The organism is Pseudomonas sp. AP3_22 TE3818 (assembly GCF_053628995.1).
Genome location: NZ_JBRJHL010000001.1, coordinates 5,530,065 through 5,587,735, shown reverse-complemented (window position 1 = coordinate 5,587,735; position 57,671 = coordinate 5,530,065). Strand labels below are relative to the sequence as shown.

The following is a 57,671-nucleotide window of genomic DNA, read 5'->3' as shown; positions in this document are numbered from 1 at the left end:
GGGACAACTGGCGGATGATTCACGCCCGCAGTCGTTACACTGATCCGGCGCGCAACCTGACCCGCTATTGGCTGGCCTGATTTTTCCGGCGCCCTTCATTCTTTTGGCGTACCCCTTGGCGGGTACGCGTCTTACAGGTATCGCGTCATGCAAACAGCAATCGAGATCGCCCAGGTCGATCATCAACTGATCGTGCGGCTCAACCAGGCCTGGACCAGGCGCGCCTCCGTTTGTGCGCCGGACAGGGCTCAGATCATTGAAGCGTTCGATCCGCTGCGCCCGGATTACCCGGAGTGCATGGTGCCGTTTTTCCATCACCCGACATTCCAGGCCTTGAGTGACGAGCTCAAAAGCAGCGTGGTGACCTGGGGCTGGATCGGCTACAACCTGCGCACCGTCACCGCCGAAGAACACATTGTCAATCCGGCCCTCAGCGTCATTGCCAATCAGTACCTGGGCAAGGACGACTGGCATTTTCGCGAGGCCATGCAACAGACCTTGATCGACGAGCACTACCACACGCTGATGCACCTGCGCGCCATCGAACGGACCAGGCTGGAGCGGGCGCTGGATCAGGATCTGGATCTGCCGCCGTCCGTCACTTACCTGCGCTTGAAGGCCTTGCAGGCCGAGCTGACCGAGCAATGGCAGCGGGATCTGGCGGCGATCACCTTTGCGGTGGTGGCCGAGATCAGCGTCAACGCCTATCTGGATTTGCTGGCGGATGACCAGACCATCCAGCCGCAGAACCGCCGGGTGGCCGAGCTGCACAACCGCGACGAATACGCTCACAGCAAGGTGCTGGCTGAAGTGGCGAAGGTCATGTACGCCAATATGCAGCCGACCCAGCGGGAATTTTTCGCACGCAACCTGTCGGTGGCGCTGAGTGCCTTTATCGCTCAGGACTATTCCATGTGGGAGGCGATTCTGACGCAGCTCGGGGTCGAGGAGGCGGCGTTGATCATTGCCGACACCCGCGAAAGCAACAAGAACGCGACCATCATGCGCGACTACAGCGGCCTGCATAAGCTGGCACAGGACCTGGGCATCAGCGAGCAGATCGACTTCGACTTCCGTCCGACCCTCAAAACCACGGCGGCCGCCTGAGCCCGGAGGTGTCTATGTCCACGCCTGTGTACGAAGTGTTCGCCATCCGTGTCGGCGCAAACGCCCAGCGCACCGCCAGGGAGAATTTTCTCTACGACGCCTGTTGCGGTGATCCGAATGCGCCGATGCCGCTGGATTACTACTTCTGGGTCATCCGCAACGAGCAGCAGGTGATCGTGGTCGACACCTGTTTCCAACCGGGCACGGCGGACCGGCGCAATCGCCAGATGTACCGCCTGCCGGAAGAATCCCTGCGGCAACTGGACATCGATCCGGCCCGGGTCGAACACCTGATCCTGACCCATTTGCACTGGGATCATGCCGGCAACCTCGGGCTGTTCCCGAAGGCGACCGTGCATTTGCAGGAAGCGGAATTGCGTTTTTGCACCGGGCCGAAAATGTCCCATCGCACGCTGAACAAAACCTACGAGGTCGAGGACGTGATGTCGGCGCTGCCACCGCTGTTCGAAGGGCGGATGCGATTACACACGGGCGTCGTCGAGGTGGTTCCCGGTGTGACCTTGCACCCGGTGGGCGGGCATACGCCCGGCAGCCAGGTGGTGCGGGTGAATACTGAGCGCGGCTGGATTGTACTGGCCTCGGATGCCGCGCACCTGTGGGTCAACATTCGTGAGCGCAGTCCGTTTCCGATCCTCGATGACCTGGCGCAAACCCTCGAAGCCTTCACCGAGATCGACCGCCTGGCCGACAGCCAGGACCACGTCATCCCCGGCCACGACCCGCTGATCGCCGAGCGTTTCCCGCGCTGGAATGACGACCCGCATATCATTTGCCTGCACCAACCCCCGAGCTGAAGATCACCTCAAACCCTGTGGGAGCGGGCTTGCTCGCGAAAGCGGTGTGTCAGACACAGCAATTTTCAATGCACTGACGCCTTCGCGAGCAAGCCCGCTCCCACAGTGCCGGTGTTAACCCTGAGCTTTCAGGATACGTCCCAACGTCTGCAGTGCCTCATCAATCCGTGGCGAATACGGCGCGCCGCAACCAATGCGCACAAAGTGATCGAAACGCTCGGTGTTGGAAAAGATATCCCCAGGGGAAATCTGGATGCCGACCTTCAGCGCCTCGTGAAAAAACGCCATGGATGAATGCCGGCGAGGCAATTCCACCCATAACAACGTGCCGCCTTGCGGGTGGGTCACGCTGGTGCCAATGGGAAAATAGCGGGCGATCGCCGTGCTCATCTGCGCGCGTTGTACGGTCAGGGTTTTCCTCAGCCGTCGCAGGTAACGTTCATAAGACGGTGTGCGCATGAATTCGCTGACCGCCAGTTGCGATAACAGCTCGCACCCCCGCGACTGCGTGTGCTTGAGCATCTCCACACGGTCGTGCCATTTGCCCGCGCTGATCCAGCCCAGGCGCATGCCCGGTGCCAGGGTTTTGTTCAGCGAGGCGCAATAGATCACGTTGTCGGTGCGGTCCCAATGTTTGAGCGTGGACAGCGGCTGCTCGGTGTCCACCAGGTCGCCGTAGGTGTCGTCCTCGATCAGCACGGTGTTGTGCTCGGCGCACAGTTTCACCAGCCGTGCCTTGTTGGCGTCGGGCATGATGCTGCCCAGCGGGTTTTGCAGGTTGGGAATGACGATCAACGCCTTGACCCGCTCAGGGCCTTGCAGCAGCCCTTCCAGGGCCGCCAGATTGAGCCCGGTGTGGGCCGAGGCCGGGACTTCCAGTACCCGCAGGCTCAGGCTTTCGAGAATTTGCAGCAGACCGTAGAAGGTTGGCGACTCCACGGCCACGGTGTCGCCGGGGCGGGTGACCGCACGCAAGGCCAGGTTGATCGCTTCGGTGGCGCCGTTGGTGATCACGATCCGTTCGGGGGGCAGGTGGGTCTTGCTGGCCAGCGCCCGCCGAGCCAGGAGATTGCGCAATGCGCTGTTGCCGCAGGTCGAGCCCGCGACGCCGAGCAGGCCGGCGTCGTAGCGCAGCGACTTGATCATGTTGTCTTGCAAGGTCTTCAGCGGATAAAGCTCCGGCGCGCAGTAGGCGCTGGCGAAATTGACCTTGACCGTTGCGCGCTGACTGGCCTTGAGCACCGTTGAGACCTGTTGATGAATGCCGACATAGGCGCTGGTATCCAGCGCTGGCTCCGAGGCAACCGGGGCGGGCTTGGGCAAGGTGTCGGGCTGGCGAATGTAGTTGCCGGAACGCGGTCGGGCTTCCAGCACGCCGCAGTCTTCCAGTTCCCGGCACACCTGCACCGCGGTCGACAGGCTGACGGCGTGTTTTTCCATCATCAGGCGGATCGAGGGCAAGCGTTCACCGGTTTTCAAGGTGCCGCTGCGGATAGCGTCCAGATAGTGATTGGCCAGTTGGCGATACAAAGGGGTCGTGTTCATGATGACCTCAGCAGTTGCACCACCGAGGTCTGGGCTGGAAAGTGAGTTGACGCTCCCCGCAGGCGGACCCGTGGTGCTCATGGGTGAAGGGAAGTGTTGTTCTGCGTCGATACTGGAAGAGTAATCGCGGTTTTGCCCGAATCACGGGCAATAAAAAGCCCCGCACGGATGGCGGGGCTGTTCAGTCAGTCGCTGAGGACTCTGTGTGGAAAGGGGGGGCTTGCCTGTGGCGAGGGGGCTTTCCCCCGTTCGGCGGCGAAGCCGTCGTAAACTCGGTGAATGCGGTTTTACTGAAAAACTCAATTAGCTTGATTGGGGTGGCTGCGCCACCCAACGGGGGCAAGCCCCCTCGCCACAGGCAAGCCCCCTCGCCACAGGCAGCCCCCTCACCACAACTGCCGCGATTACTGCGCAGTGATGCTGTAGCCATCGAACGCCGTCTGCTGTTGCAGGGCAGTGATGATGTTCTTGCGGTTGACCGCTTGCTCGGCGCCGCTGTTGTCCAGGAACGTTTCGCTTTCCAGTTCAGCCTCATCGCCTTCACCCACGAAGGTGAAACCGAGGAACTCCAGGGCTTCACGGTCGACGTTCAGGCGCGAGCGTGGGGTGCGCAGCGGCAGGGTGACGCTGATGCCGTCCTTGCTGATGGTGAACACTTCGACTTCTTTCTTGGCCTTGGCGGCCTTGCTCTTGCCGCCGCTCGGGTTGCTGATGGCCTGGTGCGTCTGGTTCAGCACCTTCAGGGCCAGGCCGTAGACGATTTCCTGGAACGCCGGGTCGTCCTTGAAGCTGGAGAGGATGCGGCTGATCGGGAACTTGCTGCTCAGGTCTTCCAGCGCGGCGATGTCGGCGGCTTCGGCGTCCTTGAGTTGCTTGAGCTGGCCCATCAGTTCATAGGCCTTGTCGTCGTCGAAGCTGTCGTGGGCCTGCCGAATGGCAGCGCGCAGTTCGCGGATCTGGTCACTTTCGCGGGTGGACTGGAAAGCGTCCAGCACCATCTCGCTGATGGTTTTCGCCTGGGGTACGTGTTGTGAAAGATTGATGGAGTTTTCGTATTCCGCTTTGGACGACAAGGTGACTACGGATTCAGCGGTGTTGGAATCGGACATTGAAATTTCACTACTTTTTTCAGCTTGAATAGGGGCGAGAAAGCCCGGGGGCTTTTTCAGGCCGCCTAATCTATTGGACCGGGACCGTGTTGTCACGGATCAACAGGCGGCTGGTCATGTTTTTGCTTTGTAGAGGGCTGACCACAGATTCTTCGGCCAACCCGGATCCCTGTGGGAGCGAGCTTGCTCGCGATGGCAATCTGTCAGGCCCCTTGATGTTGGCTGACACTCCCTCATCGCGAGCAAGCTCGCTCCCACAAAAAGCCCCGCGACCATGACGAAGCGGGGCTTTCTGATTACCGAGAGAAATGACGCGATTATGGGTGCAATAGCTTCTGCGCCCGTTTATCCGCCAGATGCTGAACCACCAGCCGTCCGATCAGCACCAGCAACGTCAGCGAGATCAGCAATACCGAAATCGCCGCGACGCTCGGGTCGACGTTATCGCGCAAGCCGCTCCAGATGCGCTTGGGCAGGGTGTCGACGTTGACGCTGGTGATGAACAGCGTCACCGCCACTTCTTCCCAGGACAGGGCAAACCCCAACAGTGCGGTGGAGGCCAGGCCCAGTTTCAGGTTCGGCAGGATCACCATGAACGTGGTCTGCATCAGGCTGGCGCCAAGGTTGCGCGAGGCCAGTTCGATGCGCCGGTCGATCTGGCTGAGGGCCACCAGCATGGTCACCACGCCGTACGGCACCACCATGATCACGTGGGCAATCACCACGCCGGTCAGGGTGTCGTAGCCCATACCCGGGGCGAAGCGACCGAGCTTGGTCTCCATGAAGTACAGCACCAGCGCGGAAATCACCGGCGGGATCGCCATCGGCAACAGCACCAGGCCGATCAGGGCCGTGGCCCATTTGGAGCGCATGTACCAGATGCCGAGGCTGAAACTCGCGGCCAGCAAGGTGGCGATGACGCTGGTGGCCAAGGCAATGGTCAGGCTCTGGCTGATGGCGTGGAACCAGTCCGGATTGCTCACCAGCGCTTCGTAGTGACGCAGCGACCAGTTGCCTTCGGGCATCGACAGGAAGCGCTTGCTGGTGAACGACACCGGAATGACCGTCAGCAGCGGGAACAGCATGAAGGCCATGGCGACCACGGCCAACAGCCGCGTACTCAGGCTTGTGCGATGGGTATTCATAGTGATCTCAGCCTACCAGTCGGTTGACGCGGGTCATTTTCAACAGCACCCAGATCAGCGCGCTGACCAGGGCCAGCAACACCACGCTCAGTGCCGCGCCCAGGCCCCAGTTGCTGGTCTGGAACATTTGCAGGAACACGTACTCGGCGATCATCACCGTTTGCCCGCCACCCAACAGCACCGGGGTGATGAAGAAGCCCAGGCAGAACACGAAGACCATGATGAACGCCCCCAGAATGCCCGGCAGGGTCTGCGGCAGCAGCACTTGCCAGAAGGTGCGCAAGGCACCGGCCCCCAGGCCGCGCGAGGCCATGAGCACACGCTGGTCGAGTTGACGCATGGTCGACAGCAGCGGGAACACCGCGTAAGGGATCATCACGTGGAGCATGCCGATGACCACGCCTATCTCATTGCGGCTCAGTTGCAGCGGCTGGTCGATCAGCCCCATGCCCATCAGGCCGTTGTTGAGCACGCCGTTGCTGCGCAGGGCGATCAACCAGCCGAAGGCCCGCACCAGCACGGAAATCCAGAACGGAATGAAGATGCAGATCTCCACCACGCGCTGCCAGAACGGCGGGCTGAACACCCAGCAGTAGGCCAGCAGGTAACCGATCATCAAGGCCAGGCCGCTGACGGTCAGGCACAGGCGCAAGGTGCGCCAGAGCATTTCGTGGATCGCAGGGTCAGTGGCGATGCGCTGGTACTGCTCGATACCCGGCGTCGGCAGCGAGAAGCTCCAGCCGACCACGCCGAGGAACGGCAGCACGTAGAAGACCAGCAGCAACACCGGCAGCGGAAACAGCAGCAGGCCGCGCTCCAGGCCCGGCGAGCTGAAGCGGGGCTTGGGGGCGGTCAGGGTCGAGGTCAGGGTGGTGGTCATGGTCGCAGGCTCACTTGGACAACCGCGTCAGGTACTCTTCCAGGGCTTTGGAGTAGTTGTCGGCGTACCACTGGGCGTTGAGAGCGATCTGCTTCTTCAGGTTTTCTTCGGAGGCGCAGTTGGCTTCAAGTTGCTTGGCCGACATCAGCTTCTCCGTGGCGCTGTTGGAAGGCCCATTGCCCAGCAGTTCGAACAGCTTGAGCTGGCCTTCAGGCTGCAAGGCTTGCTGGATGAACTGCATGGTCGGTTGAGTGCCGCCGGGGTTGCCGTTCAATACCGCCCAGCTGCTGGAGTTGATGAAACCGTTGTCGAAGCTCCAGCGCACACGGTTGTCGGTGTCTTCGCTGAGCAGCTTGGCGCGGGTGTGCCAGATCGCACCCACCGACACCTCGCCGTCGACCATCAGTTGCTGGCTCTCGGCACCCGAACTCCAGAACGACAGGACGTGCGGCTTGATCTCGTCGATCTTCTTCATCGCCCGCGGCACGTCCAGCGGGTACAGCTGGTCAGGTGGGACGCCGTCGGCCAGCAACGCCGCTTCGAGCATGCCGTTCATCCACTTGTACAGCGTGCGCTTGCCGGGGAATTTCTTCACGTCCCAGAAATCGGCCCAGGTCTTGGGCCCGTTTTCACCGAATTTTTCGCTGTCCCAGGCCATCACGTAGCTGAACTGGTAGCTGGCGATGCCGTAATCGGAGGAGAGCGCCGGGGCCACCTGATCGCGCTTGATGGTGTTGTAGTCCAGTGGCTGCAGGATCTTTTCCCGGCCCAGCACGATGGCGCTGTAGCTCTCGACGTCGACCACGTCCCAGCTCGGTTGGCCGCTGGCCAGCTGCGAGCGGATTGCCCCTTCGGTCGGGCCGGCACCGTCGATGCGTACCTGGATGCCGGTGTTTTTGGTGAAGGTGTCGGTCCACGCCGAACGGAATGCGTTCAGGGCGTCGCCGCCCCAGTTGACCACCACCAGCGGCTTGTCCGCCGACCAGCTGATGCCGCTGCGCAGCGCCAGGGGCACCGCTGCCAGCAGGCCCATGGCCTGGATGAAGGTGCGGCGGTTGATCTGACCGTCGCGGGCCTTGTCGATAAGCACTTCGATGCAGTCTTGTTGGTGATCCTGGCGCATGGGCAAGTCCTCATTCGGCAGGTGCCTGCGTGGGCACCGACCTTTTTGTTGTCATTGGAAGAGAGCTTTGTGACGCAGTTTTTTGGGGGTTCAGGCCTGAAGCAGGAAGCTTTGCTGCACCGGCCAGCTCAACCACACCGGCGCGCCGCTGGGCATCGACGCGCCCGGGTGATTGCCGGGTACGGACAGGTTGATCGGCAACGTGTCGCCGCCGACCTTGAGTGCCAGATGGGTGCTGGAGCCTTGATAAACCTTGTCGGTGAGTTGCGCGGGCATCACGTTGTAGCCGTCCCGGGTCGGGCACTCACTGTGCAATTCCATGTGCTCCGGGCGCACGGCCAGCACGATCGGTGCCGCACTCAGTGCGTTCGGCGCCTGGGCATGCAATACGCTGGTGCCGCAGCGGCCGCTGGCGTTCTGGCCGTTGCGGGTCAGGTTGTCCAGCGGGAACAGGTTCATCTTGCCCAGGAACTCGGCGACGAAACGGCTCTCGGGGCGGTTGTAGATGTTTTCCGGAGTGTCGACCTGGGTCAGCTTGCCGTGGTTGAAGATCGCGATGCGCGAGGACAGCGCCAACGCTTCGTTCTGGTCGTGGGTGACAAACACGAAACTGGTACCGACCTGACGGTGGATGCGTTGCAGCTCGGTTTGCAGTTGTTCGCGCAGGTTCTTGTCCAGTGCCGACAGCGGCTCGTCGAGCAGCAGCAGTTCCGGCTCGAACACCAGCGCCCGGGCAATCGCCACGCGCTGCTGCTGGCCGCCGGACATCTCGGCGGGTTTCTTGTGCATGTGTGCACCGAGGCCGACCACTTCAAGGATGTGTTTGACCCGGCGATTGCGTTCTTCAGCGGGGACTTTGCGGATGCGCAGCGGGTAGGCCACGTTGTCGGCCACGCTCATGTGCGGGAACAGCGCATAACCCTGGAACACCATGCCGTAGTTCCGCTTCTCGGCGGAGCGCCGGATGATGTCGACGCCTTGCTCCATCAGCTTGCCCGAGGTCGGGCTGAGGAAACCGGCCAGAATCATCAGCAAGGTGGTCTTGCCCGAGCCGGACGGACCCAGCAGGGTAAGAAATTCACCTTGGCGAACGTCGAGATCGACGTTATCCAGCGCCGCGAAACGGCCGTAATACTGGCTGATACCTTGAGCGCTGAGCTGGATCGCTGAACGGCTGGACACAATGAGGTTCCTCTTTTTATTGCCCATAAGACGTACGAGGACGGATGCGAATCCGAAATGGGCTTTGGGCTTATTATTGTTAAAAATATCGCTACATCAATGGAATTATTTTGCTCGTATTGGTTAGTTTTTTTACCCAATTTGAGAGCCTGTAGGAGCGAGCTTGCTCGCGATGGTCGCCAACGATTACGCGCCCAAACTGACACCCAACGGTGTTCTCTGGTTTTTCGCGAGCAAGCTCGCTCCTACAGGGGAACGGGGTGTCAGAGGGTGTCCTGCCAGGTCTGGCGGGACGATTGCAGCTGGGTCTTGACCCAGTTGCCGAAGGCCTGGACCACGGCGCGGTCGGCCTTTTGCGGGTCTGCCGCCAGGTAATAGCCACGGTGCAAATCGATGCCGATGTCGAACGGGCGCACCAGCAAACCCTTGGATAACGCATCACCGCTGATCAGGTTGTCACCGATGGCGATCCCCTGGCCGGCAATGCACGCCGACTGCGCGCAGTGCGCATCGGAGAACAGGATGCCGCTCGTCGCATTGACCCCGGAAGCCCCCGCGGCGGTCAGCCACACGCGCCAGTCCGAGTAGTCGGTCATGTGCAGCAAGGGGTAGCTGCTCAGTTCCTGTGGGCTTTTCAAACCGCCCAAGGCGTTGATCAGCCGCGGGCTGCACACCGGGAAGAAACGCAATGCCACAATCTCTTCAACATTCATTTCCGGCCAGTCGCCAATCCCGTAGGCGATGAACAGGTCGACGTTGTGGTTGTTGGTGTCGTCCGGCGTGCGCGGGGAAACCAGTTGCAGCTGCACTTGCGGGTACTGCCGCAAAAAAGCACCGATGTGGTGACACAACCAATAGGTGGCGAACCCCGGCGCGCAACTGACGCATAGCCGCCCGGAGATTTCCTGGTCGTCAACCAACTGCCCAGCGTCGAGCAGGTTCAACAGAATCCCGTGCACTTCCCGCGCATAGCGTTCGCCCTGATACGTCAGGCCGATGCCCCGGCCAATGCGCTCGGTCAGGGCGAAACCGACACATTCCTCAAGCTTGCTGATCTGGTGGCTGATGGCGCTGCGGGTCAGGTTCAGTTCACGGGCTGCGATCGACACGCTGCCTGTGCGGGCAACCGCATCCAGCGCACGAAGGGCTGTCATCGAAGGAAAACGCATAAATCATCCCGTTATGGTTTAGAGCGGTAGATATGGTGACGTAAATCGAACAGTCAGGCCAAAAAAAATCGATTGTTGTATCGGTTGATTCAACAATACTAGCCCCATTCGTCGTTGGGCCGAGCTGGCCCCTTATCCAAGAGGTGCTGCATGACCCGTTGTGCCGAGGCGCTCGTTCAGTTGCTGGAAGGCTATGGTGTTGAAACCGTCTTCGGTATTCCCGGCGTGCACACCGTCGAGTTGTATCGTGGCCTGCACGGCAGTCGCCTGAAGCACATCAGCCCGCGCCACGAGCAGGGCGCCGGTTTCATGGCCGACGGTTATGCCCGTGCCAGCGGCAAGCCCGGGGTGTGCTTCATCATCACCGGACCGGGCATGACCAACATCATCACCGCCATGGGCCAGGCCTATGCCGACTCGGTGCCGATGCTGGTGATTTCCACCTGCAACCGTCGCGAACACCTGCGCCTGGGCCATGGCCACCTGCATGAATTGCCGGATCAGCGCGCGCTGGTCGCCGGGGTCTGTGCTTTCAGCCATACGCTGCAACACCCGGCGCAATTGCCGGAAGTGCTGGCACGGGCCTTTGCCTTGTTCGGCTGTACTCGGCCGCGACCGGTGCACATCGAGATTCCGCTGGATGTGCTGGAGATGTCTGCCGACGGGCTGGACCTGCGCCCGCGTTCATTGCCGGCCGCGCCGGCCCCGGCGGCGGAAGCCATCGATGACGCCGTGGCCCTGATCAACAACGCCAAGCGCCCCTTGATTCTCGCCGGTGGCGGCGCACGCCGGGCCAGTGAGGCCCTGGCCGCACTCGCCGAACGCTTGCAGGCCCCCGTGGCGCTGACCACCAACGCCCGCGGTTTGCTGGCCCCCGAACATCCGTTGTTGCTCGACGGTGTGCAGTCCTCGGCCCATGGTCGCGAGCTGTTTGCCGAAGCTGACGTGGTGCTGGCCGTCGGCACCGAGCTGGGGGAAACCGACTACGACTTTTTCGGTCTTGGCCCTGTGCAGTTCAAGGCACCGCTGATTCGCCTGGACATCGATCCCATGCAAATACTCGGCGTACAAGCGGCCACGGTCGGCTTGCTGGGTGATGCCGGGCAAGGCTTGCTTTTGTTGCTCGATCGCCTGCCGCAACGCCAGGCCGATCCAGCCTGGGCGGCTGAGCGAGTGACCCAGGTCAACGCCCGGGAGCACGCCGGCTGGAGCGCCAGACAATCACGTATGCAAGCGCTGCTCGATACCCTGCGCGATCACTTGCCGCAGCCACTGATCGTCGGCGATTCGACCCAACCGGTGTACCAGGGCGCCCTAGGCTACCGGGCGCCAACCCCCAACAGCTGGTTCAACGCCGGCAGCGGCTACGGCACCCTCGGCTACGGTTTGCCCGCCGCCATCGGCGCCAAGCTGGCCCAGCCCTTGCGCCCGGTGGTGGCGTTGGTCGGCGACGGTGGCTTGCAGTTTTCCAGCGCCGAATTGATCGCCGCCAAAGAGGCCGGCGTCGGCGTGATCCTGCTGCTGTGGAACAACAGCAGCTACGCCGAAATCCGCGACTACATGAACGCCAAGGCGGTGCCGTTGCTGGGGGTGGACATCCTCACGCCGGACTTCGCCGCCCTCGCGCAGAGCTGCCACGTCAGTCATCACCGGGCAGGTGATCTGGGTGGTTTACGCAAACTGCTGGGGCAACTCGGCAGCAGCGATGAGCCGGTGATGATCGAGGTCGACGCCACCACCTTTCTGGCTGACTAAAACAACAACAATTTTTTCAGGTCGCCGACACGCACAACGTCCGGCAGACCTTTCAATCTCCTGAACTCAAAGGTGGCTTACATGGCTGAGTCCGATAACTTTTCCTCTACCCATTCCGTGCAGGGGACCTACGCCGACCTGATCCTCGCCAACGGTCGTATCTACACCCAGGACCCGGCCAACCCGTGGGCCGAGGCCGTGGCCATCCGCGACGGCAAGTTGATCGCAGTCGCCAGCCTCGGCCAGATCGAGATGTTCAAGGGCCCGAACACCCGTGTGCACGACCTGCAAGGCGCATTCTGCATGCCGGGCCTGCACGACATGCACACGCACCCCGACCTCGCGCTGGCGCCGCGCTACGCCGATGACCTCGACGTCGGCATCGAAGACCCGACCCCGGAACAGCTGCGTGAAAGCATCCTCGCCTATGCCGACAGCCATCCCGGCGACGGCTGGATCTACGGCCAGTACTGGGTGCGCTACACCTTCCGCGAGGCCGGCCTGACCCCGGGCCGCGAGTGGCTCGACAGCGTCATGCCGGACCGCCCGGTGGCACTGCTCGACCGCATGTGGGGCACCATGATGGTCAACTCCAAGGCCCTGGAACTGGCCGGCATCGACCGCCACACGTCCGACCCGCGCAATGGTTATTTCGAGCGTGACGAGCTGAGCGGCGAACCCACCGGGCTGATGATCGACGGTGCCTACGCGATGATTCACGCGGCCATGCCACCGACGCCGGTCAGCGTGCTGCGTCGCGCCTACCGCGATGGCGTGCACTTCCAGAGCTCGCGGGGCGTCACGGCGAGCAAATACGTACACGTCTGCGAACAGCGTTTGCAAGCCCTCAAGGAACTCGACGACAGCGGCGAACTGACGGTGCGCATCGAAGCGGCGATCAGTTGGCAGGACGACATCTTCCCGGTGCGTCGTCGCTGGGAGCTGCTGGCCGGCGAACGTCACTACTACCGCAGCGCGCGCCTGAGCGCCAACGCGGTGAAGTTCCACTTCGACGGCACCGTGGAGCCGAAGTCTTCGTACCTGCTGACCCCGTGGCCGCAGGAATCGAGCTGGCGCGGCAAGCTCAACCTGACCCCGGAACACATCACCGACATGGTGGTGGACATGGACCGCAAGGGCATCCGCGTGATCGCCCACTGCACCGGCGACGGCGCCTCCGACGTATTCCTCGATGCCGTGGCCGAGGCCCGTCGTCGCAACGGTTTCAGCGGTGTGCGCCACCAGTGCGCCCACAGCACCTTGCTGCACCCCGGCAACCTGCCGCGCTTCAAGGAGCTGAATGTCATCGCCGAGTTTTCCCCGGCCGCCTGGTACCCGACGCCTTTCGCCAGCGGCGCGCGTTCCGGTTACGGCCAGGAACGCCTCAAGCGCATCTACGATTTCAAAGGCGTGCTCGCCGCCGGCGGCACTGCGGTGATGGGCACCGACTGGCCGGTGGCGTCCATCGACCCGTGGCTGGCGCTGGAAACCATGATCACCCGGCAGAACCCGTGGAACGACGACCCGGCGTGCTTCGGCGACCCGATCAGCCTCGAGCAGGCGCTGACCGTGATCACCAGCAATGGCGCCGTGGCCATGGGCCTGGAACACAGCACCGGCAGCCTGCAAGTGGGCAAATCGGCGGACCTGATCGTCATCGATCGCGACCTGTTCGCTGCGCCGGCACGCAACTACATCCACAAGACCCAGGTGCTGCTGACCTTCGTTGAAGGGCAACTGGTCTACGACCGCCACTCAACCCTGGAAACCGTCGGCCTCAAAGCCGTCTGGCAGGGCGAACCACCGGTGCTGGAGGGCAAGGCAGAATGACTTCCCCACGTATCGCCGTGACTGTGGTGTCGGGCTTTCTCGGCGCCGGTAAAACCACCTTGCTCAACCGCATGGTGCGCCGTGCCGAAGGCAGTCGGCTGGCGGTGATCGTCAACGATTTCGGCGAGCTGAACATCGATGCGGCCATCGTTTCCGAAGTCACCGACGCGGTGTACAGCCTGCAAAACGGCTGCATCTGCTGCACGGTGCAGGAAGACCTGTTGGCGCAACTCGGTAGCCTGGCGCAGCTTGAACCAAGGTTGGAGCGCATCGTCATCGAGTGCAGCGGTGTGTCCGATCCACAGCGCATCGTGCAAACCCTGGCCTACCCGCAACTGCGCAGCCAGATGCAACTGGACATGGTGATTACGGTGGTCGACGCCACCCGCCATCTGCAACTCGACGGTGAATACGCGCGCCTGGCTCGGGCGCAGGTGGCGGCTGCCGACTTGCTGCTGCTGAACAAGACCGACCTGGTCGACGAGGCGCAGTTGCAGGCCTTGCGCGATGCACTGGGCGCCAGGACGCGAGTGCATGAAAGTGTGCAAGCCGAGTTGCCCGATGCGTTGTGGCTGGATACCGATTTGGACCTTGAGCCTCGGGCACAGAAACCGCTGACCCGGGTGTCCGATGGCGATCACGGCGAGATGTTCAGCAGCTGGTTGTGGCAGAGCAACGCGGCCCTCGACGTCGAGTGCTTGCGTGGCTGGTTGAGGGCGTTGCCCAGTGATGTATTCCGGGTCAAAGGCCTGGTGCTGCTGACGCCGGGCAGCACGGCGCACTGGCTGCAACATGTCGGCACCCGCAGTCAGTTTCTGCCGGCGCTGGATGACGCCCGGACCAACGCCACACGCCTGGTGTTCATCGCTCGCCGTGGCTTCGATGGTTGGGAGGCATTGGGGCAAGGGCTGGAAGATTGCACTGTGAAGGAGGTTGCGGGGGCATGACATCGACAGAGCAACGTCTGCGTGAAGAGTTGGCGGCCTGCTACCGCCTGATTGCGCACTTTCGCATGACCGATTTGATCTTCACCCACATCTCGGTGCGCATTCCGGGGCCGGAGCATCACTTTCTGATCAACCCGTATGGGCTGATGTTCGACGAAATCACCGCGTCCAACCTGGTGAAGATCGACCTCAATGGCCACGCCGTAGAGCCATCGCCGTACCCGGTCAACCCGGCCGGTTTCGTGATCCACAGCGCCATCCATGGTGCCCGTGAATATGCGCAATGCGTGCTGCACACCCACACCAAATCCGGGTGCGCGGTGGCGGCGTTGAAGTGCGGGTTGTTGCCGGTCAATCAGATTTCCATGGAGTTCTATGGCCGCGTCGCTTACCACGATTACGAAGGCGTCGCGCTGGACCTGAGCGAGCAACAACGGCTGGTGGCGGACATGGGTGACAAGCCGGTGATGATGCTGCGCAACCATGGCTTGCTGACGGTCGGCGAGACGGTGGGGCAGGCGTTCATGCGCATGTATTACCTGGAAAAGGCTTGCGACATTCAGTTGGCTGCGCAAGCTGCCGGTGAACTGGTGCTGCCGTCGGCCGAGGTCTGCGCGCATACCGAGCGGCAGTTCAATGATCCGGGGCGGCCGTTGGATGAGGGCGAGTTGAACGATCCGGATGCCATGCAACTGGCTTGGGCGGCGTTGTTGCGGATGCTGGATCGGGTGGCACCGGGTTATCGCGACTGATCGAGGTTTTCGGTTGTTCAGGTGGGCCTCTTCGCGAGCAAGCCCGCTCCCACAGGGGAATGCATTCCAAATGTGGGAGCGGGCTTGCTCGCGAAGCAGGCGCCGCGGTCTGTCAGGCCTGCCTCGGTGTATTGAGGTTCATCGACCGCACCGCCAGCGTCGACGCTGTCTCTTCATCGATCGGCAACGAAAACCGAAAGGTCGCCCCCCGCCCCGGCACATCGATCAACTGAATCTCGCGCCCGTGCAATTGCAGGATGCGATGCACGATCCGCAGCCCCAGCCCGCCATCACGCCGTGCGCCGCCGATGTTGAACGGGCGCAGGAACAAACCTTCGCGCAGTTCCGGGGCAATGCCCGGGCCGGTGTCGCTGACCGTGACTTCGATGAATGACCCTTGCGGACGCAGGCCCAGTTCGACGTCTCCACCTGGCGGTGTATGGCGCAGGGCATTGTCGAACAGGTTGGTCAGCACGCGCTCGATCAACCCGAGATCCGCACAGACCGCCGAGGCGTTTGGCGCGAACGTGGCCTTGAGTTCGACCTGGCGCGCTTCGGCGGTGAGTTCGAATTTCTGGAAGATGTCCTGGGCCAGGTCGGTCAGGGAAAAACGCTCCAGCACCGGTTGCACGAAGCCGTGCTCCAGTCGCACCAGTTCCAGCAGCGACTGCGCCAGACCACCGACCTTGCGGCTTTGGTCCAGTGCGATGCCGAGGTAGCGACGGCGGTCGGCAGGGGACAGCGTGGCGTCCTTGAGCGACAGGGTTTCCAGATAGCCGTGCAGCGAGGCCAGCGGCGTGCGCAGGTCGTGGGAGATGTTCGCCACCAGTTCGCGGCGCTCCTGGTCCTGGCGGGTCAACGAACGCCATTGCTCGCCCAGGCGGGCCTGCATCTGCCGGAACGCGGCATCGAGCACGGCGATTTCATCGTGGCTGGCGGCTTTTTCCACCGCGACGGGCAGGGCCGGCGTGACCGGTACGCCATCGATGTCGAACTGGCTCACGGTTTCGGTCAGGCGGCGCAACGGCCGGGTGATCAGGGCAAACGCGGTGAGGCCGGCAATCAGGCACAGCAATGCCACCAGCCCGATGGACAGCAGCGCTGTGTTGAGCGCCGCGCTGGTTGCACCGCGTTCGGCCAAGCGGTCGTGATCCTCACCGAGCAGCACCACGTAGAGATAGCCCACCGGCTTGCCGTCCACCTTCAGCGGTGCTGCGCTGAACACCTTGCGCGCATCGACACTGCGCGGGTCGTCGCCGGGAATCGGCAGCGGATCGCCCCGCAGCAGGCGCTGGATCGGCGCGAGGTCGACCCGCTCCCGACGGATCCGGCCCTCGGGCGCGGCACTGCCGACAATCTTGCCCTCGGGGTCGAGCAGGTACACCTCGACACTGGGGTTGACCTGCATCAGCTTGCTGAACAAATCGCGCACGGCATTGGGCATCAGGCCCTGGGTGTCCATCAGCACCGTGTCGCTGGCGATGTGCTGCGCCAGGTCGCGGGACAAGCCTTGCACCACTTCCTGTTCATGCATCTGGTTGGAGCGCACCTGCATCCACGCCGAGGTGCCGCAGCACACCAGCAGCAGCACGGCGAACACCACGGACAGGCGTTGCGTCAGGGTCAGCCTCATGGCTGCGGCTCCTCCCCGGTGGCGAATTTGTAGCCGCGGCCCCAGACAGTGAGGATGCGTACAGGCTGCGCCGGATCGGTCTCGATCTTGGCGCGCAGGCGGTTGATGTGGGTGTTGACCGTGTGCTCGTAGCCTTCGTGGCTGTAGCCCCACACGGCGTTGAGCAGGTCCATGCGTGAAAACACCTTGCCCGGCTGGCGGGCGAAGAAGTACAGCAAGTCGAATTCCCGGGGCGTGAGGTCCAGGCGTCGTCCGTCGAGGGCCACCTCGCGGGTGATCGGGTCGATCGCCAGTCCGTCGGTGAGCAGGCTGCCGGCGTCCATCTTCAGGTTGCGCGCCATGGCATCGACCCGGCGCAGCAGCGCCTTGACCCGGGCCACCAGCTCGAGCATGGAAAAGGGCTTGGCCAGATAGTCGTCGGCGCCCAGCTCCAGGCCGAGAATCCGGTGCACTTCGCTGGAGCGCGCGCTGGTGATGATGATCGGCGTGTAGCGCGCCATCGCCCGGGCGCGGCGGCAGATTTCCAAGCCGTCGACACCGGGCAGCATCAGGTCGAGGACCAGCGCATCCCAGTTGCCTTGCTGCAGCAGGCGCATGCCTTCATCGCCATCGGCGCTGTGCACCACCTCGAACTGCTCATCGCGAAGATGCAGGCAGATCAGGTCGGCGATGTGCTGGTCGTCCTCGACCACGAGGACGCGTTTGGTCTGTTCCATCCTGCTCATCCTTCGGCGCAATGGGCGCATGCCATTCGGCTTATGTTCAAAAAAACCTGTGGGAGCGGGCTTGCTCGCGAAAGCGTCAGGTCAGCCAGTATCACCATCGACTGACACTCCGCCTTCGCGAGCAAGCCCGCTCCCACAGGAATAGCAGTGTTCAAGGTTGGCGTTATGCATTGTGCGGGTTTTTCGGGGCCCGAGTTATCACGAATTGTTTAACTTCCCGTGAGGATTTGGCGATCACCCAAAGCCTAGGCTGTGTTGCATGAAACACCCCTGGATTTTTGGAGGCGAGCATGTTTTCACGACGGCAATTTCTTCTAGCGAGTGGCGGGGTGGGCGGTGCAGCCCTGGTGATCGGCCTGTTGCCGAAGTTTTCCACAGGCTCGGCCTTGATCAGTGAGGCCAGCGCGGCCGAGGCGTTCGAAGTGACCCACAGCGACAGCGAATGGCACGCGATCCTCAGCGACGAGCAGTACGACATCCTGCGCGAGGAGGGCACCGAACGGGCCTACAGCAGCCCGCTGAACAACGAGCACCGCGACGGCACCTTCGCCTGCGCCGGTTGCGACCTGCCGCTGTTTTCCTCGGCCACCAAGTTCGACAGCCGTACCGGTTGGCCGAGTTTCTGGGCACCGCTGGACAAGGCCGTGGCCACCCGTCAGGACCGTGCGTTCGGCATGGTCCGCGAAGAGGTGCACTGCCGGCGCTGTGGCGGGCATCTGGGCCATGTCTTCGATGACGGCCCGAAACCCACCGGCTTGCGCTACTGCATGAACGGTTTGGCGATGAAATTCGTGCCGAAGACGGTGTGATTACCTTCCACTCACTTTTTTGCAGGTAAACGCCATGTGGCTGCTGGTCCTCGCTTATCTCGGTGGTGTGCTGACGATTGTCAGCCCGTGCATTCTGCCGGTGTTGCCGTTTGTCTTCGCCCGCACCGGCCAACCCTTCGTCAAAAGCGGATTGCCGCTACTGGTCGGGATGGCGCTGACCTTCGCGCTGGTTGCCACATTGGCCGCGGTGGGCGGTGGCTGGGTGGTGCAGCTCAATCAGTACGGGCGCTGGCTGGCGCTGGTGTTCGTCGCGTTGTTCGGCCTGACGCTGTTGCTGCCGCGGTTGGCTGAACGCCTGACCCGGCCGCTGGTGGCAGCAGGCAGTCGTTTGTCGGAAGCGGCGGGCACCGATGCGCGGCCACGTCCCGGTGCCTCGTTTCTGATAGGTGTCGCCACCGGCCTGCTGTGGGCACCCTGCGCCGGGCCGATCCTGGGCCTGCTGCTGACCGGTGCGGCGCTGCAAGGCGCGAGCGTCCAGACCACTTTTTTGCTGTTGGCTTATGCCGCGGGGGCTGCCACTTCCCTTGCGCTGGCGTTGCTGTTGGGCGGCAAGGTTTTCACGGCGATGAAACGCTCGATTGGCGCGGGCGAATGGCTCCGTCGCGGTCTCGGCGCAGCGATGCTGGCCGGCGTGGCGGCGATTGCCTTGGGGCTGGACACAGGGGTTCTGGCGCGTTTTTCCACGGCGTCGACCGGCGGGATCGAGCAAGCGCTGGTGGAGAAACTGTCCGGCAATTTGCCGCGTAACAGCGGGGCGATGATGGCGCAGAACTCGACTACCGGGGGCGCGGTGCAAGTGGCCGAGAAATCCCCGGGCACCTTGCCGGTCGAAGGCAGCCTGCCGCCACTGGAGGGCGCCGTGCAATGGCTCAACTCGCCACCCCTCGATGCCCAGGCCTTGAAAGGCAAGGTGGTGCTGGTGGATTTCTGGACCTACTCCTGCATCAACTGCCTGCGCTCGTTGCCCTATGTGAAAGCCTGGGCCGAGAAGTATCGCGACCAGGGCCTGGTGGTGATCGGCGTGCATGCGCCGGAGTTTGCCTTCGAGCGTGACGTCAACAACGTCACCAAAGCCATGAAGGACCTGGGCATCCACTACCCGGTGGCCATCGACAACGAGTTCAAGATCTGGCGCGCCTTCAACAACGAATACTGGCCGGCGCATTACTTTGCCGACGCCCAGGGCCGCATTCGTTATCACCACTTCGGCGAAGGCGCGTACGCCGAGTCGGAGCGGGTCATCCAGCAACTGCTGCGTGAGGCGGGCGGCAAGGTGGCGGACGGGCTGATCGAGGCCAAGGCCGATGGCGTGCAAATGGCGCCGGACAGCAACGAAGTGCGGTCGCCGGAAACCTATGTCGGCTACCAGCGTGCCGAGCATTTTGTGCCGCAAACCGCGCTGGTGCCGGACAAGGTCGCCACCTACAACCCGCCTGCGCAACTGGCGCTCAACGACTGGAGCCTGGGCGGTCAGTGGCATGTCGGCTCCGAGCGAGCCACCGCCAGCGCAACGGACAGCCGCATCGTCTACCGCTTCCACGCCCGTGACTTGCATCTGGTGCTGGGCCCCGGCGCCGATGGCAAGCCGGTGCGCTTCAAGGTGCTGATCGACGGCAAGGCACCGGGTGACGACCACGGTATGGACGTGGCCCCCGATGGCAGCGGCACCGTGACCGAGCAGCGTTTGTATCAACTGGTGCGCCAGAGCGGTGGTGTGCAAGACCGGACCTTCAGCATCGAGTTTCTTGATCCGGGCGCATCGGCCTACGCCTTTACCTTCGGCTGATTGCCCTTGTTTTTTTCAGGAGTCCATTTCATGAAAACCCTGTTCACCTGGCGCCGTACATTGTTGGGGCTGGCCGCTGCCGGCATCATCAGCCAATGCTCGGCCTTCTCCTTCGGTGGTGCAGAAGAGGCGGTGGTCATTCCACCGCCGGCCCTCGACGAAACCACCCAGGCCCGCAGCGAAACCGCCGTGTTCGCCGGCGGTTGCTTCTGGGGTGTCCAAGGGGTGTTCCAGCATGTCAAAGGTGTGCAAAACGCCGTCTCCGGTTACGCGGGCGGGGCGGCCGATACCGCACGATACGAGCGTGTCAGCAATGGCAATACCGGGCATGCGGAGTCGGTCGAAGTCACCTTCGATCCCGCTCAGGTCAGCTACGGCACCTTGCTGCAAATCTACTTCTCAGTGGCGCACAACCCGACCGAGCTCAATCGCCAGGGACCGGACACCGGCACCCAGTATCGTTCGGCGATCTTTACCAAAAGTGCCGAGCAACAGCGGGTCGCACAGGCCTACATCGCCCAGCTCGACGGCGCCCATGCCTTCGCCAAGCCGATCGTGACCAAACTTGAAACCTTCAACGGTTTCTATCCGGCGGAGGAGGAGCATCAGGATTTCCTGACCGAGCATCCGACCTATCCGTACATCGTGATCAATGACTTGCCGAAGGTTGCGCAGTTGAAGCAGCTGTACCCCAATCGTTATCAGGAACAGCCGGTGCTGGTGAAGTCGGGGATGTAAATGGCGATCAGCGACTGCATGGCCTGTTCGGCCGACTAGTGCTTGCCCCACATCTGTACGGCGAATTCGACGAAGCGTCGCAGTTTCGGCAAACGGTGGCGATCCTGGGCATAGACCAGGTGCATCGGCCGGCTGGGCGGGCAGTAATCGGGCATCAAGGCCAACAGCTTTCCGTCCTTGAGGTCCTGCTCGACCAGGGCGTCGGGCATCATCACGATGCCCATGCCGGTCCGCGCCGCCTGATGCAAACCGGCCGAACTGTTGATCAGCATCGGCCCGCTGACCCCTACGCTGACTTCGCCCTCGGGACCGGCCAGGCGCCATTCCTTTTGCACCGATTGCCAGTCATCCCCGGCCGGATAGGCAAAGGACAGGCAGTCGTGGTGTCGCAGGTCTTCAGGCGTTTGCGGGGTGCCGCGACGGGCCAGATAGTCCGGTGACGCGCACATGGTCAGGGTGTAGTCGATCAGCGGGCGGGCGATCAGGTTGGAGGGCTCCAGCGCGCCGAGGCGAAACGCTACGTCCAGTCCGTTTTCCAGCAGATCCGGGCGCCGGTTGGTCAGTACCACGTCGAGTTTCACCCGCGGGTTTTGCCGGCTGAACTCACTCAGTGCCGGTGCCAGGCGTTCGGTGCCGAAGGTCAGGGGAGCGGTGATGCGCAGCGTCCCGCTCGGTTCGTCGAGGGCCTGCTCGGCCAGACGCTCGGAATCGGCCACCAGCCCCAGCACTTCCAGGCAACGCTGGTAATACGCGACGCCGAACTCGGTCAGCCGCTGACGCCGCGTCGTGCGGTTGAGCAGGCGCACACCCAGGCGCTGCTCCAGGGCCTTGAGGTGGTTGCCGACCATGGTCGTGGACATATCGCACTGAAAAGCGGCGGCGGTCATGCTGCCGGTCTCCACCACTTTCACGTAGACGCTCATTGCCTGGAATAAATCCATTATCAAGCTCAGCTTTTAAATGATTGAAGTTTTACAGCGTTTATCCAGCTCAGGTGGCTAACCATACTGCAAAAACACCGACCCTTGCTGGAGCTTGACGTCATGACCGCCGCCTGCCTGATGAGCACTTACCAACCCTTGGCCCTGAGTTTCAACAAGGGCCTGGGCACTCGCCTGTGGGATCAGGCCGGGCGCGAGTACCTGGATGCGGTCGCCGGTGTGGCGGTGACCAACGTCGGCCACTCCCACCCGAAAATCGTTGCCGCCATCACTGAGCAGGCCGGGTTGCTGCTGCATACGTCGAACCTCTACAGCATCGACTGGCAACAACGGCTGGCGCAGAAACTGACACGGCTGGCGGGCATGGACCGGGCTTTTTTCAACAACTCCGGGGCCGAAGCCAACGAAACCGCACTGAAAATCGCCCGGCTGCATGGCTGGCACAAAGGTATCGAACAGCCGCTGGTGGTGGTCATGGAGAACGCGTTCCATGGGCGCACCCTCGGCACCTTGTCGGCCAGCGACGGCCCGGCGGTGCGCCTGGGGTTCAACCAGTTGCCGGGGGATTTCGTCAAAGTGCCGTTCGGCGACCTTGATGCGCTGGACAAGGTGCAACAGGCTTACGGTTCGCGGATCGTGGCGGTGCTGATGGAACCGATCCAGGGCGAAGGCGGTGTGCAATTGGCGCCACCGGGCTATTTGAAGGCCGTGCGCGAACTGTGCAACCGGCGCTCGTGGCTGTTGATGCTCGATGAAATCCAGACCGGCATCGGCCGCACCGGGCAGTGGTTCGCCTTCCTGCACGAAGGCATCGTTCCGGACGTCATGACCCTGGCCAAAGGTCTGGGCAACGGCGTGCCCATCGGCGCTTGCCTGGCCCGTGGCAAGGCGGCCGAACTGTTCACACCGGGCAGTCACGGCAGCACCTTCGGCGGTAATCCGTTGGCCTGCCGGGTCGGTTGCACCGTGCTGGATATCGTTGAAGAACAAGGGCTGCTGGAAAACGCACGGCTTCAGGGTTCGCGGCTGCTCGACAGATTGCGCACTGAGTTGGCGGGCAACCCGAACGTCGTGGCGATCCGTGGTCTGGGGCTGATGATCGGCATCGAACTCAAGCAACCGATCCGCGACCTGAGCCTGATCGCTGCACGGGACCATGGCTTGCTGATCAACGTCACGCGGGGGAAAACCATTCGCCTGCTACCGCCGTTGACCCTTGATGAGCGGGAGGTGGAGATGATTGTCAGGGGGGTGAGTCGGGTGATTTCGCAAGTTCTCGATCGACCGGAGTAATCGTTCAGTGTTGGCTTTGGATCGTTGTAGGTAAGCGGTTTCATCAGACACGTCGAGGCCATCCGGCGTGTCTTTTTTCATCATGCGACGACTCAGCAGGCATCGGATAAATCGCATTGTCTTCTCCGCATCTGGATAGATGTTGAGTATCCATTGGCGTTTCAAAAGACGTTTCCGCAAGTGTTGTAGTCCAGATCCGATTTGAAAGGGTTAGTTTCAGTGGTTAACCGGTGCTTGGCATCACACTCGCAAACGCAGTGATTTCAGTTCGATTCATCAACTGAATGGTTGATCCGTTAAAGCCTTCGAACAACCGCTGATGCGCAGCAAATCCACTTGAGTCATCACGCTTGCGGTAGCTGCCAGCCCACTCCAGCATTGCCACCAACCGTTCGTCATCCTGTGTTTCCCGTTGGTGAATGTTGGCGACGCATTCCTTGTGATCGACACATAGCCAGATCAAGGCCGTGGCGCGGTGGAGGATTTCGCTGATGATCCAGCCGTAAACGCCTTCGATTACCCAGCGTTGCTCGTCGGCCGCGATCCGTGCCATGGCCAATGCTTCGGCTCGGGGGCGGGGGATGCTGTGTTCGTCCGACAGCCAGTGAATCCGGTCGAGATCGGTCCAGGGCTCACGCAATTGCTGGGCTAGCCGCTGCGCCAGCCAACTCTTGCCGGAGCCGGAGTTGCCGATGATCAGGGTGCGGGTGAGGTTCATGCCGAGTTGCCTCTACCTATGTGCCTGACGAGGATCACTGTGGGAGCGAGCTTGCTCGCGATGACGGACTCAAAGCCAACATCGATGTCGACTGATACGCCGCCATCGCGAGCAAGCTCGCTCCCACAGGGGTTATACCTTTAGTACTCACCCTCCGGCGCAACCATTCGTGTCTTTGGTGAGCCATTGGCGTTGTGTTGAAAAATGTCCTGCGGCTGACCCTTTTCATTAAAGAACACCTGCCCGATGCCCGCCGAGTTCCACAGCCGCTCTCCGGCTTCGGCGTGTTCCGGGACATGCGGCACGATGCGCATGCGTCGACGTTTGGTCAGCCAGTTCAGCGGCGAGCGGGGTGAGTACAGCCAGCGGTTGAGGCGGTCGAACCATTCGAGCAGGGTGGCCGGGAATTCGTTCTTGATGCCGCTGCTGGTGATCTGCCAGATGCGTGGACCGGCCTTGCGGTGGCGGATCAGCACTTCGTAGACGAAGGAGTAGTGCACATCGCCCGACAGCACCACGTAGTTACCCGGCGTGCGCGAGTGGCGGAAAATATTCAGGATCACCTGGGCCGCGCCGCGATGGGCCATCCAGTTTTCCGCGTCCACCAGCAGTGGATAACCGCACCAGCTGAAGACTCGCTGCACGGTTTCAATCAGTTTGACGCCGAAGATCGGCGCCGGTGAAACGATGATCGCACTCGGGTGGTCCAGCAGTTCCTGTTGCAGTTCGCTCAGGGCTTCCCAGTCGAGCAGGCCGGAAGGCTGCTTGAGGTTCATTTCGCTGCGCCAGCGCCGGGTGCGGGTGTCGATCACGACCATGGCCGGGGTGGTCGGCAGCACGTAATGCCAGTGCTGGAATTTCAGCAGGTCATCGATCAGGTCGTCCTGGACCCTGCTGTCGAGGTGGCGCTCCGGTGTGCTGGCGCTCAACGCACCGGCCTTGTGCAGCAGGGCAGCGAAGGCATCCGGGTTGTTGCCCCAGCCCTGGCACAGCATGTACGCCAGCAGCGCGTTGCCGATGATGCGCCGGGAGAACGGATGGCCGTAGGCCGTTTCCTCCCATTGGGCGGACAGGTTCCAGTCATCGGTGATGTCGTGGTCGTCGAACATCATCAGCGTCGGCAGATGCGCCAGTGCCCGCGCGACGTTGCCAAGGCCTGCCGTGAAGGTATCGATGCGCGTCTGTTCCAGGGCGTAGCGTTTGAGCCGTTCCGGTGTCAGCGTCGGTGCCTGGGGCGTGATCAGGGTCCAGGGCACTGGCGACCAGACCAGCAAGTACATGGCCATGACTTCGGCGAAGGTCACCAGGTGATTGTCGGCACTGCTGCTGGTGAAGATCGGCTTGCGTGCGCCACCGAAGAAACGCTCGCGCAGGGTTTCATTGCTTTGCAGCGCCGGCAGCAGATCCGCACGGTGGTAGTAACTGGCCGGATGCTCGTAGAGCCTGGCGCTGTCGCTGACCACGGCGCCTTCGAGGTGTTCGCCGAACAGGCCCAGGCGCTCGATCAAGGCGTGAATCGCCCGCAGCATCGGCCCCGCGACATCGTCGGCGTAGACCTGATCGCCGGTCATCATCAGCAGTGCCGGACGGTCCTTGGCTGCATGGTCCTGCGCCAGCAACCGGTCGACGCAGAGCAAGCCGTCTGCCGCCGGATGATGGGGTTTGCGGCAAGAGCCGTGCAGCAATTGATCGACCCGTGCGCGCAGGACGAAGTTCGGGCAAGGGGCATCGCCGTACAGCAGGTGCGGCGCCCAGTCGGCGATGCCTTGTTCTGCACCATCGATCAGCAGGTCGTAGTCGATCGACTCGTCGCAGGGCAGGGCGCAATCGAGTGGCACGTCGATCAAGTGCACAAAGGCATGAGCCCCGACGGCAATCACCGTGCATTGCCCGCTGTCGAGGCGGATGTCACCGACGCCCTGCAGGCGCAAGGTCAGCGCCAGCGCCCGCGAACCCACCAGCCACAGCACCAGCCGCGTGGGCTCAAGGCGCCGCAGCAGCGGGCCCGCCAGGACCGGCGGCAGGGCTGGGTGATCATCGGGCAGTGGCAGTGTTTCGGACATCCGGGGTCAAGGCTCTTGGGGCATCGAGGCGGGCGATGATAGCGCAGGTGGCAGAACCAGCTGGAAAGATCCCGTTTCTGCCTGTCATGAAATGAAAAGCCATTGTCGCCTGATGAGAAGCGTCTCAACAGGCCTCGTCCTACAGTCCAATCAGCGCAATTCGATGCAACACGCCCATATTGCAGATTGGAGAATAAGAAAAATGGCCAAAGCCGTACGCTTTTATGAAACCGGTGGTCCCGAAGTTCTACGTTACGAGGACGTCGAAGTCGGCGAACCCGGTCCAGGCCAGGTTCGTCTGCGTCATGTGGCGGTTGGTTTGAACTACGCCGACACCTATTTCCGTAACGGTACCTATCCGATTCCTCTGCCTAATGGCATGGGCGTCGAGGCTTCCGGCGTGGTTCAGGCCGTGGGTGAAGGGGTCACCAACGTCGAAGTCGGTGACCGCGTCACCTACACCGGATTTCTCAATACCCTCGGCGCCTACAGCACCGAACGCCTGATCCCGGCCGCGCCGCTGATCAAGCTGCCGGAAACCATCAGCTTCGAAACTGCCGCCGCCATGACCATGCGCGGTTTGACGTCTTCGTACCTGATGCGCCGCATCTACGACTTCAAGGCCGGCGACAGCATCCTGCTGCACGCCGCTGCCGGTGGTGTCGGCCTGATCGTTTCGCAGTGGGCCAAGTTGCTGGGCCTGAACGTGATCGGCACGGTTTCGACCGAGCAAAAGGCGGAAATCGCCCGGGCTCACGGTTGCGACCATACGATTAATTACAGCCATGAAGACGTCGCCGCTCGCGTTCGCGAACTGACCGACGGCGTGGGCGTCAACGTGGTGTTCGACAGTGTTGGCAAGAACACCTTCATGGGTTCGCTGGATTCGTTGAGACCCCGTGGCCTGATGGTCTGCGTGGGCACCGCCTCTGGACCGATTCCGGCGTTCGACCCGGTGATGCTGGCGATGAAAGGTTCGCTGTACCTGACCCGTCCTGCCCTGGCCAACTACATCAGCGACCCGGCCGAAAAAGCCGCCCTGGCTGGCGAGTTGTTCGACCACGTCGGCAGCGGCCGGATCAAGATCGAGATCAACCAGCACTACGCCCTGCAGGACGCGGTGCAGGCCCATCGCGACCTTGAATCGCGCAAGACGACCGGCTCTTCGATTTTCGTCGTTTAAGGAGCGGCCAGCCATGAAAGTCGAACAATTGACCTGCAGCATTGGCGCCGAACTGATCGGCGTCAACCTGGCCGACGCGGTGCATGACGACGGTCTGTTTGCCGAGATTCGTGCCCAGTTGCTCAAGCACCGCGTGGTGTTCCTGCGCGATCAGGACATCACCCGCGCCGAGCACGTGGCCTTCGCCCGACGCTTCGGCGAGCTGGAAGATCATCCGGTGGCCGGCAGTGATCCGGATCATCCGGGACTGGTGCGGATCTACAAGAATCCGGACCAGCCGATGGACCGCTATGAAAACGCCTGGCACACCGACGCCACCTGGCGCGAAGCACCGCCGATGGGCTGCGTGTTGCGTTGCGTGGAATGCCCGCCAGTGGGCGGCGACACCATGTGGACCAACATGGTCCAGGCCTATGCGAACTTGCCGGAAGACGTAAAGGTCAAGATCGCCGACCTGCGTGCCCGCCACAGCATCGAAGCGAGCTTCGGTGCGGCGATGCCGATTGAAAAACGCCTGGCGCTCAAGGCGATGTACCCGGACGCCGAACACCCGGTGGTGCGCACCCATCCGGAAACCGGCGAGAAGGTGCTGTTCGTCAACGCGTTCACCACTCACTTCAGCAACTACCACACCCCTGAGCGGGTGCGCTTCGGCCAGGACGCCAACCCCGGCGCCGGCGAATTGCTGCGCTACCTGATCAGTCAGGCGTACATCCCCGAGTATCAGGTGCGCTGGCGCTGGAAGCCGAACAGCATCGCCATCTGGGACAACCGCAGTACCCAGCATTACGCCGTCATGGATTACCCGCCCTGCCATCGCAAGATGGAACGTGCCGGGATCATCGGCGACAAGACGTTCTGATCGAACGCCACCTGCATTCGCACTCGCGCATCCGCACTCGTAAACACGCCGGCCCGGCTCGACCCCGGGTGGGCGGGACAATCATAAGAACTGGAGTAGACCATGCAATTCTTCGACGACTCGCTGCACCCGGAAAACATGGAAAAGGTAGTCATCACCGTGGCCCCGTACGGCCCGGAGTGGATGCCGGAAGATTTCCCGGAAGACATCCCGCTGACCATGGACGAGCAAGTCCAGAAAGCGGTCGAATGCTATGAAGCCGGCGCCACGGTTCTGCACTTGCACGTGCGTGAACTGGATGGCAAGGGCTCCAAGCGCCTGTCGAAATTCAACGAGCTGATCGCCGGTGTGCGTGAAGCCGTGCCGGACATGATCATCCAGGTCGGCGGTTCGATTTCCTTCGCCCCGGAAAGCGATGGCGAAGCGGCCAAGTGGCTGTCAGACGACACTCGCCACATGCTGGCCGAGCTGACCCCCAAGCCGGATCAGGTCACCGTGGCGATCAATACCACCCAGATGAACATCATGGAGTTGCTGTATCCGGAATACCTGGAAGGCACTTCCCTGGCCAATCCGCTAACCCAGGCCGCCTACAGCGAAATGACCGTACCGGCAGGTCCTGCCTGGGTTGCCGAGCACCTCAAGCGCCTGATGGACAACGGCATCCAGCCGCACTTCCAGTTGACCGGCATGCACGCCATGGAAACCCTCGAGCGCCTGGTGCGCAGGGGCATCTACAAGGGCCCGCTGAACCTGACCTGGATCGGCATCGGCGGCGGCTTCGACGGCCCGAACCCGTTCAACTTCTTCAACTTCATCCACCGCGCACCGGACGGTTGCACCCTGACCTCCGAATCGCTGCTCAAGAACGTCATGCCGTTCAACACCATGTCGATGGCCATGGGCATGCACCCGCGCGTGGGCAATGAAGACACTATCATTGATCACAAGGGCGATCGTTTCGGTTCGGTGGCGCAGATCCAGCAAACCGTGCGCATCGCTCATGAACTGGGCCGCGAAATCGCCACCGGCAAAGAAGCCCGCGAGATCTACCGCATCGGCGTGCAGTACGAAACCATCGAAGAAACCCTGTTGGCCAACGGCATGGCCCCCAACCGCAAGGCTGGGCAAAAAGGTGTACCGCAACGCGGTTGACCGAGGGTCGGGGCGAGAGGCCGTGACCTCTCGTCCGCCTGACCGTTACACGCTTGATAACAAAAATAAAACAAAGCTCTTGAGGAGGCTGCATGGCCTTTCACCCAATAGCCGCTGACGATGACGACTCCAGCGGAGTCGGCGTTGCGCGCCAATATGCCTGGATCGTCTTTGCCTTGACGTTCGGCCTGTTGATTTCCGATTACATGTCGCGTCAGGTACTGAACGCGGTATTCCCGCTGCTCAAGACTGAGTGGGCGTTGAGCGACGGACAGCTGGGTCTGCTCAGCGGCATCGTTGCCCTGATGGTCGGCCTGCTGACGTTTCCCCTGTCGTTGATGGCCGACCGCTTCGGCCGGGTCAAGAGCCTGGCGCTGATGGCGTTCCTGTGGAGCGTGGCGACCCTGGGTTGTGCGTTGGCGCAGGACTACCAGCAGATGTTTATCGCGCGGTTCATGGTCGGTGTCGGCGAAGCCGCCTACGGCAGCGTGGGCATCGCGGTGGTGATTTCGGTGTTCCCCAAACACATGCGGGCCACCCTGGCCAGTGCCTTCATGGCAGGCGGGATGTTCGGTTCGGTGTTGGGCATGGCGTTGGGTGGTGCGATTGCCGCCAAGCTCGGCTGGCGCTGGTCGTTCGCCGGCATGTCGCTGTTTGGCCTGTTTCTGGCGGTGCTCTATCCGCTCATCGTCAAGGAAGCGCGCATTGCACCACAACGTGCCGCGCAGATAGCGAACAAGACGGCTGCCGTGGTCAAGCGTCCGCTGCGCACGCTCTGGTCCAGCCGCTCGGTGGTGTCGACCTACATCGCCAGCGGCTTGCAGTTGTTCGTCGGCGGCACGGTGATGGTGTGGATTCCCAGCTACCTCAACCGCTACTACGACATGCCCACCGACAAGGCCGGCGGCATGGCCGCGATCATCGTGTTGTGCAGCGGTGCGGGCATGATCCTGTGCGGCATGCTCAGCGATCGTCTGTGTCGCAACTCGCCGGAGCGCAAGGTCAGCTTGGCCATCGGCTTCTGCCTGGGCAGTTGCCTGCTGTTGTCGGCGGCGTTTGCCTTACAGGCAGGGCCAGTGCAACTGCTGCTGATCTGCCTGGGCATGGCGATTGCCACCGGCACCACCGGCCCCGCCGGTGCAATGGTTGCCAACCTGACCCATTACTCGGTGCACGGTACGGCGTTCGCCACGCTGACGCTGGCCAACAACATGCTGGGGCTGGCACCGGGGCCGTTCATCACCGGCCGGGTGTCCGACCTCATCGGTCTGCATGCCGCGTTTCAACTGGTGCCACTGGTCAGCCTCGCGGCGGCGGCGGTGTTCTTTTATGCCAAGTGTCATTACCACAGAGATATTGCCCGGCTTCAGGGTCAGAGCGTGCCTGACCCTGTCGGTGAAGCGGGTTTAGAGGTGAAGTTGTGAGTCGTCGTTTACGTATTGATGTGTTTTTCGATTTTATCTGCCCCTGGTGCCTGATCGGCAAACGCCAACTGGAGCATGCGCAGGTGCAGTTTCGCAGTCGCCACCCGGACGTGCAGATCACCACGGTGTGGCATGGCGTGCAGTTGTTGCCTCAGATACCGGTAGAGGGCGAACCCTTCGCCGATTTCTACCGCAAGCGCCTGGGCAATGCCGATGCCATGACCATGCGCCAGACCCAGGTACAGCAGGCGGCCAGTGCGGTTGGCCTGGCCATCGACCTCAGCCGTATCGAGACGATGCCCAACACCGCAGACGCCCATCGCTTGTTCGAGCGTGTCAGCGAACTGGGCAATGCCAGTCAGCGTGAAATGCTGCTCGAACGACTGTTCGCCGCTTATTTCCTGAGACGTGAAAACCTCGGTTGCCGCGAGACCTTGCTGGCCATTGCCCGCTCCTGCGGCGTCGCTCCGGACGGGCTGCTCGATTGCCTGAAGGGCGATGCCACGCCGTTCGAAGGATCTCCCGGCGCGACCAGTGGCGTGCCGAGCTTCAAGTTCGACAACCGCATGACGGTGATCGGTGCACAACCTGCTCAGGCGCTGCTCGGGGCCATGAACGAGGCCCTCAAGGAAAGTGATCGCGAGCGGCAGCCAGCATGACCCGGCGCATTCCCGTGCCGGCCGGCAAACACCCGCAGGCCGGTGGCCGGGCACTGTTCGAATTCGAGGACAAAAGCCTGGCGTTGTTCAACGTCGACGGGCAGCTGTTTGCCATCGACGACAGCTGCCCGCATCAGGGCGCTTCGCTCTGTGGCGGGCGCCTTGAGGGCCGGGTGATTCAATGCTGCGCCCATGGTCTGCGCTTCGATTTGCACAGCGGCTATTTGCTCAACTCAAGGCAAGTCAAAGTCACCAACTACCCGGTCGAGATCATCGACGACCAGGCGTTTATCGTCATCGTTTCCGAGGAGGCCGCGCCATGAGCGCCATTGCTCTCACCCGCATCCACAGTCGCACGCGCGAACTGGCACCGGGGTTTATCGTCAGCCTGATTGTCGCGGCCGCCGCGTCGTTCCTGTCCGAGCACTACGGTGCGCCGGTCATGCTGTTCGCCTTGCTGCTGGGCATGGCCCTGAATTTTCTCGCCGATGACGGTCCGTGCAAGGCCGGTATCGAGTTCACCGCCCGCACGGTGCTGCGCATTGGCGTGGCGCTGCTGGGCATGCGCATCACCCTGGAGCAAATGGCCGCGCTGGGCTGGAAGCCGATTGCGCTGGTGGTGATCCTGGTGGTGGTGACCATCAGTGTGTCGGTGGTCGCCGCCAAGGCCCTGGGTTTCCAGCGCCTGTTCGGCATGCTCACCGGCGGCGCGACCGCCATCTGCGGCGCCTCGGCGGCCCTGGCACTGGCAGCGGCGCTGCCGAACCATCCGCAGAAAGAGCGCGCCACACTGTTCACTGTGATCGGCGTTTCGGCACTGTCGACCCTGGCGATGATCGTCTACCCGATGATCGCCAACTGGCTGCAGTTGTCGCCGCAGGTGGCGGGCGTTTTCCTCGGCGCCACGATCCACGACGTGGCCCAGGTGGTCGGCGCCGGCTACAGCATGTCGACCGAGACCGGCGACACGGCCACGGTGGTCAAGCTGATGCGCGTTGCCATGCTGCTGCCGGTGATCGTCACCGCCGCCATGATCACCCGCATGCAAGGCGCCGACCCGACTGGCAAACGCCCGCCGTTGTTGCCGTGGTTCGCCGTCGGCTTTCTGATCCTGGCCTGCATCAACAGCACGGGATGGGTAGTGCCTGCGGTGCAAGGCACGGTCAACGAACTGTCGCGCTGGTGCCTGGTGATTTCCATCAGTGCCCTGGGCATGAAGACCCGCTTGCGCGAGCTGGCGGCGGTCGGGATCAAGCCGATCCTGCTGATGGTGGGGGAGACGGTCTTCCTCGTCGTGCTGGTGCTGTTGCTGCTGCGCTGGGGGCTCTGAGCGTCTCGTCACGCACAGGTTTTATGGCAGGGCCACACGGCGTTGACTCCTCATGCCGTGGGGCTCTCGACCGGTGTCACAAACACCGGTCTTTCGCGGCGACTGTACCAGCAGTCGCCGTTTTTTTTGCGGCTTTCACAGGTTAGAACTCGGACGCGGTCGCTTGTAGGAGCTGGCTTGCCAGCGATGGTCGTTAACGAAAACGCGGGTGAACTGGATGAACGCGGCGCACTGGAGTCCATCGCCAGCAAGCTGGCTCCTACAGTTTCAGCGTGGGCACGGTCCCCTGTAGGAGCTGGCTTGCCAGCGATGGTCGTTAACGAAAACGCGTGTGAACTGGATGACCGCGGCGCACTGGAGTCCATCGCCAGCAGGCTGGCTCCTACAGTTTCAGCGTGGGCACGCTTCCGTGTAGGAGCTGGCTTGCCAGCGATGGTCGTTAACGATTACGCGGGTGAGTTGGATAAACGCGGCGCACTTGGGTCCATCGCCAGCAAGCTGGCTCCTACAGTTTCAGCGTGGGCACGGTCCCCTGTAGGAGCTGGCTTGCCAGCGATGGTCGTTAACGATTACGCGGGTGAGTTGGATAAACGCGGCACCGGAGTCCATCGCCGGCAAGCCGGCTCCTACATGTGTGTGCTCGACTCAGGATTCTTTCGGGCCTGCGACAGGTTTCGCCGTGGATTGTTTTTGCGCACGCCACGTCGCCGGCGGCATCCCGAACTGGCTGATAAACCACCGCGTAAACGAACTCGCCATCGAATAGCCGAGCATGTCGGCAATGCGGCTCAGCGAGTAGTTCGGGTTGTCCAGGTAACGCAGCACCAGATCTCGGCGCACGTCGTTGATCACATCGTTGAAGGCGCAGCCGTCGTCCTTGAGGCGGCGTTGCAGGGTGCGCACGTTCATGCCCTGGCTCTGGGCGACCTGTTCGATGGTGGCGCGTCCCATGGGCAGCAGCAGGTAGATGGCCTTGCGCACTTCGAACAGCATCGAGGTGCCTTCGTGGCCCTGCAGCGAGTCGAGGTAGCTCTGGGCGTAGCGGGCCATGGCCGGGTCGGCGTTGGGGTTGGTCATGTCGAGGCTGATGTCGGGGCAGACGATGCCGTTGAACTCGCTGCCGAACTCCAGTTTGCAGCCAAACAGCCGGCGGTGCAGGTGCAGGTTGTCCGGCGCCTGGTGCATGAAGTTGACGCTGTAGGGGTGCCAGTGACTGCCGAGCAGGGCCGAGCACAGCCGGAACATCACGCCGATGGCCAGCTCCGTGGCCTGGCGGCTGGGCATGGGCGTTTCGGTGACCACCTCTTCGCGAATGATCACCATCTTGCCGGCCTCTTCGATGAAGATGGCCAGCGAGTCGTTCATCAGGTGTCGGTAATCCACCACGACCTGCAAGGCATCGCGCAGGGTGCGCTGGTGGCTGAGCAACAGGCTGACCACGCCGAAGTCCGAGAGCTGGCGCGACTCGGCCATGCTCAGGCCGAAGGTCTGGCAACCGCTGGCGGTGGCGGAGTCTTCCAGCAGACGCACGGCGGCATCGATCTGGATGCGGTGTTCAGGGGCTTGCAGTTGGGCCCTGCTCAGGCCGACAGCGGCCAGCACGTCGCGCGGGTTGAAACCCAGGTACTGGGTGACCTCAAGGTAGTTGGTCAAGACGGCGGCGCGAACAAGCTTGGTCATGCGAGGGGCTTCCCTGTGCCGATGGCGATTGGCGTGAGCGTGGCGACTATATCCAGCGTATCAACAGTTGAACAGTTGTCATGTCGTCGATGGTTTTCATGCTGTGCGCTCACCCATCTTCTACGCTGCATTGAGCCATCAGCGCTCATCCGTTGATTACAGTGACCTTGCGCCAACCTGCGGGGTTTTTAGACCGGCGGTCACGCGTCCGAGTGTCCGACAATTTGTCATCAAAAGAAAAGTGCCTGACGTCCAATGTAAAGCGCTTCGGGTGGGCGCTCTTTAATGTCGACCCTACAAAAAGCCCCTGGCGAAAACAGCCAGTCGAGTTATCGAGAAAGCGAAGGTGTTGACCGTGGACAAACTGCAAACTGCCGCCACCGTTCTGATCGTTCCAGGTCTGCGCGAGCATGTGGCCGAACATTGGCAAACGTTGCTGCAAGCCAGGCTGAGCAACGTGCGTAGCGTCCCGCCGCTGGAGACCGACAAGCTCGATTGCATGGCTCGCGTGCGGGCCATCCAGCACGAACTCGAGCAGATCGACGGGCCGGTGATTCTGGTGGCCCACAGTGCTGGCGTACTGATGGTCGCGCACTGGGCTGCGCACTACAGCCGTCCGATCAAGGGCGCTTTGCTGGCCGCGCCACCGGACCTCGATGCGGTCTGGCCGGCAAACTATCCATCCTCCGAAACCCTGCGTAGCCAGGGCTGGAATCCACTGCCACAAGGTCCGTTGCCATTTCGCAGCATCGTGGCCGGCAGCACCAACGATCACCTTGCCACGCTGCCTGCGGTCGCCCGCATGGCAGAAGGCTGGGGCGCCGAATTGCTCAATCTGGGCGATGTCGGTCACCTCAATCCGGCCGCAGGATTTGGCCACTGGCCGCAAGCCGAAGCACTCATCCTGGAGCTGGACCGCTAGTACAAGGAGCTGGACTGGCAGTACGCCACCGGCCTTTGCCCTCATTCCTTAAACGCAAACCCGAAGAGGTTTGCGTGAGGGCGGCTGCGCTAAAAACAAATACAAAAAGGCGGAGACAACGCAATGCACAACAACAAGAGTCACGGCCTCACCGCTCCACGCTACACCTTGCTGGCCTCGGCCATTCTCGCGGCAACCGTACCGGTGGCCCATGGGGCCGAAATCGAGACGGGGAATCCGGACTGGAACGTACGGGTGGATAACACCATCAAGTACAACTACGGCGTGCGCACTGAAAGCGCAGACAAACGCATGTTGGGAACGCCGAACAACAACGACGGCGACTACAACTTCCGCAAGGCCGGCACCAACATCACCAACCGTATCGACCTGTTGACCGAAATGGACGTGGTCTACAAAAACGCCATGGGCTTTCGCGTCAGCGCCGCCAGCTGGTACGACAAGGCCTATGACAACACCGGCTCCAATTCCAACCCGTTCGTCAACGGCAACGATGCGCGTTCGGGCCTGATTGCCAACGACCCGCGCCTGGCCGGGGTCACCCATGACAACGTCGGCAACGGCAGCCCGCACCTGAGCAACTATGCCCAGCGCTACTACAGCGGTCCTTCCGGCGAAATCCTCGATGCCTTCGTGTTCTACAGCACCGAAGTGGGCGAGGAGTCGATGTTCAGCGCCAAGGCCGGCCAGCACAACGTGTTCTGGGGCGAGACCATTCTCAACCCGGTGCACTCGGTCAGCTATGGCCAGTCCGGCCTCGACCTGGCCAAGCTTGCCGCTTCGCCGGGTACCGAAGCAAAGGAACTGTTCGTTCCGCGTAACCAGCTGTCGATGACGTTCACCGTCAACCCCGAGCTGACCGTGGGTGCCCAGTATTTCCTCAATTGGGATGCCGCGCGCCTGCCGGAAGCGGGCACCTATTACGGTGGTTCCGACCTGGTCGGCTTCGGCGCGCAATCGTTCCTGTTGGGCAACACCAACGCCGTGGTACCGGGCAGCCCGCTGGGTTGTGGGCTGGCGCCGTGCAATGCCTTGACCAATGTGCGTCGCGGCAAGGACCTGACACCGCATGACAGCGGCGATTGGGGCGTCATGGCCAAGTGGTCGCCGGCGTGGCTGGATGGCACCCTCGGCGTTTACTACCGCGAAACCTCGGAAATCCTGCCGCAAGCTTATCTGGACGCCAGGGGCATTACCTCGGCCAACCCGAACGGCACCCGTCCGGCGGGGCAAGTGCCTGCGGTGATCAACACCCTCAATTCGCTGGACACTGCCACCTATCAACTGGCCTATGCCGACAACATCAAGATCCTTGGCCTGAGCCTGTCCAAGGATGTCGGCGGGATCAGCGTCGGTTCGGACCTGAACGTTCGTCACAACATGCCGCTGGCCAGTATCCCGGCGATCGTCAGTACCCGCAGCCCGCTGGGCCTGGGTCAAGGTCTGGGTCTGCTGCCTGCCCGTACGGACGCCACCGGTGTGGTCTACGACACCCCGAGCCGTGGCGACAGCATGAGCGCCACAGGCGACACCTTGCACTGGACACTCAACGGTCTGATGACCCTGCCGAAAACCCCGGTGTTCGATCAGGCCACCGTGCTGGCCGAGCTGTACTACAGCAACCTGCTCAAGCTCGATAGCAAGAACGAGGCGCTCTACAAGGGCAAGGACAGCTATCGCGGCATCGACGCGCCGACCCGTGACAACTGGGGCCTGGCGGTCAACTTCACACCGACCTGGTACCAGGTGTTCCCCGGTGTCGACCTCAACGCACCGATGTCCGTCAACGTCGGTCTCGATGGCGTGTCGCCGGTCTCCGGTGGCGGGGCCAAGGACACCGGCAACTATGCCGTGGGCGTGGGCGCCATTGTGTACAACAAATACTTTGTCGACCTGAAGTACGTGGACTCCTTCGGCCAGACCGACAAGTGCAACGTCAGCGGTGTGAGCACCGGCCCGAACGGCGGCGACGGCTCCACCCCGAACGCCTTCAGCGGCAACGAAAACTACGCCTGCTACGCCGGCGGCTACTCGTCCTTCTCCGGCGGTGGTGCCACGACCGAGGACCGTGGTGCCGTGTACCTGACGATGAAAACAACATTCTGATTCACCACTGATTTGCTCAATGCAAGCAGGAGAATAACAAGATGAAATTTGTACAAACCGTGTTGGCCGCTTCGCTGGCCATGGTCCTTGCCGCCCAGGCACAGGCCGCTGTTTCAGCCCAGGAAGCTGCCAAACTGGGCACCAGCCTGACGCTGGTGGGCGCCGAAAAAGCCGGGAACGCCGATGGCTCCATTCCCGCCTACAACGGTGGCCTGACCACCGCGCCGGCCAGCTTCAAAGCCGGCGACAGCATGCGCCCGGATCCGTTTGCCAGTGAAAAGCCGCTGGTGGTGATCGACGGCAAGAACGTCGATCAATACAAGGGCCTGCTCACGGCAACCACGGTAGAACTGGCCAAGCGTTTCCCGACGTTCCGTGTCGACGTGTTCCCGACGCACCGCACCGTTTCGTTGCCTCAAGCGATTCTGGATAACGGCGTGAAGAACGCCAGCGGCGCCAAGTCCCTGGAAGGTGGCCTGGCCATCGACAACGTGTTGCCGGGCATTCCGTTCCCGATTCCGCAGTCGGGCAACGAAGCGATGTGGAACTTCCTGTTGCGCTACCAGGGCGTCAGCATCAGCTCCAAGTACGACTCCTGGAACGTCGACTCCGCCGGTGTGCCGAGCCTGGCGACCACCGGGCAGGCGAACATCTCCTACCCGATCTATGAAAACCTCTCGCAGCCGATCAGCAGCGCCGACGTGTACTACCAGATGAAGCTGGCGTACACCGGCCCTGCGCGCCGTGCCGGTGAGGCGATCATGCTCAAGGACGCCGCCAACCCGTTGCAGCAGCCGCGTCGTGCCTGGCAGTACTTGCCGGGTCAGCGTCGGGTGAAACTGGCGCCGAGCCTGGCGTACGACACGCCTAACCCGGGTACCGCCGGTGCAGGTACTTACGATGACGTGTTCGTGTTCAACGGTGCGCTGGACCGCTACGACTGGAAGCTGGTGGGCAAGCAGGAAATGATCGTGCCCTACAACACCTACAAGCTGACCTACGTCCAGGATCCGAAGTCGCTGACCACCGCCAACCACCTCGCGCCGGACTTCGTGCGCTGGGAAAAACACCGCGTGTGGGTCGTCGAAGGCAACCTCAAGGCCGGTGCCCGTCACATCTACGCCAAGCGCCGCTTCTACCTCGACGAAGACAGCTGGACCGCTCTGGCCTCGGATCAATATGACGCCCGTGGCCAGCTGTATCGCGGTTCCTTCGCCTTCCTGAGTCAGAGCTATGACAAGCAGGTTCCGGATTCGACGCCCTTCATGATCTACGACCTGGTGGGTGGTTCGTACAACATCAACGGTGTGGTCGGTCCTTACGGCGGCATCAAGTACATCGAGCCGCTCTCCAAGGCCCAGTGGTCTTCGGAATCCCTGGCAGGCGCCGGCATTCGCTAAGCCAACCGCAAGCAAACGGTCGCACTATCCACTGTAGGAGCGAGCTTGCTCGCGATGAACCAGAGGGCGACGCGGGCATCCAGACAGCACGCGTAATCGTTCACGACCATCGCGAGCAAGCTCGCTCCTACAGCGGCATGACCTGCACGTCAGGCACACGCAGGTGTGCCTCGACGCGGTTTTCCGAAGAGGACGCAGTATGTGTTCGTATAAAAATAATATGTTGCAGCTGGCGTTAGGCGTTGTGCTCGGCCTGTCGCAGGGCATCGCCCAGGCGGCCGATTACGTCGATGTGCTGGACCTGCCCGCCAGAGTCAGTGCCTTGGCGATCAACAGCCCGTTGTCCGGCATGACCCGCGCCGGCGGGCGCGTGATTACCGTCGGCCAGCGTGGCCATATTCTGTTTTCCGATGATTCGGGAAGCCACTGGCAGCAGGCCGCCGTACCGGCCAGTGCCGACCTCACTGCGGTGAATTTTCCGACCACCACCCAAGGCTGGGCGGTGGGCAATGATGGCGTGGTGTTGCACAGCAGCGACGCCGGCGCGACCTGGAAGAAGCAACTCGACGGTCGCCAGATCGGCGAATTGCTGATCAGGCATTACACGGCGCTGGCCAAGGCCGAGCCGGGCAACGAGCAATGGCCGCTACTGGTCGCCGAGGGCCAGAAGCTGGTCGATCAGGGCGCGGACAAACCGCTGCTCGACGTCTGGTTCGCCAATGAAAAAACCGGCTATGTGGTCGGCGTGTTCAACCTGATCCTGCGCACCGACGACGGCGGCCAGACCTGGACGCCGTTCCAGGACCGCACCGACAACCCGCAGGGCTTTCACCTCAACGCCATCGCCTCCACCGGCGACGCGTTGTACATCGCCGGCGAGCAAGGCCTGTTGCTCAAGTGGGACGACAGCGCCCAACGCTTCAATGCCGTGCCGACGCCGTATCAGGGCAGCTTCTTCGGCGTGCTCGGCAAGCCGGGCGAAGTGCTGGTCTACGGCTTGCGCGGCAACGTGCTGCGCAGCACCGATGGCGGCCAGAGCTGGGCCGCGCTGGACAGCGGCCTGCACGTCAGCATCACCGCGGGCCTGATCGATGCCCGTGGCAATTATCGCTTGTTCACCCAGGGCGGGCAGATGCTGGTCAGCCAGGGGACGGGCGCGCAGATGCATCTGGTACGACAACCGGCACCGACGCCGGTCGCCGGCGCTGCCCAGTCCACCGACGGCGCCCTGGTGCTGGCGGGAAGCCGTGGTGCCCGGACGCTGTCCGCCGATCCAGCCCTCGAACCCTAAGAGCGAGAACCCAGACATGGGCAACATCAAACAAGACGCCATGCCGGTGATCCGCGATGTGCGTGATTTCGACCACCGCTCCGGCAACCGCCTGGAACGCCTGGTGTTCAACTTCCGTCCGCTGTTCATGCTGCTGATGGCCCTGGCCACCGTGGTGCTCGGCTACATGGCGGCGACGCGCCTGGAGCTGCGCCCCAGCTTCGAAAAGATGATTCCGCAGAGCCAGCCGTACATCCAGAACTTCCTGGAAAACCGCGCTTCCCTGCGCGGGTTGGGCAACTCGGTGCGGGTGGTGGTGGAGAACACCCAGGGCGATATTTTCGATCCCGAATACCTCGACGTACTCAAGCAGGTCAACGACCAGTTGTTCCTCACCGAGGGCGTCGACCGCGCGTGGATGAAGTCGCTGTGGAGTCCGGCCGTGCGCTGGACCGAAGTCACCGAGGACGGTTTCCAGGGTGGCCCGGTGATGCCCGACACCTATTCAGGGCAGCCTGAACAGATCGAACAGCTGCGCCAGAACATTTCCCGCGCCGGCATTGTCGGCAGCCTGGTGGCCAGCGACTTCAAGTCGACCATGCTGATCGTGCCGCTGCTGGACAAAGCCGCCGCCGGTGGCCAGCGCATCAACTACCACGCGTTCTCGCAGATGCTCGAAGAGCAGTTGCGCGACAAGATCGAATACGCCGGCGACAGCGCTGCGCGTAAATCCGGGGTAGAAGGCTCCGGCCATTACAAGGTCCGGGTGATCGGCTTCGCCAAACTCATGGGCGACCTGATCGACGGCCTGATCCAGGTGATGATGTTCTTCGGTCTGGCCGTGGTCACTTCACTGGCCATCATCTACGCCTACACCCGTTGCGTGCGCAGCACCTTGCTGGTGGTCGGCTGCTCGCTGGTCGCGGTGGTCTGGCAGCTGGGCATCGTCGCCTGGCTCGGTTACGCCATCGATCCGTACTCGGTGCTGGTGCCGTTTTTGATCTTCGCCATCGGCGTGTCCCATGCCGCGCAGAAGATGAACGGCATCATGCAGGACATCGCCCGTGGCACCCACAAGCTGATCGCCGCGCGCTACACCTTCCGCCGTCTGTTCATCGCCGGCGTCACCGCGTTGCTCGCCGATGCCGTTGGCTTTGCGGTGCTGATGCTGATCGACATCCCGGTGATCCAGGACCTGGCGATCACCGCCAGCATCGGTGTCGCGGTGCTGATCTTCACCTCGCTGTTGCTGATGCCGGTGGCGCTGTCTTACGTCGGCGTCGGCGCCAAGGCCGCCGAGCGCGCGCTGAAAATCGACACCCGTGCCGAAAAGCACAAAGGCTTCGGCCGGTTGTGGGACGCGCTCGATCGCTTCACCACCGCCAAGTGGGCCACCGGTGCCGTGCTGGTCGCGGTGTTGATGGGCATTGGCGGCTACGTGGTCAGCCTCAACCTGAAGATTGGTGACCTGGAAAGCGGTGCCCCGGAGTTGCGCGCCGACTCGCGTTACAACCGCGACAACGCCTACATCACCCAGCATTACGCGCTGTCCAGCGACCTGTTCGCGGTGATGATCAAGACGGCGGCGGAAGGCTGCCTGAACTACAAGACCCTGGTGCTCGCCGACCGCCTGGCCTGGGAGCTGCAACAGTATCCGGGCGTGCAGGCCACCGCGTCCTTGGTCAACGCGGTACGGCAGATCACCGCCGGCACCTACGAAGGCAACCCCAAGCTCAACAGCATCCAGCGCAACCAGGACGTGCTCAACTACGCCGCGCAGCAAGCCTCGGTCAACTCCCCGGAGCTGTTCAACACCGAGTGCTCGCTGATGCCGGTGATCGCTTTCCTCAAGGATCACAAGGCTGAAACCCTCGATGCCGTGGTGGCGATTGCAGACAAGTTCGCCAGGGAAAACAGCAGCGACGATCGCCAGTTCCTGCTCGCCGCCGGCAGTGCCGGTATCGAGGCGGCGACCAACATCGTGGTGCGTGAAGCCAATCACACCATGCTGCTGTACGTGTACGCGGCGGTGACGCTGTTCTGCCTGATCACCTTCCGCAGTTGGCGGGCCACGCTGGTGGCGCTGTTGCCCCTGGTGCTGACCTCGATTCTTTGCGAGGCCCTGATGGTGGCCATGGGCATCGGCGTGAAAGTCGCGACCCTGCCGGTGATCGCCCTCGGCGTCGGCATCGGCGTGGACTACGCCCTGTACCTGCTCAGCGTGCAACTGCACTTCCAGCGCCAAGGCCTGCCGTTGTCCCAGGCCTACCGCAACGCCGTGTCCTTCACCGGCCGGGTGGTTGGCCTGGTGGGCATCACCCTCGCCGCCGGCGTGGTGTGCTGGGTCTGGTCGCCGATCAAGTTCCAGGCCGACATGGGCATCCTGCTGACCTTCATGTTCCTGTGGAACATGCTCGGTGCGCTGATCCTGATTCCGGCCCTGTCGTATTTCCTGCTGCGCGAACGGGCCCCGCAGCCGGGTTCCGCTACCGCCGCCGAGAACACTGAATCCACTGAACGTCCGGGCATGCCCCATGCCCTGACCACTTCCGAGTAAGCCAAGATGTCTGAATACAAAGCTCCCCTGCGCGACATGCGCTTCGTACTCAACGAGGTTTTCCAGGTGTCCCGGCTCTGGGCCAGTTTGCCCGGCCTGGCCGACGTGATCGATGAAGAAACCGCCGCTGCCATCCTCGAAGAGGCCGGCAAGATCACTGGCGAAGTCATCGCACCCTTGAACCGCGCCACCGACGAACAGGGCTGTACCTGGAGCAATGGTTCGGTCACCGCGCCAGAGGGTTTTGCCGGGGCCTATCAAGCCTTCGCCGAGGGCGGTTGGGTCGGTGTCGGCGGTGATCCGCAGTACGGCGGCATGGGCATGCCCAAGGCGATTTCGGCGCAGGTCGAAGAGATGGTCAACTCGGCCAGCCTGTCGTTCGGCCTGTACCCGATGCTGACCGCCGGTGCCTGCCTGTCGATCAAGGCCCACGCCAGCGAAGAGCTCAAGCAACGCTATCTGCCGAACATGTACGCCGGCACTTGGACCGGCTCGATGTGCCTGACCGAAGCCCACGCCGGCACCGACCTGGGCCTGATTCGCACCAAGGCCGAACCCCAGGCCGATGGCAGTTACAAGGTCAGCGGCAGCAAGATCTTCATCACCGGCGGCGACCACGACCTGACCGAGAACATCATCCATCTGGTACTGGCGCGCCTGCCGGATGCGCCGGCGGGGCCGAAGGGCATCTCGCTGTTCCTGGTGCCCAAGGTGCTGGTCAACGCCGACGGTTCGCTGGGCGAAAACAACGCGCTGTCCTGCGGCTCCATCGAACACAAGATGGGCATCAAGGCCTCCGCCACCTGCGTGATGAACTTCGATGGCGCCACCGGCTGGATCGTCGACGCGCCGAACAAAGGCCTGGCGGCGATGTTCACCATGATGAACTACGAACGTCTGGGTGTGGGCATCCAGGGCCTGGCCCAGGGCGAGCGTTCCTATCAGAACGCCGTCGCCTACGCCCGCGACCGTCTGCAAAGCCGTGCGCCGACCGGTGCGCAGAACAAGGACAAGGCCGCCGACCCGATCATCGTGCACCCGGACGTGCGCCGCATGCTGTTGACCATGAAAGCCTTGAACGAAGGCGGCCGTGCGTTCTCCAGCTACGTCGCGTTGCAACTGGACACGGCCAGGTACAGCGAAGACGAAGTCACGCGCAATCGCGCGCAGGAATTGGTGGCACTGCTGACCCCGGTGGCCAAAGCGTTCCTTACCGACATGGGCCTGGAAACCACCTTGCACGGTCAGATGGTCTTCGGCGGCCACGGCTACATCCGCGAGTGGGGCCAGGAGCAACTGGTGCGCGACGTGCGCATCACGCAGATCTATGAAGGCACCAACGGCATCCAGTCCCTGGACCTGGCCGGGCGCAAGATCGTCGGCAGCGGCGGGGCGCTCTACCGCTTGTTCGCCTCGGAAATCCGCAACTTTACCGCTAACGCCACTACGGACCTCGACGAGTTCACCAAGCCGTTGAACGCCGCCGTGGACACCCTCGACGAGCTGACCGCGTGGCTGCTGGACCGGGCCCAGGGCAACCCGAATGAAATCGGCGCGGCCTCGGTCGAGTACCTGCACGTGTTTGGCTACACCGCCTACGCCTACATGTGGGCGCGCATGGCCAAGGCCGTCATCAATGGGGATGCCGAGGACGATTTCTACACCAGCAAACTGGCCACCGCGCGTTTCTACTTCGCCCGGTTGCTGCCGCGTATCCACTCGTTGAGCGCATCGGTCAAGGCCGGTAGTGACTGCCTCTACGAGCTGAAAGCCGATCAGTTCTGATCGAAGGACAAGGAACTCCAACCATGCTGAAAACAAAAATAATCCCGCCTGCCGACGGCGCTTATGCGTATCCCTTGCTGATCAAGCAATTGCTGCTGTCCGGCGTGCGTTACGAGCCGGGCCGGGAAATCGTCTACGCCGACAAACTGCGCTACAGCTACCAGACGCTGAACCAGCGCATCCGCCGCCTGGCCAATGCGCTGACGGCGGCCGGGGTCAAGGCCGGTGACACCGTGGCCTTGCTCGACTGGGACAGCCACCGCTACCTGGAATGCTTCTTCGCCGTGCCGATGATCGGCGCGGTGCTGCACACGGTGAACATTCGCCTGTCGCCGGAGCAGGTGCTGTTCACCATGAACCACGCCGAGGATGACCTGGTGCTGGTGCATGACGACTTCCTGCCCCTGGTCGAGCAGATCCACGGGCGGCTGGAAACGGTAAAAGGCTACCTGCAGCTCACCGATGACGAGGCGACCGCGACCTCGCTGCCGGTGCTCGGTGAGTACGAGCACCTGCTATCCCTGGCCCCGGACCAGTACGACTTCCCGGATTTCGACGAGAACTCGGTCGCCACGCTGTTCTACACCACCGGCACCACCGGCGACCCGAAAGGCGTGTACTTCAGCCATCGGCAACTGGTGCTGCACACCCTGAATGCCGTCGGCACCCTGGGCGTCTATCAGGGCCAGCCGCTGCTGCGTTCCGATGACGTGTACATGCCGATCACGCCGATGTTCCACGTGCATGCGTGGGGCGTGCCGTATGTCGCGACCCTGATGGGCATCAAGCAGGTCTACCCCGGCCGCTACGAGCCCAACAGCCTGGTCCGGCTGTACCGTGAAGAGAAGGTGACCTTCTCCCACTGCGTGCCGACCATCCTGCAGATGATCCTCAACTGTGAGCAAGGCAAGGCGACCCGTTTCGACGGCTGGAAAATGCTCCTCGGCGGCAGTGCCCTGACGCTTGGCATCGCCAGTGAGGCCAGCGCCAAAGGCATGGTGGTGCACGCCGGCTACGGCATGTCGGAAACCTGCCCGTTGCTGTGCCTGACCTACCTGCGCGACGAGGACCTTCAGCTATCCGCCGAAGCGCAACTGCCGATCCGCATCAAGACCGGCACGCCGGTGCCGCTGGTCGACCTGAAGATCATCGACGCCGAGGGCAACGACGTGGTCCATGACGGAGAGTCCCTGGGCGAGATCGTGGTGCGCGCGCCGTGGCTGAGCCAAGGCTATCTCAAAGCCCCGGACAAAGGCGCCGAGCTGTGGCACAACGGCTGGCTGCACACCGGCGACATGGCCTCGATCGACAAACAGGGCGGCGTGGAAATCAAGGACCGCATCAAGGACGTGATCAAGACCGGCGGCGAGTGGATCAGCTCCCTGGAACTGGAAAGCCTGATCAGCGAACACCCGGGCGTCATGTCCGTCGCGGTGGTGGGCATCGTCGATGAGCAGTGGGGCGAACGGCCCATGGCCATGGTGGTGTGCGAGCCGGGGCAATACCTGGACCGCAAGATTCTGGAGACGCACCTGCAAGCCTTCGTCGACGGCGGTCGCATCAACAAATGGGCGATCCCCAAGCAGTTCAAGTTCGTCGCCGAAATCCCCAAGACCAGTGTTGGCAAGATCAACAAGAAGCTGATTCGGGAAAGCGAAATGAGCTGAGCGCGACATCCGGGGGCGCGGCATCGTTGAAGGATCGAGTTGCTGCGAAGGAGTCAGCCTGCTACCGCCCTCGGTGGCAGGTCGACGTTGCTGCCGAAAAAAGGTCTCGCCAAGCAAGGCCTTTCTTGATTTGGGGGCAGGAGAAAAACGTTAAATAGATGATAGTCACACAAGGCTAGCCGAACACCACGACTGTCTGCCGGCTGAGTGCCAGCAGTTTTCCATCGGGTGTATGCAGGGTGGTCGAACAGGCACTGTAACCTTCAAGCGCATAATCGGTTGAGGCGTGCATGACACACCAGGTATTGGCTGGCAGATTGATCAGCGGTTGTGGGAACTCCACGCTCCAGGTCAGCGAACTGCCCTGAGCCAAGGCACGGTGCTGGGAGAATACCGCTGGCGGCCAAGCATCGAGCATCGCCAGTAGCTGTGTTTCACTCAACATTGCGTCGAGGGGAGCGTCCTTCAATCGAATCCACCCTCCCGTCGACCGTGATGACGCACCGGTAAACGGCATTCCGCCATAGCCCCAGCGGATGTCGAAATGCTGTAAGTACCGCGGTGCCACATCAGGCAACAAGGGCAAGGGCGCACACTTCTCCAGGGCTGGCAGCCTTGGCATCGGCTCAGCCGACAACGCCAACGCAGAAGACCTGGCGGAACCAAAGCACGTCTGCACGGAGGTGACGGTCTGCTCCGATTGCACGGCCCGGCAATGCAGTTGGGTCACTGCACTGCCTTCGCGAAGTACTTCGGTTTCAAAGAACAGCGGTTTGTCTACCGCCACGGGGCCTATGAATGTCAACGAAAGTGAGCGTAGCGAACGATCCTGAGGAACGAACTGACGCATCGCTTCGTGGGCAAGCGCCACGACGACACCACCGAAAGCAGCTCGGCCTTGGCTCCAACTCGCGGGAATCATCAGGGGGCGATGGGGTAGACGACTTGCGTCGATTAGCGCGGAAAAGTTCATGATTCGCTCACTGTCAGTCTTTGGGGAGACAATGGTAAGTTTCCTGGCACTTGTTCGCGACTGACATAATAGATAGTTGTGTGTGTAAGACGATCAAGAAAAGTTGATGGGAATCTGTGAATTGGCTAGTTGTCGTTGCAATAGCCAGTGGCGATCTAACACATTTGATAGTTATCATTAATGCTAAATGGCCAAATAATATTAGCTCTGAAAAGGAGGTAATAATGGCTATCGCAATTGGTTCCCGTATCGAACTTGATAACGAGCGACTTGAACAAATGCACCGTCTGCGTGCCGAAGTTTTCAAGGAGCGTAAACGTTGGGATGTTTCGATCATCGCCGGCATGGAAATCGATGGTTATGATGCGCTGAACCCCTATTATCTGATCCTGGAGGATGAGCCTGGTTCTGAACGTTTATTCGGATGTTGGCGAATCTTGCCGACCACCGGCCCCTATATGCTCAAGGACACTTTTCCAGCATTGTTGTACGGTGCCCAAGCCCCTCATTCAGAGCGCATATGGGAATTGAGCCGTTTTGCTATCTTGCCGCGGGAAAAGTCCCCGCAATGTCTGTCGCTTGATTCAATTCTGGCCATCAAGGCCCTGATTCATTTTGCTATTGAACGGGGCGTCGATCAGTTTGTAACGGTGACCACACTTGGCGTGGAAAAATTGCTCAGGCGAAAAGGGCTCGATATCAGCCGTTTTGGCCCGGCCATGCGCATTGGTGTCGAGAATGCTATTGCGCTGCGTATAGAACTTAACGAGACCACTCGTGCATCCCTGGCCATGTGAACAAAGCAACGGTGGGTACTCGGAAAAGGTGAGCAAATTGATAGTTTCACGGCGAAAGCCCGTGTCTGGACCATGATCGACTATCAGTTCTGATAGTCGATCTGCTCACAGGTTGACCTGCCGCAGGTGCCTCTATCAAATGTTCTATTTGGTTTCAGCCTCCACGACCACCGGTTCAATGGACGGAAGATTCACTGCTTGCCAAATATCGAAACAGAGGAATCAACGCGATGACAAAACGAATTGTAATTACTGGAATGGGGGCGGTGTCCCCGTTGGGTGTTGGCGTTGAACACAGCTGGAAGCGTCTGTTAGAGGGCAAGTCTGGCGTGCGCAAGATCGAGCGAATAGGCGATCTGCCGGTTGAAATTGCGGGCACTGTCCAGGACATTGGTGCCGACCCTGAAGCCGGTTTCGATGCCAGCGTCTTCGTGAATCCCAAAGAAGCTCGACGTATGGATCGCTTCATCATTTTTGCCCTGGCTGCCGCCAGTGAAGCGATCCGGCAATCAGGCTGGGCTCCATCAACGGATGAAGCAAAGGCACGCACAGCGACCGTCATTGCTTCGGGCATTGGGGGGTTGAATTATATTCGTGATGCAGTGAATTCGATCAACGAAAGTGGCGTGCGCCGTGTTTCGCCTTTTACCGTCCCCGGTTTTCTGGTGAACATGGCATCCGGTCAGGTTTCGATCAAATACGGTTTCAGAGGGCCGCTGGGAGCACCTGCAACGGCCTGCGCCGCTGGCGTGCAAGCCATTGGCGATGCAGTGCGAATGATTCAGAACGATGAAGCTGATATTGCCATTTGTGGTGGCAGCGAGGCGTGCATCAATGAGGTCAGCATTGGCGGGTTCGTCGCGGCCAAGGCAATGGCGACCAGCTTCAATGACCGCCCGCAAGAGGCCTCCCGTCCTTTCGATGCGGATCGCGATGGCTTCATTATTGCGGAGGGCGCCGGGTTGATGGTCATCGAAACCCTGGAACATGCGTTGGCTCGCGGTGCCAAACCTATCGCCGAGATTGTCGGTTATGGCACCAGCGCTGACGCCTATCATGTTACGGCGTCTCCTGAGGATGGCGCGGGCGCTCAGCGATGCATGCGGGTCGCCCTGAAGAAAGCAAATGTTGAACCGGGCGCAGTGAAGTACATCAACGCGCATTCCACTTCGACGATGGTCGGTGACAAAGGCGAACTGGCGGCAGTCAAGGCAGTCTTTGGCCCGAAGAATGTCGCGGTGTCTTCTACCAAGTCATCTACCGGCCATCTACTGGGCGCGGCAGGAGGCCTGGCAAGCATTTTTACGGCCATGTCGCTGGTTAACCAAGTGGTGCCATTCAACCTTAACTGCCACCGACCTGATGAAGACGCGCGGGATGTCGACCTGGTGCTGGGTGAGCCGCGCGCTATAGAGATGGATTACGCACTGTGCAATGGCTTCGGCTTTGGTGGGGTCAACGCCAGTTTACTGCTTAAGGCGTGGCGCGACTGACACCTGCCACATCGTTCGTGTTTATCTTCGGTCCTGTCGCTTGAGTGACAGGCAGAGTGGCTCGAACTGTTCTGACGGTCACTGCCGGGTTCGCCCGGCAGTGACTTTCTGAGACAACGCAGAACTGCGATCTGTCGTCTGGCTTGTTCAAGCCGCTTTCCGTCCTGCCTGTTTGGTCCGCAGATTCAACGAACACATTGTTCAGCCTGGATCAGCACCAATCCGCGTCATTGCATCTGCGATCAACTCATGCACCTAAACACTCACGGGGCTCGTTCGTCGAATCAGGTATAACAACGGCGACCTGCTTGTTATGCGTGGGTGCGACAGTGACGACTGCAAGCCATCTCTATTTTTATTGTGTTTGATTTAATAATTCAGCACTGGTCTGGTGCGGTTGTTTTACGTGATGGGCGTTTTATCGACTAGTACTTGTACTAGTCGGTGCTTGTTGTCAGGTGTGCATGAGTATTCTTTTGTAAGGTTGAACTTGCCGTGCTGTCATTGTATGTGCCTGGCCAGGAGAGGCGTCTTTTTATGAGTGCTTCGGTTGTCGCTGTTAGTTGAGATAGTCAGTTGTTGGTCTGCTTGACTCGGAAATTTTCAACTGTAAACATTAGTTGGATACATGAGGAGTGAAGTTGAGAAATGAAATACGATCCGCAAGAAGATAATTGCCCTTTGCCACACTCACCGTTCAGAAGTTGTGTCGTGCCCCGTCCAATCGCCTGGATATCCAGCGTCGATGAAAGTGGCAATGAAAACCTGGCTCCTTTCAGTCAGTGCGGCATTCTTACATTTGATCCGCCTATGGTCATGTTTGCGGCAAACCATTATCCGACAGGTCAACGAAAGGACTCGGCCGTTAACGCTGAAAAGACCGGCTGGTTTGTCTGGAATATGGCAACCGAGGCGCTCAAGGAAGCGGTAAATATTTCCGCAATGATTGTCCCTTCCGATCAAAGTGAGTTCGAACTGGCAGGCCTCGAGAAAGTAAAGGCCGATCTTTCCGATGTGCCGATGGTGAAAGACAGTCCGTGCCACCTTGAGTGCCGTTATGTTTCAACAACGGTGGTAAAGGGTAAAAGTGAGCTGGGAACAGTGGACCTGATCATCGGTGAGGTGATTCGTGTGCATATTAATGATGACTACATAAAGCCGGATGGCTGTGTCGATATTCAGAAAGTTCGGCCCATTGGTCGAATGGGATATCTCGATTATTCAGTGATCGATAATACTTTTTCCATGGAAGTGCCGATGACTGATGAAATCCGCGCGATCATGAGTGAAATCATGTCTGGCAGTGCCAAAAAGCCTCAAACAGTAGGAGTGGAATAATGAGCGTAAGTACCGTGGTTAATAATGTGATTGGCGAACTGACTGATTTTGATGTCGCGACCATCACCGATGAGACCCTTATCAGCGATATCTATTTGGTCAGTCTTGATTATGTAAGTATTCAGGTTGCCCTGAAGAAAGAGCTGGGCATCGCCATCGATGTCAATAAGTTGCCTGAGGCGAAGCTCAGCACGATGGGGGATTTTTACGCCTTCTGCCGAAGCGAGCAGGCCCGGTCCAATACGCCGGCATAACCGTGCAAACACAGCTAGGGAGAGGCGTGCAGTGCAAACTAAGAAACGGGTAGTCGTTACGGGGTTCGGTTCCGTCTGTGCTTTGGGTCGGAGCACGGAAGAGATCTGGGGGGCGATAAAAGACTATCAAATGGGTTACTCCCTGCATCCGATGCAAGATCAGTCGGTTAGCGCCAGGTTTTTTGGAAAAATCGATTTTCCGATAGAACTAAAAGCGGTGCCCAAGCGCATCGCCAAGAATCTTCCCCGCTTTGCGCGGATTGGTATGTCCGCATCAGAGCAGGCATTGCGCATGGCCTTCGGCGATGATCCGGTCACCGAGATGGACAAGCACTATTCACCCTTCGACCGTGGCGTCGTGCTGGGGACAGGGTGGGGGGGCGTCGACTCGACCATTGATAACAACGACATGTATGTCGAGTCGGGTCTCGCTTCACCGCTTAGTACCATTTTTTCCATGCATAGCGTATGGACCGGGTCGGCTTCAATGGCCTGGAACTTCAGGGGTTACCAGAACACGTTGGTCGCGGCCTGCGCTACAGGAAACATTGCTATCGGCGATGCCTGCGAAGTTATCCGCAGTGGTCGGGCCAAATGCATGCTTGCAGGTGGCAGTGAGAGCATCACCGGAGACTACAACGTATGGTCGGTGGACATCCTCGGTGCCTTGAGCAAGGAGCAGGAGAATCCAGCGAAGGCTTGTTGTCCATTCAGTCAGGACCGTAGCGGCTTTGTGTTGTCAGAAGGCAGCGCCGTATTGGTTCTGGAAGACCTGGATGAGGCACTCAAGCGAGGCGCTACGATCTATGCCGAGATCAGCGGCTACGCCAACTATTCGGATGCCTACGACATCACTGCCCCGGCCGAGGACTTGTTGGGGCGAGCGATGTCGATGGAAAAGGCTATCGAAGATGCAGGTCTCAATACAGGGGATATCGACTACATCAATGCGCACGGGACCTCTACTCAGCTCAATGATCTGAACGAGACCAATACCATCAAGAAGGTTTTTGGTGAACGCGCTCATACGATTCCGATTTCCAGTACGAAGTCCTATACCGGCCATCTCATCGCTGCGGCGGGTGCCATTGAAACAGTCTTTTGTATCAAGACCATCCAGACCGGTATGGCGCCGGCAACGATCAATCTGGAGCGTTCCGATCCACTTTGCGATCTTGACTACATCCCTAACGAGCATCGCTACCTGGGGGTTGTTGACAACGTACTGAACATCAACTACGGATTCGGCGGGGCAAATAGTTGCCTGGTAATCAGAAGGTATTCGTGAAATGCGTCGAAACTTTAATCATGAAGACCTTGAGCGATGGGCACAGTTTTCCGGTGATCGTAACCCGGTGCATTTTGATGCGGACTTCGCCATAAAAAATGGCCATTCCGGGCGCATTGTCCATGGAATGCTGGCCATGTTACCGCTAAAAAATCAACTGGCGCTGGAAGCCTCCATTTGTGCCCAGGCCTGCGAGATAAAACTGCATCTCAAACACGCGGTGCCGATCGACCAGTTTGTCGACTACACACTCAGTCCGGTTCAGAGCATCAAAGTGAGTTCTAACGGAAAGTCTCTGTATATGGGCAGTGTGAAGGCGCGGGTTGCCCCGCAAGTTGCAGCCCTGGCGGCAGCGGACGAGCGCCGCCCGATACTGGAGCGATTTAGCGCCGAAGAGCTGGATGAGAAATACGCGTTGTTGTCGAGGCTTGTTGGTACACCGGTACATCCGAGTGTGTACTGGGACGCGATCCTGTTCTCCATTTACATCGAAGATAACCGCAAGACGGCCTTGGCCAGTGACGTTCAGCGCTTTCTCGCCAGGGAAGGCATTTCCCAGGCGCGGCCTTATGTCGTTTATCAGATATCCCATGCGCTGACATTGATGGACAGTGATGGGTGCCAGCTTCCGGGCGCGGGCTATGACTCAACTTATTACAGCGTAAAGGGTAAGGATCTGGTCAGGGTCAACGATTCTATTTTTGCCTCTGTCGTCTTTACCTTGTACACCCAGGATCGGCCTGTATTGGCGGTAGAAATGGGGTTGATAGCCAATCTGCTGGAGGAGCCGGCATGAAACGCAAATGGATTTTCGTGACGGGTGGCTCTCGGGGTATTGGCGCGCAAATCGTGCGCTCGGCCAGCCGTGACTTCGATGTTGTGTTCACCTATAAATCCAGCGTGGACGAGGCGCGGTTACTGGCTGAGCAGTTGAGCAATGAGCCTGGCAGGCAGGTGGAAGCTGTTCACTGCGACGTGTCAGACGTAAGTCAGGTCAATGATATTGCACAGTCGCTGATTCATCGTTTTGGCCCACCTTACGCGGTCATCAACAATGCGGGTGTTGCCGAGGATCGGCTTTTTTCCAATCTGGATGAACAGGTCCTTAACGCGATCTTCAGTCAAAACGTCTTTTCTGCATTTTCGGTTTCCCGGGCTTTTATCGGGTCGATGATGGGGGAATCAGATACATGCATTATCAACATCAGTTCGGTTTCAGCGGTGAAGGGCAATATCGGGCAAACAGCGTATTCAGCCAGTAAGGCTGCGTTGATTGGAATGACCCGCTCGTTGGCGCTTGAAATGGCCCGATTTAACATGCGCGTCAACAGTATCGCGCCAGGTTATATCGAGACCGACATGACCAGGCACTTGAAAGACAATGGATCAGGGTTGAAAAAAAGCATCCCGCTACGTCGTCTCGGCAGTACCGCCGAGGTGGCGTCACTGGTGGATTACCTGATGAGCGAGGGAGCGGCCTATATAACCGGTCAGACGCTCGTGGTCGACGGCGGCCTGAGTTGCTGAGCGTCGTTATTACCATCCAGGCAATAACTGAGTCGCTTTCTACCGGGTGACTCATTTCAAGGAGAACATTGCATGTCCGGGATCAGTACTATTGTTAACTTTGGCTGCCTTTCCGATGAACAAAGGTGGGATGCGCAGCGCTATGACTGGAACTGGCTGACGGAACTGGATGAGCATGATCGGGATATTGTGAACTTACTCGACTGTTTGTCTGATGGAGAGTTTTCCGGCCAGGCATCAGCGGTGCAGTTTCATGATCTGCTGCTCACTGAAGTCCGTGAAGGCTACCCAAAAAGCCTTGCCAATGACTGGGGGCAGATTCTTGCGTATGTCAACATCATTGCCTACGAAGAAATGCGTCATGGCATCGCACTGGCGACTGCTTATCACTATGTTTCAACAGGTGAGTTAGGGTATGTGGACAAACTGTCAGTCCGCGAATACTCAGAAAAATACATTTGGTGCTACGAAGACAGAAAGTACTGGGATCTTTACAGCTATACCTTCGCCCATTTGTTCGGTGAGGTGGTCAACACTGAGTTGTACCGGGATGTACGTAGTCAAGTGCACCACCCGGCTCTCCAGGCGCTGATAACCAATATCATGAAAGACGAGGCACGGCACACTCAGGCGTGGGCTGCGGTGATCGAGGAAATGGTCAAGTCCGATCCCGCTCATCTTGAGCGTTCGCTCGCCGTCATTGATGTTGGTTTGACGTACCACAATGCAATGGTCCATGAAACGTACTTTGAAGGGCAAAACAAACTGATGCAGTTGTTCCTGCCGGCCAAGCGCGGAGAGGGTGCTGTCGATCGTATTGTGCGCAAGAAAACACAATTGATGGAGCAGATTTTCGGTGCCCAAAACCCTTACACCCAGGAACAGATGCGCGCCCAGCATGTTTCTTTCCTGGTTAAAGGATTGGGGCAGACCCGAGCGGTTCATTCGCCGGAAAGCGAAGACGGGATTCTGTTTCTTCAGAACTGACAGTGTCGGGGGGCGCTCTACCGAGGGTGAGCGCCGTTTCGCGATAGGCAGCCAGGACGCCGCATGAAAATTAGAAGAATTCCATTTGATATCAAACAAGCCATGAAAATCGGTGCGGATTTCGATTTTCGCTGGGCTTATGACGATCAGACTTCACTAGTGGGTCTGGGATATTCCTTTTACCTGGAATACATTGAGTATTTTTGTAATTTCGTCAGTAAACATTCGCGGGGATTAATTGCCGATGAGGGGCTGTTGGACCTTGAACATACGTTCCTGGTCCAGGAGATGCACCATGCCAAGGCGCATAAACATCTGAATTCGTTTCTCTGTCCGGGCAGTGTGTACAAAGATCACTTACACCCCAGGGTATATCCCTATCTTCATGAGTTTCATGTGAAGAACTACGAACCCATACTGCAAAGCGTTTCCAGGGGCGAGCGGGAAGGTATCAGGGACGCTTTACTGAAAATTGCCGTGTTTGAAAGCAAGAATTGTATTTCCAGTTTCATTTTTTTTGAGCAACTGTTTTCCGGAAAGAATTTTGCCCGGACTTGCAATATTTCAGCGAATTTGGGTGTGCTCTATTTGTTGGGTTATCATTTCACTGAAGAAATAGAACATTGCGATGTCGCCGTTGATGTTTATCAACATATCTTTCAGGAGCCGGTCTGGAATGCTGATCGAGTCCAGTCTGAAGTCATGGACGCTAACCATTCTGAGCACGAAGCCCTCGCCGCAGCACAATACTGTGCAAAGCGTCTTGGCATAGATACAGATGCCCGGCGTTTGTCCAGTTCTCCGTTCATGTCATATACCAAGACGCGGCAGATTGAACTTATTGGCGCTGATTTTGATTTGAATAGTCAGCAGATCCTTGATCAGCGCCATCATTATGTACGGAAGTGGGACGAAGTGTGGGAACCCGCACTCAGGGAACGACTGCTTGTAGAGATTGAAAACCAAGCGGTTTAAAACTCCAACACGCCGGTTTGCAAGGCTTTGACAATCGCCATTCTCCTGGACCCGACATTGAATTTCGTTCTGACTTTTGAAAAGTGATAATTGATGTTGGCTTCTGAACAACTGAGAATACGGGCGATTTCCCATGTGGTCTTGCCGAAAGCACTCCATTTGAGTACTTCCAGCTCTCGATTTGTGAGCGCAACGGGCTCTTCGGCTTCCTCGTTGCCGATCAACTTCAGGAGCGTATCAACAGCGTAATCGCGAATAAGGGTCAGGCTGGGAAGCGTCCGTGCCAAATGGTATTTGAGTTGACGCTCCGGGATCGCTTCGAGTCGGGCGCTCAGCATTCCCACTTGGCCGCCGGCACCGTGTACTGGCAAGCTCACGCCTTGCATCAGTCCGTGATTTTTGGCTTCTTCCCTGAAATTCAGTTGTTGTACAGAGGTGTAAATATTGTCGAACCACACGATGGGCACCGTTGAGGTAAAACAGTGCACAACGACTGGATCTATCTGGGCATAATCTTCAGTGTCGTATTTCTTGCGCCACTCAGCGGGATAGTCACTGAGAATGATGGCCTGATTATTATCGGTACTGCTATTCGGTTTGAAAGCAAACAACACACCATCACAACCCAGTGCCGCAGTATTTAACTTGAGGGCTTCAAACCAATCGCTCTTGCGCGACAAACCCGACATGGTGAGAAGTTCATCCAGTGAAATCATGATCCATTCCTTTGCTGATCGAGTCGTTCTGAACAACAGTCTCGGTATTCCAAATCCTTGAAGTGCGGATCCGGTTGCGAGCTATTTAATGTTCAATAACGTGAATCTGGCAATGTCATCGCCAGCGGGTTTCCTTTCCTCGCATAGTAAGCAGGCTGGTCGTTGCGCGTTGATCCGGGGATCAGCTTACGCCGCGATGCGCCGGGATTCTACAGTGTGGCGCGGACTCGATGCGTCAACAAATGAAAATTATTTTATGGGGGCAAGCATCGTGGTGTCAAAGCTACACCCTGATGTCGATAATACTGGTAAGTTGAGACGATAGTTCCAATTCTGTGGGGCTGTTCTAAAAGCTCTTAGTGTGACTACTGCGCCCTCCTGTGGGTTAATGTTTGTAGGGGTGTTGGTATTTATAACTATCATTTTGAATCGGTAGGCGCATTTTTAACATTTTCGGTTGTGACGAGTGGTTTGATAAAGTTCACGATCCTGGGGAGTCGCTGCCTTTCACGGACAGTGCCCTGTTGATCGCAAACCGACGTTGGCCAAAGTGTCCGGCGTTTGTGCCAAGCTGACGGGGTATTGAACGCCGTGCATGCCAATGCCGGCCAGGCAAACCCTCAGGAAGTCCACGACATGAACCTCACCCGTGCATCAAACGTCCGCCACGAGTTCTACAAGGCCGTCTGGTTCTACTTCAAAGTGGTGTGGCCGATCTTCTCGATACTGCTGCTGGTGATCATCGCGTTCGGCCTCATCATCGCCCACCTGGAAGGGTGGAACCCCTATGACGGCATCTACTTCGCCTTCGTGACCGGCCTGACCATCGGCTACGGAGAACTGGTGCCCAAACTGGGCGTGTCACGGGTACTGGCGATCCTGCTGGGGTTCAATGGGGTACTGATGACGGCGACATTCGCGGCGATCAGTGTCCGGGCGATTGAAATTACCGTGAAGGCGGCAGGGAAGGAGTAGGGCAAATCCCAACCACAACACAAATCCCCTGTAGGAGCGAGCTTGCTCGCGATGGTCGTCAACGATAACGCGCGAATCCTGGATAAACGCGGTGTCCTTGAGTTTTCGCGAGCAAGCTCGCTCCTACAGGGGGGGCAGCCAGCAGGTTGAACCTAAGCCCCCCAACCCGCCCCACTCACCGCCGCCTGCACCAGCGGGTGCAGGTCCGCCCCTTTATGCTCCGTCTGCCAGGCCAGCAATT

The 57,671-nt window shown here is 60.4% G+C and carries 51 protein-coding genes (2 of these 51 cut by a window edge); 35 read left to right on the top strand and 16 right to left on the bottom strand.

Going from position 1 to position 57,671, the window contains the following annotated elements:
• The 3 genes from AB7M25_RS25450 to AB7M25_RS25440 form a co-directional block, all read left to right on the top strand.
• On the top strand, positions 1-80 hold the end of the coding sequence (locus tag AB7M25_RS25450; RefSeq protein ID WP_429385492.1) for a TauD/TfdA family dioxygenase. Its footprint begins 679 nt before the window's first position; 80 of the gene's 759 nt are visible here — the last part of the coding sequence; the start codon falls outside the window, past its left edge; its stop codon occupies positions 78-80.
• A 67-nt stretch (positions 81-147) separates the two neighbouring features.
• Positions 148-1,107 (top strand): diiron oxygenase, encoded by a 960-nt coding sequence (locus tag AB7M25_RS25445; RefSeq protein ID WP_429517620.1) that lies wholly within the window; start codon positions 148-150, stop codon positions 1,105-1,107.
• A gap of 14 nt (positions 1,108-1,121) precedes the next feature.
• On the top strand, positions 1,122-1,922 hold the full coding sequence (locus tag AB7M25_RS25440) for an N-acyl homoserine lactonase family protein (protein WP_454238141.1): 801 nt from the start codon (positions 1,122-1,124) through the stop codon (positions 1,920-1,922).
• Between the two features lie 114 nt (positions 1,923-2,036).
• Here AB7M25_RS25440 and AB7M25_RS25435 read toward each other — a convergent pair whose 3' ends face one another.
• The 7 genes from AB7M25_RS25435 to AB7M25_RS25405 all read right to left on the bottom strand — a co-directional run bounded on the left by AB7M25_RS25435 (position 2,037) and on the right by AB7M25_RS25405 (position 10,075).
• Positions 2,037-3,467: an aminotransferase-like domain-containing protein gene (locus AB7M25_RS25435; protein ID WP_429385496.1), complete on the bottom strand. Its 1,431-nt coding sequence runs from the start codon at positions 3,465-3,467 to the stop codon at positions 2,037-2,039.
• A 404-nt stretch (positions 3,468-3,871) separates the two neighbouring features.
• Positions 3,872-4,576, bottom strand: coding sequence for a hypothetical protein (locus tag AB7M25_RS25430; RefSeq protein ID WP_429385498.1), 705 nt, complete (start codon positions 4,574-4,576; stop codon positions 3,872-3,874).
• Positions 4,577-4,893: 317 nt separating this feature from the next.
• Entirely contained in the window at positions 4,894-5,721 is an 828-nt protein-coding gene (locus AB7M25_RS25425; RefSeq protein WP_429385500.1) for an ABC transporter permease, read from the bottom strand.
• A gap of 7 nt (positions 5,722-5,728) precedes the next feature.
• The gene (locus AB7M25_RS25420; protein WP_095965821.1) at positions 5,729-6,601 is read right to left on the bottom strand and encodes an ABC transporter permease; all 873 of its coding nucleotides are present in this window, start codon (positions 6,599-6,601) and stop codon (positions 5,729-5,731) included.
• A 10-nt stretch (positions 6,602-6,611) separates the two neighbouring features.
• Positions 6,612-7,724, bottom strand: a complete 1,113-nt coding sequence (locus AB7M25_RS25415; RefSeq protein ID WP_429385502.1) for an ABC transporter substrate-binding protein — start codon at positions 7,722-7,724, stop codon at positions 6,612-6,614.
• A gap of 90 nt (positions 7,725-7,814) precedes the next feature.
• Positions 7,815-8,906, bottom strand: coding sequence for an ABC transporter ATP-binding protein (locus AB7M25_RS25410; protein WP_102701074.1), 1,092 nt, complete (start codon positions 8,904-8,906; stop codon positions 7,815-7,817).
• A 263-nt stretch (positions 8,907-9,169) separates the two neighbouring features.
• Positions 9,170-10,075, bottom strand: coding sequence for a LysR substrate-binding domain-containing protein (locus tag AB7M25_RS25405; RefSeq protein ID WP_429560293.1), 906 nt, complete (start codon positions 10,073-10,075; stop codon positions 9,170-9,172).
• Between the two features lie 150 nt (positions 10,076-10,225).
• Here AB7M25_RS25405 and AB7M25_RS25400 point away from each other — a divergent pair, with 150 nt between their 5' ends.
• From AB7M25_RS25400 to AB7M25_RS25385, 4 genes are all read left to right on the top strand, one after another.
• A complete protein-coding gene (locus AB7M25_RS25400) occupies positions 10,226-11,830 on the top strand; it encodes a 5-guanidino-2-oxopentanoate decarboxylase (protein ID WP_429385507.1) in 1,605 nt (534 codons plus the stop codon).
• An 81-nt stretch (positions 11,831-11,911) separates the two neighbouring features.
• On the top strand, positions 11,912-13,660 hold the full coding sequence (locus AB7M25_RS25395; RefSeq protein WP_126049409.1) for an amidohydrolase: 1,749 nt from the start codon (positions 11,912-11,914) through the stop codon (positions 13,658-13,660).
• Entirely contained in the window at positions 13,657-14,607 is a 951-nt protein-coding gene (locus AB7M25_RS25390) for a CobW family GTP-binding protein (RefSeq protein WP_429385509.1), read from the top strand. Before AB7M25_RS25395 ends, AB7M25_RS25390 begins: the two co-directional genes overlap by 4 nt.
• Positions 14,604-15,359, top strand: a complete 756-nt coding sequence (locus AB7M25_RS25385; RefSeq protein WP_429385511.1) for a class II aldolase/adducin family protein — start codon at positions 14,604-14,606, stop codon at positions 15,357-15,359. Before AB7M25_RS25390 ends, AB7M25_RS25385 begins: the two co-directional genes overlap by 4 nt.
• Positions 15,360-15,471: 112 nt before the next feature.
• Here the strand turns inward: AB7M25_RS25385 and AB7M25_RS25380 are convergent, their stop codons facing one another.
• Positions 15,472-16,992 (bottom strand): sensor histidine kinase, encoded by a 1,521-nt coding sequence (locus tag AB7M25_RS25380; protein ID WP_429385513.1) that lies wholly within the window; start codon positions 16,990-16,992, stop codon positions 15,472-15,474.
• The gene (locus tag AB7M25_RS25375; RefSeq protein ID WP_126049417.1) at positions 16,989-17,708 is read right to left on the bottom strand and encodes a response regulator transcription factor; all 720 of its coding nucleotides are present in this window, start codon (positions 17,706-17,708) and stop codon (positions 16,989-16,991) included. Before AB7M25_RS25375 ends, AB7M25_RS25380 begins: the two co-directional genes overlap by 4 nt.
• A gap of 299 nt (positions 17,709-18,007) precedes the next feature.
• Here AB7M25_RS25375 and msrB point away from each other — a divergent pair, with 299 nt between their 5' ends.
• From msrB to msrA, 3 genes are read left to right on the top strand one after another with little or no spacing between them, the layout of a single operon-like run.
• Entirely contained in the window at positions 18,008-18,526 is a 519-nt protein-coding gene (gene msrB, locus AB7M25_RS25370) for a peptide-methionine (R)-S-oxide reductase MsrB (protein ID WP_429385516.1), read from the top strand.
• A 34-nt stretch (positions 18,527-18,560) separates the two neighbouring features.
• The gene (locus AB7M25_RS25365) at positions 18,561-20,333 is read left to right on the top strand and encodes a cytochrome c biogenesis protein DipZ (RefSeq protein ID WP_454238140.1); all 1,773 of its coding nucleotides are present in this window, start codon (positions 18,561-18,563) and stop codon (positions 20,331-20,333) included.
• A gap of 30 nt (positions 20,334-20,363) precedes the next feature.
• Positions 20,364-21,071 (top strand): peptide-methionine (S)-S-oxide reductase MsrA, encoded by a 708-nt coding sequence (msrA, locus tag AB7M25_RS25360; RefSeq protein ID WP_429385520.1) that lies wholly within the window; start codon positions 20,364-20,366, stop codon positions 21,069-21,071.
• A 35-nt stretch (positions 21,072-21,106) separates the two neighbouring features.
• Here the strand turns inward: msrA and AB7M25_RS25355 are convergent, their stop codons facing one another.
• Positions 21,107-22,012, bottom strand: coding sequence for a LysR family transcriptional regulator (locus AB7M25_RS25355; protein ID WP_095965808.1), 906 nt, complete (start codon positions 22,010-22,012; stop codon positions 21,107-21,109).
• Positions 22,013-22,114: 102 nt separating this feature from the next.
• On the opposite strand from AB7M25_RS25355, the gene AB7M25_RS25350 reads away from it, so the two are divergent.
• Complete coding sequence (locus tag AB7M25_RS25350; protein WP_429385522.1) at positions 22,115-23,305, top strand: aspartate aminotransferase family protein; 1,191 nt, start codon at positions 22,115-22,117, stop codon at positions 23,303-23,305.
• 223 nt (positions 23,306-23,528) lie between these two features.
• Here the strand turns inward: AB7M25_RS25350 and AB7M25_RS25345 are convergent, their stop codons facing one another.
• Together AB7M25_RS25345 and AB7M25_RS25340 are read right to left on the bottom strand one after the other, a co-directional pair.
• Positions 23,529-24,023, bottom strand: coding sequence for an adenylate kinase (locus AB7M25_RS25345; protein ID WP_454238139.1), 495 nt, complete (start codon positions 24,021-24,023; stop codon positions 23,529-23,531).
• Between the two features lie 140 nt (positions 24,024-24,163).
• Positions 24,164-26,086: an alkaline phosphatase D family protein gene (locus tag AB7M25_RS25340; RefSeq protein ID WP_429385526.1), complete on the bottom strand. Its 1,923-nt coding sequence runs from the start codon at positions 26,084-26,086 to the stop codon at positions 24,164-24,166.
• 202 nt (positions 26,087-26,288) lie between these two features.
• On the opposite strand from AB7M25_RS25340, the gene AB7M25_RS25335 reads away from it, so the two are divergent.
• The 7 genes from AB7M25_RS25335 (at position 26,289) to AB7M25_RS25305 (ending at position 32,699) form a co-directional block, all read left to right on the top strand.
• Entirely contained in the window at positions 26,289-27,269 is a 981-nt protein-coding gene (locus tag AB7M25_RS25335; protein WP_429385528.1) for a quinone oxidoreductase family protein, read from the top strand.
• Positions 27,270-27,282: 13 nt separating this feature from the next.
• Positions 27,283-28,131: a TauD/TfdA dioxygenase family protein gene (locus AB7M25_RS25330; RefSeq protein ID WP_007979208.1), complete on the top strand. Its 849-nt coding sequence runs from the start codon at positions 27,283-27,285 to the stop codon at positions 28,129-28,131.
• A 102-nt stretch (positions 28,132-28,233) separates the two neighbouring features.
• On the top strand, positions 28,234-29,286 hold the full coding sequence (locus tag AB7M25_RS25325; protein ID WP_007979210.1) for a BKACE family enzyme: 1,053 nt from the start codon (positions 28,234-28,236) through the stop codon (positions 29,284-29,286).
• A 92-nt stretch (positions 29,287-29,378) separates the two neighbouring features.
• Positions 29,379-30,710, top strand: coding sequence for an MFS transporter (locus AB7M25_RS25320; protein WP_454238138.1), 1,332 nt, complete (start codon positions 29,379-29,381; stop codon positions 30,708-30,710).
• On the top strand, positions 30,707-31,369 hold the full coding sequence (locus tag AB7M25_RS25315; protein ID WP_429560287.1) for a DsbA family oxidoreductase: 663 nt from the start codon (positions 30,707-30,709) through the stop codon (positions 31,367-31,369). Before AB7M25_RS25320 ends, AB7M25_RS25315 begins: the two co-directional genes overlap by 4 nt.
• Complete coding sequence (locus tag AB7M25_RS25310) at positions 31,366-31,692, top strand: Rieske (2Fe-2S) protein (RefSeq protein ID WP_007979217.1); 327 nt, start codon at positions 31,366-31,368, stop codon at positions 31,690-31,692. Before AB7M25_RS25315 ends, AB7M25_RS25310 begins: the two co-directional genes overlap by 4 nt.
• Positions 31,689-32,699, top strand: a complete 1,011-nt coding sequence (locus AB7M25_RS25305) for a YeiH family protein (RefSeq protein ID WP_429385535.1) — start codon at positions 31,689-31,691, stop codon at positions 32,697-32,699. Before AB7M25_RS25310 ends, AB7M25_RS25305 begins: the two co-directional genes overlap by 4 nt.
• A gap of 645 nt (positions 32,700-33,344) precedes the next feature.
• On the opposite strand, the gene AB7M25_RS25300 is transcribed toward AB7M25_RS25305, so the two are convergent.
• A complete protein-coding gene (locus tag AB7M25_RS25300; protein WP_454238137.1) occupies positions 33,345-34,379 on the bottom strand; it encodes an AraC family transcriptional regulator in 1,035 nt (344 codons plus the stop codon).
• Between the two features lie 355 nt (positions 34,380-34,734).
• Here AB7M25_RS25300 and AB7M25_RS25295 point away from each other — a divergent pair, with 355 nt between their 5' ends.
• From AB7M25_RS25295 to AB7M25_RS25265, 7 genes are all read left to right on the top strand, one after another.
• The gene (locus AB7M25_RS25295) at positions 34,735-35,301 is read left to right on the top strand and encodes an RBBP9/YdeN family alpha/beta hydrolase (RefSeq protein WP_116581054.1); all 567 of its coding nucleotides are present in this window, start codon (positions 34,735-34,737) and stop codon (positions 35,299-35,301) included.
• 123 nt (positions 35,302-35,424) lie between these two features.
• Positions 35,425-37,428, top strand: coding sequence for a DUF1302 domain-containing protein (locus AB7M25_RS25290; RefSeq protein WP_429385541.1), 2,004 nt, complete (start codon positions 35,425-35,427; stop codon positions 37,426-37,428).
• A 41-nt stretch (positions 37,429-37,469) separates the two neighbouring features.
• The gene (locus tag AB7M25_RS25285; protein ID WP_007971965.1) at positions 37,470-38,828 is read left to right on the top strand and encodes a DUF1329 domain-containing protein; all 1,359 of its coding nucleotides are present in this window, start codon (positions 37,470-37,472) and stop codon (positions 38,826-38,828) included.
• A gap of 199 nt (positions 38,829-39,027) precedes the next feature.
• The gene (locus AB7M25_RS25280; RefSeq protein WP_454238136.1) at positions 39,028-40,119 is read left to right on the top strand and encodes a WD40/YVTN/BNR-like repeat-containing protein; all 1,092 of its coding nucleotides are present in this window, start codon (positions 39,028-39,030) and stop codon (positions 40,117-40,119) included.
• 16 nt (positions 40,120-40,135) lie between these two features.
• Complete coding sequence (locus tag AB7M25_RS25275; RefSeq protein WP_454238135.1) at positions 40,136-42,655, top strand: efflux RND transporter permease subunit; 2,520 nt, start codon at positions 40,136-40,138, stop codon at positions 42,653-42,655.
• Between the two features lie 6 nt (positions 42,656-42,661).
• Positions 42,662-44,440, top strand: a complete 1,779-nt coding sequence (locus AB7M25_RS25270; RefSeq protein ID WP_429560284.1) for an acyl-CoA dehydrogenase C-terminal domain-containing protein — start codon at positions 42,662-42,664, stop codon at positions 44,438-44,440.
• 23 nt (positions 44,441-44,463) lie between these two features.
• On the top strand, positions 44,464-46,107 hold the full coding sequence (locus AB7M25_RS25265) for a fatty acid--CoA ligase (protein ID WP_454238134.1): 1,644 nt from the start codon (positions 44,464-44,466) through the stop codon (positions 46,105-46,107).
• A 175-nt stretch (positions 46,108-46,282) separates the two neighbouring features.
• Here AB7M25_RS25265 and AB7M25_RS25260 read toward each other — a convergent pair whose 3' ends face one another.
• Positions 46,283-47,080 carry an acyl-CoA thioesterase gene (locus tag AB7M25_RS25260; protein WP_429517634.1) on the bottom strand — a complete coding sequence of 266 codons (798 nt, stop codon included), beginning with the start codon at positions 47,078-47,080 and terminating at the stop codon, positions 46,283-46,285.
• A 224-nt stretch (positions 47,081-47,304) separates the two neighbouring features.
• Here AB7M25_RS25260 and AB7M25_RS25255 point away from each other — a divergent pair, with 224 nt between their 5' ends.
• From AB7M25_RS25255 to AB7M25_RS25215, 9 genes are all read left to right on the top strand, one after another.
• Positions 47,305-47,877 (top strand): acyl-homoserine-lactone synthase, encoded by a 573-nt coding sequence (locus AB7M25_RS25255; RefSeq protein ID WP_429517636.1) that lies wholly within the window; start codon positions 47,305-47,307, stop codon positions 47,875-47,877.
• A 230-nt stretch (positions 47,878-48,107) separates the two neighbouring features.
• Positions 48,108-49,370: a beta-ketoacyl-ACP synthase II gene (gene fabF / locus AB7M25_RS25250; protein ID WP_429385556.1), complete on the top strand. Its 1,263-nt coding sequence runs from the start codon at positions 48,108-48,110 to the stop codon at positions 49,368-49,370.
• Between the two features lie 648 nt (positions 49,371-50,018).
• Positions 50,019-50,708: a flavin reductase family protein gene (locus AB7M25_RS25245; RefSeq protein WP_429517637.1), complete on the top strand. Its 690-nt coding sequence runs from the start codon at positions 50,019-50,021 to the stop codon at positions 50,706-50,708.
• A complete protein-coding gene (locus AB7M25_RS25240) occupies positions 50,708-50,962 on the top strand; it encodes a hypothetical protein (RefSeq protein ID WP_429560282.1) in 255 nt (84 codons plus the stop codon). Before AB7M25_RS25245 ends, AB7M25_RS25240 begins: the two co-directional genes overlap by 1 nt.
• A 31-nt stretch (positions 50,963-50,993) precedes the next feature.
• Complete coding sequence (locus AB7M25_RS25235; protein ID WP_429560281.1) at positions 50,994-52,250, top strand: beta-ketoacyl-[acyl-carrier-protein] synthase family protein; 1,257 nt, start codon at positions 50,994-50,996, stop codon at positions 52,248-52,250.
• A gap of 1 nt (position 52,251) precedes the next feature.
• A complete protein-coding gene (locus AB7M25_RS25230) occupies positions 52,252-53,046 on the top strand; it encodes a MaoC/PaaZ C-terminal domain-containing protein (protein WP_454238133.1) in 795 nt (264 codons plus the stop codon).
• Complete coding sequence (locus AB7M25_RS25225; RefSeq protein WP_429385566.1) at positions 53,043-53,777, top strand: SDR family NAD(P)-dependent oxidoreductase; 735 nt, start codon at positions 53,043-53,045, stop codon at positions 53,775-53,777. The genes AB7M25_RS25230 and AB7M25_RS25225 overlap by 4 nt, the downstream gene beginning before the upstream one ends.
• A 72-nt stretch (positions 53,778-53,849) precedes the next feature.
• Positions 53,850-54,764: a hypothetical protein gene (locus AB7M25_RS25220; RefSeq protein ID WP_429385568.1), complete on the top strand. Its 915-nt coding sequence runs from the start codon at positions 53,850-53,852 to the stop codon at positions 54,762-54,764.
• Between the two features lie 63 nt (positions 54,765-54,827).
• Positions 54,828-55,739, top strand: coding sequence for a metal-dependent hydrolase (locus tag AB7M25_RS25215; RefSeq protein ID WP_429385570.1), 912 nt, complete (start codon positions 54,828-54,830; stop codon positions 55,737-55,739).
• Here the strand turns inward: AB7M25_RS25215 and AB7M25_RS25210 are convergent.
• Positions 55,736-56,455, bottom strand: coding sequence for a helix-turn-helix transcriptional regulator (locus AB7M25_RS25210; RefSeq protein ID WP_429385572.1), 720 nt, complete (start codon positions 56,453-56,455; stop codon positions 55,736-55,738). The genes AB7M25_RS25215 and AB7M25_RS25210 overlap by 4 nt on opposite strands.
• 636 nt (positions 56,456-57,091) lie before the next feature.
• On the opposite strand from AB7M25_RS25210, the gene AB7M25_RS25205 reads away from it, so the two are divergent.
• A complete protein-coding gene (locus tag AB7M25_RS25205; RefSeq protein ID WP_429385574.1) occupies positions 57,092-57,430 on the top strand; it encodes a potassium channel family protein in 339 nt (112 codons plus the stop codon).
• A 152-nt stretch (positions 57,431-57,582) separates the two neighbouring features.
• On the opposite strand, the gene AB7M25_RS25200 is transcribed toward AB7M25_RS25205, so the two are convergent.
• Positions 57,583-57,671 carry the 3' portion of a formate dehydrogenase subunit delta gene (locus AB7M25_RS25200; protein WP_095965789.1) on the bottom strand. The gene runs 133 nt beyond the window's last position, so the window shows 89 of its 222 coding nt (coding positions 134-222); its start codon lies off the right edge, out of view — the gene reads right to left on this strand; its stop codon occupies positions 57,583-57,585.

Coding starts and splice junctions, on each gene's coding strand:
- AB7M25_RS25445 (WP_429517620.1), top strand. CDS start 148: ATGCAAACAGCAATCGAGATCGCCCAGGTCGATCATCAACTGATCGTG.
- AB7M25_RS25440 (WP_454238141.1), top strand. CDS start 1,122: ATGTCCACGCCTGTGTACGAAGTGTTCGCCATCCGTGTCGGCGCAAAC.
- AB7M25_RS25435 (WP_429385496.1), bottom strand. CDS start 3,467: ATGAACACGACCCCTTTGTATCGCCAACTGGCCAATCACTATCTGGAC.
- AB7M25_RS25430 (WP_429385498.1), bottom strand. CDS start 4,576: ATGTCCGATTCCAACACCGCTGAATCCGTAGTCACCTTGTCGTCCAAA.
- AB7M25_RS25425 (WP_429385500.1), bottom strand. CDS start 5,721: ATGAATACCCATCGCACAAGCCTGAGTACGCGGCTGTTGGCCGTGGTC.
- AB7M25_RS25420 (WP_095965821.1), bottom strand. CDS start 6,601: ATGACCACCACCCTGACCTCGACCCTGACCGCCCCCAAGCCCCGCTTC.
- AB7M25_RS25415 (WP_429385502.1), bottom strand. CDS start 7,724: ATGCGCCAGGATCACCAACAAGACTGCATCGAAGTGCTTATCGACAAG.
- AB7M25_RS25405 (WP_429560293.1), bottom strand. CDS start 10,075: ATGCGTTTTCCTTCGATGACAGCCCTTCGTGCGCTGGATGCGGTTGCC.
- AB7M25_RS25400 (WP_429385507.1), top strand. CDS start 10,226: ATGACCCGTTGTGCCGAGGCGCTCGTTCAGTTGCTGGAAGGCTATGGT.
- AB7M25_RS25395 (WP_126049409.1), top strand. CDS start 11,912: ATGGCTGAGTCCGATAACTTTTCCTCTACCCATTCCGTGCAGGGGACC.
- AB7M25_RS25390 (WP_429385509.1), top strand. CDS start 13,657: ATGACTTCCCCACGTATCGCCGTGACTGTGGTGTCGGGCTTTCTCGGC.
- AB7M25_RS25385 (WP_429385511.1), top strand. CDS start 14,604: ATGACATCGACAGAGCAACGTCTGCGTGAAGAGTTGGCGGCCTGCTAC.
- AB7M25_RS25380 (WP_429385513.1), bottom strand. CDS start 16,992: ATGAGGCTGACCCTGACGCAACGCCTGTCCGTGGTGTTCGCCGTGCTG.
- AB7M25_RS25375 (WP_126049417.1), bottom strand. CDS start 17,708: ATGGAACAGACCAAACGCGTCCTCGTGGTCGAGGACGACCAGCACATC.
- msrB (WP_429385516.1), top strand. CDS start 18,008: ATGTTTTCACGACGGCAATTTCTTCTAGCGAGTGGCGGGGTGGGCGGT.
- AB7M25_RS25365 (WP_454238140.1), top strand. CDS start 18,561: ATGTGGCTGCTGGTCCTCGCTTATCTCGGTGGTGTGCTGACGATTGTC.
- msrA (WP_429385520.1), top strand. CDS start 20,364: ATGAAAACCCTGTTCACCTGGCGCCGTACATTGTTGGGGCTGGCCGCT.
- AB7M25_RS25355 (WP_095965808.1), bottom strand. CDS start 22,012: ATGGATTTATTCCAGGCAATGAGCGTCTACGTGAAAGTGGTGGAGACC.
- AB7M25_RS25350 (WP_429385522.1), top strand. CDS start 22,115: ATGACCGCCGCCTGCCTGATGAGCACTTACCAACCCTTGGCCCTGAGT.
- AB7M25_RS25345 (WP_454238139.1), bottom strand. CDS start 24,023: ATGAACCTCACCCGCACCCTGATCATCGGCAACTCCGGCTCCGGCAAG.
- AB7M25_RS25340 (WP_429385526.1), bottom strand. CDS start 26,086: ATGTCCGAAACACTGCCACTGCCCGATGATCACCCAGCCCTGCCGCCG.
- AB7M25_RS25335 (WP_429385528.1), top strand. CDS start 26,289: ATGGCCAAAGCCGTACGCTTTTATGAAACCGGTGGTCCCGAAGTTCTA.
- AB7M25_RS25330 (WP_007979208.1), top strand. CDS start 27,283: ATGAAAGTCGAACAATTGACCTGCAGCATTGGCGCCGAACTGATCGGC.
- AB7M25_RS25325 (WP_007979210.1), top strand. CDS start 28,234: ATGCAATTCTTCGACGACTCGCTGCACCCGGAAAACATGGAAAAGGTA.
- AB7M25_RS25320 (WP_454238138.1), top strand. CDS start 29,379: ATGGCCTTTCACCCAATAGCCGCTGACGATGACGACTCCAGCGGAGTC.
- AB7M25_RS25310 (WP_007979217.1), top strand. CDS start 31,366: ATGACCCGGCGCATTCCCGTGCCGGCCGGCAAACACCCGCAGGCCGGT.
- AB7M25_RS25305 (WP_429385535.1), top strand. CDS start 31,689: ATGAGCGCCATTGCTCTCACCCGCATCCACAGTCGCACGCGCGAACTG.
- AB7M25_RS25300 (WP_454238137.1), bottom strand. CDS start 34,379: ATGACCAAGCTTGTTCGCGCCGCCGTCTTGACCAACTACCTTGAGGTC.
- AB7M25_RS25290 (WP_429385541.1), top strand. CDS start 35,425: ATGCACAACAACAAGAGTCACGGCCTCACCGCTCCACGCTACACCTTG.
- AB7M25_RS25285 (WP_007971965.1), top strand. CDS start 37,470: ATGAAATTTGTACAAACCGTGTTGGCCGCTTCGCTGGCCATGGTCCTT.
- AB7M25_RS25280 (WP_454238136.1), top strand. CDS start 39,028: ATGTGTTCGTATAAAAATAATATGTTGCAGCTGGCGTTAGGCGTTGTG.
- AB7M25_RS25275 (WP_454238135.1), top strand. CDS start 40,136: ATGGGCAACATCAAACAAGACGCCATGCCGGTGATCCGCGATGTGCGT.
- AB7M25_RS25270 (WP_429560284.1), top strand. CDS start 42,662: ATGTCTGAATACAAAGCTCCCCTGCGCGACATGCGCTTCGTACTCAAC.
- AB7M25_RS25265 (WP_454238134.1), top strand. CDS start 44,464: ATGCTGAAAACAAAAATAATCCCGCCTGCCGACGGCGCTTATGCGTAT.
- AB7M25_RS25260 (WP_429517634.1), bottom strand. CDS start 47,080: ATGAACTTTTCCGCGCTAATCGACGCAAGTCGTCTACCCCATCGCCCC.
- AB7M25_RS25255 (WP_429517636.1), top strand. CDS start 47,305: ATGGCTATCGCAATTGGTTCCCGTATCGAACTTGATAACGAGCGACTT.
- fabF (WP_429385556.1), top strand. CDS start 48,108: ATGACAAAACGAATTGTAATTACTGGAATGGGGGCGGTGTCCCCGTTG.
- AB7M25_RS25245 (WP_429517637.1), top strand. CDS start 50,019: ATGAAATACGATCCGCAAGAAGATAATTGCCCTTTGCCACACTCACCG.
- AB7M25_RS25240 (WP_429560282.1), top strand. CDS start 50,708: ATGAGCGTAAGTACCGTGGTTAATAATGTGATTGGCGAACTGACTGAT.
- AB7M25_RS25230 (WP_454238133.1), top strand. CDS start 52,252: ATGCGTCGAAACTTTAATCATGAAGACCTTGAGCGATGGGCACAGTTT.
- AB7M25_RS25225 (WP_429385566.1), top strand. CDS start 53,043: ATGAAACGCAAATGGATTTTCGTGACGGGTGGCTCTCGGGGTATTGGC.
- AB7M25_RS25220 (WP_429385568.1), top strand. CDS start 53,850: ATGTCCGGGATCAGTACTATTGTTAACTTTGGCTGCCTTTCCGATGAA.
- AB7M25_RS25215 (WP_429385570.1), top strand. CDS start 54,828: ATGAAAATTAGAAGAATTCCATTTGATATCAAACAAGCCATGAAAATC.
- AB7M25_RS25210 (WP_429385572.1), bottom strand. CDS start 56,455: ATGATTTCACTGGATGAACTTCTCACCATGTCGGGTTTGTCGCGCAAG.
- AB7M25_RS25205 (WP_429385574.1), top strand. CDS start 57,092: ATGAACCTCACCCGTGCATCAAACGTCCGCCACGAGTTCTACAAGGCC.